54 protein-coding genes (2 of these 54 running past the window's edge) are annotated in these 57,671 nt (G+C 63.8%); 45 read left to right on the forward strand and 9 right to left on the reverse strand.

Translation table 11 applies throughout. The features are described 5' to 3' along the window. Positions 1–456: the 5' portion of a hypothetical protein gene (locus ACSU1G_RS32630; protein WP_439285497.1), read on the reverse strand. Its footprint begins 330 nt before the window's first position; the window shows 456 of its 786 coding nt (coding positions 1–456); it begins with the start codon at positions 454–456; its stop codon lies beyond the left edge, outside the window. Between the two features lie 93 nt (positions 457–549). Here ACSU1G_RS32630 and ACSU1G_RS32635 point away from each other — a divergent pair, with 93 nt between their 5' ends. The 7 genes from ACSU1G_RS32635 (at position 550) to ACSU1G_RS32665 (ending at position 5,330) form a co-directional block, all read left to right on the forward strand. Then, on the forward strand, positions 550–840 hold the full coding sequence (locus ACSU1G_RS32635; protein ID WP_439285499.1) for a DUF1905 domain-containing protein: 291 nt from the start codon (positions 550–552) through the stop codon (positions 838–840). Positions 841–920: 80 nt separating this feature from the next. Then, positions 921–1,403: a prepilin peptidase gene (locus ACSU1G_RS32640; RefSeq protein WP_439285501.1), complete on the forward strand. Its 483-nt coding sequence runs from the start codon at positions 921–923 to the stop codon at positions 1,401–1,403. Between the two features lie 34 nt (positions 1,404–1,437). Beyond that, positions 1,438–1,653 (forward strand): response regulator, encoded by a 216-nt coding sequence (locus ACSU1G_RS32645; RefSeq protein WP_439285503.1) that lies wholly within the window; start codon positions 1,438–1,440, stop codon positions 1,651–1,653. Next, complete coding sequence (locus ACSU1G_RS32650; RefSeq protein ID WP_439285505.1) at positions 1,643–2,290, forward strand: CYTH domain-containing protein; 648 nt, start codon at positions 1,643–1,645, stop codon at positions 2,288–2,290. The genes ACSU1G_RS32645 and ACSU1G_RS32650 overlap by 11 nt, the downstream gene beginning before the upstream one ends. A 44-nt stretch (positions 2,291–2,334) precedes the next feature. After that, positions 2,335–3,501, forward strand: coding sequence for a type III polyketide synthase (locus ACSU1G_RS32655; RefSeq protein ID WP_439285507.1), 1,167 nt, complete (start codon positions 2,335–2,337; stop codon positions 3,499–3,501). Between the two features lie 34 nt (positions 3,502–3,535). Beyond that, positions 3,536–4,207: a methyltransferase domain-containing protein gene (locus ACSU1G_RS32660; protein ID WP_439285509.1), complete on the forward strand. Its 672-nt coding sequence runs from the start codon at positions 3,536–3,538 to the stop codon at positions 4,205–4,207. Beyond that, on the forward strand, positions 4,194–5,330 hold the full coding sequence (locus tag ACSU1G_RS32665) for an FAD-dependent oxidoreductase (RefSeq protein ID WP_439285511.1): 1,137 nt from the start codon (positions 4,194–4,196) through the stop codon (positions 5,328–5,330). The genes ACSU1G_RS32660 and ACSU1G_RS32665 overlap by 14 nt, the downstream gene beginning before the upstream one ends. Positions 5,331–5,492: 162 nt before the next feature. On the opposite strand, the gene lpdA is transcribed toward ACSU1G_RS32665, so the two are convergent. Continuing rightward, positions 5,493–6,890, reverse strand: coding sequence for a dihydrolipoyl dehydrogenase (gene lpdA, locus ACSU1G_RS32670; RefSeq protein ID WP_439285513.1), 1,398 nt, complete (start codon positions 6,888–6,890; stop codon positions 5,493–5,495). Between the two features lie 9 nt (positions 6,891–6,899). Then, the gene (locus tag ACSU1G_RS32675; RefSeq protein WP_439285514.1) at positions 6,900–7,592 is read right to left on the reverse strand and encodes a copper resistance protein CopC; all 693 of its coding nucleotides are present in this window, start codon (positions 7,590–7,592) and stop codon (positions 6,900–6,902) included. A gap of 101 nt (positions 7,593–7,693) precedes the next feature. On the opposite strand from ACSU1G_RS32675, the gene ACSU1G_RS32680 reads away from it, so the two are divergent. From ACSU1G_RS32680 to ACSU1G_RS32690, 3 genes are all read left to right on the forward strand, one after another. Further along, positions 7,694–8,179 (forward strand): FHA domain-containing protein, encoded by a 486-nt coding sequence (locus ACSU1G_RS32680; RefSeq protein WP_439285516.1) that lies wholly within the window; start codon positions 7,694–7,696, stop codon positions 8,177–8,179. Further along, complete coding sequence (ftsR, locus tag ACSU1G_RS32685; RefSeq protein ID WP_439285518.1) at positions 8,179–8,868, forward strand: transcriptional regulator FtsR; 690 nt, start codon at positions 8,179–8,181, stop codon at positions 8,866–8,868. Before ACSU1G_RS32680 ends, ftsR begins: the two co-directional genes overlap by 1 nt. A gap of 99 nt (positions 8,869–8,967) precedes the next feature. Beyond that, a complete protein-coding gene (locus tag ACSU1G_RS32690; RefSeq protein ID WP_439285520.1) occupies positions 8,968–9,558 on the forward strand; it encodes a MerR family transcriptional regulator in 591 nt (196 codons plus the stop codon). Between the two features lie 59 nt (positions 9,559–9,617). Here ACSU1G_RS32690 and ACSU1G_RS32695 read toward each other — a convergent pair whose 3' ends face one another. Beyond that, entirely contained in the window at positions 9,618–10,430 is an 813-nt protein-coding gene (locus ACSU1G_RS32695) for a ParA family protein (protein ID WP_439285522.1), read from the reverse strand. 93 nt (positions 10,431–10,523) lie between these two features. On the opposite strand from ACSU1G_RS32695, the gene ACSU1G_RS32700 reads away from it, so the two are divergent. The 3 genes from ACSU1G_RS32700 to ACSU1G_RS32710 are packed head-to-tail and all read left to right on the forward strand — an operon-like array spanning position 10,524 to position 16,351. After that, the gene (locus ACSU1G_RS32700; protein ID WP_439285524.1) at positions 10,524–13,931 is read left to right on the forward strand and encodes a pyruvate carboxylase; all 3,408 of its coding nucleotides are present in this window, start codon (positions 10,524–10,526) and stop codon (positions 13,929–13,931) included. Positions 13,932–13,973: 42 nt separating this feature from the next. Further along, positions 13,974–15,860, forward strand: coding sequence for a MinD/ParA family ATP-binding protein (locus tag ACSU1G_RS32705; protein WP_439285526.1), 1,887 nt, complete (start codon positions 13,974–13,976; stop codon positions 15,858–15,860). Next, positions 15,860–16,351 carry a peptide deformylase gene (locus ACSU1G_RS32710; protein ID WP_439285528.1) on the forward strand — a complete coding sequence of 164 codons (492 nt, stop codon included), beginning with the start codon at positions 15,860–15,862 and terminating at the stop codon, positions 16,349–16,351. The genes ACSU1G_RS32705 and ACSU1G_RS32710 overlap by 1 nt, the downstream gene beginning before the upstream one ends. Before the next feature lie 48 nt (positions 16,352–16,399). On the opposite strand, the gene ACSU1G_RS32715 is transcribed toward ACSU1G_RS32710, so the two are convergent. Continuing rightward, entirely contained in the window at positions 16,400–18,229 is a 1,830-nt protein-coding gene (locus tag ACSU1G_RS32715) for an AMP-dependent synthetase/ligase (RefSeq protein ID WP_439285530.1), read from the reverse strand. 180 nt (positions 18,230–18,409) lie between these two features. Between ACSU1G_RS32715 and ACSU1G_RS32720 the strand changes: the two genes are divergently transcribed. The 3 genes from ACSU1G_RS32720 to ACSU1G_RS32730 all read left to right on the forward strand — a co-directional run bounded on the left by ACSU1G_RS32720 (position 18,410) and on the right by ACSU1G_RS32730 (position 21,536). Next, complete coding sequence (locus tag ACSU1G_RS32720; RefSeq protein WP_439285650.1) at positions 18,410–19,096, forward strand: lysophospholipid acyltransferase family protein; 687 nt, start codon at positions 18,410–18,412, stop codon at positions 19,094–19,096. A gap of 38 nt (positions 19,097–19,134) precedes the next feature. After that, a complete protein-coding gene (locus ACSU1G_RS32725; protein WP_439285532.1) occupies positions 19,135–20,475 on the forward strand; it encodes a class II 3-deoxy-7-phosphoheptulonate synthase in 1,341 nt (446 codons plus the stop codon). 131 nt (positions 20,476–20,606) lie between these two features. Continuing rightward, positions 20,607–21,536 (forward strand): hypothetical protein, encoded by a 930-nt coding sequence (locus ACSU1G_RS32730; protein ID WP_439285533.1) that lies wholly within the window; start codon positions 20,607–20,609, stop codon positions 21,534–21,536. Between the two features lie 69 nt (positions 21,537–21,605). Here ACSU1G_RS32730 and pknB read toward each other — a convergent pair whose 3' ends face one another. Beyond that, complete coding sequence (gene pknB, locus ACSU1G_RS32735; protein ID WP_439285535.1) at positions 21,606–23,555, reverse strand: Stk1 family PASTA domain-containing Ser/Thr kinase; 1,950 nt, start codon at positions 23,553–23,555, stop codon at positions 21,606–21,608. Between the two features lie 73 nt (positions 23,556–23,628). Next, positions 23,629–24,840 carry a LysM peptidoglycan-binding domain-containing protein gene (locus tag ACSU1G_RS32740; RefSeq protein WP_439285537.1) on the reverse strand — a complete coding sequence of 404 codons (1,212 nt, stop codon included), beginning with the start codon at positions 24,838–24,840 and terminating at the stop codon, positions 23,629–23,631. Positions 24,841–24,968: 128 nt separating this feature from the next. Between ACSU1G_RS32740 and ACSU1G_RS32745 the strand changes: the two genes are divergently transcribed. Then, a complete protein-coding gene (locus tag ACSU1G_RS32745) occupies positions 24,969–25,319 on the forward strand; it encodes an Rv2175c family DNA-binding protein (protein WP_439285539.1) in 351 nt (116 codons plus the stop codon). 2 nt (positions 25,320–25,321) lie between these two features. Here ACSU1G_RS32745 and ACSU1G_RS32750 read toward each other — a convergent pair whose 3' ends face one another. Next, positions 25,322–26,410, reverse strand: a complete 1,089-nt coding sequence (locus ACSU1G_RS32750; RefSeq protein WP_439285541.1) for a polyprenyl synthetase family protein — start codon at positions 26,408–26,410, stop codon at positions 25,322–25,324. 86 nt (positions 26,411–26,496) lie between these two features. Here ACSU1G_RS32750 and ACSU1G_RS32755 point away from each other — a divergent pair, with 86 nt between their 5' ends. The 25 genes from ACSU1G_RS32755 to ACSU1G_RS32875 all read left to right on the forward strand — a co-directional run bounded on the left by ACSU1G_RS32755 (position 26,497) and on the right by ACSU1G_RS32875 (position 54,264). Then, positions 26,497–26,895 carry a DUF3040 domain-containing protein gene (locus ACSU1G_RS32755; protein WP_439285543.1) on the forward strand — a complete coding sequence of 133 codons (399 nt, stop codon included), beginning with the start codon at positions 26,497–26,499 and terminating at the stop codon, positions 26,893–26,895. A 277-nt stretch (positions 26,896–27,172) separates the two neighbouring features. Further along, entirely contained in the window at positions 27,173–27,604 is a 432-nt protein-coding gene (mraZ, locus tag ACSU1G_RS32760) for a division/cell wall cluster transcriptional repressor MraZ (RefSeq protein ID WP_439285545.1), read from the forward strand. A 102-nt stretch (positions 27,605–27,706) separates the two neighbouring features. Beyond that, entirely contained in the window at positions 27,707–28,645 is a 939-nt protein-coding gene (rsmH, locus tag ACSU1G_RS32765) for a 16S rRNA (cytosine(1402)-N(4))-methyltransferase RsmH (protein ID WP_439285652.1), read from the forward strand. Further along, positions 28,642–29,217: a hypothetical protein gene (locus ACSU1G_RS32770; protein WP_439285547.1), complete on the forward strand. Its 576-nt coding sequence runs from the start codon at positions 28,642–28,644 to the stop codon at positions 29,215–29,217. Before rsmH ends, ACSU1G_RS32770 begins: the two co-directional genes overlap by 4 nt. 20 nt (positions 29,218–29,237) lie before the next feature. Then, complete coding sequence (locus tag ACSU1G_RS32775) at positions 29,238–31,022, forward strand: peptidoglycan D,D-transpeptidase FtsI family protein (RefSeq protein ID WP_439285549.1); 1,785 nt, start codon at positions 29,238–29,240, stop codon at positions 31,020–31,022. Between the two features lie 28 nt (positions 31,023–31,050). Beyond that, positions 31,051–32,463, forward strand: a complete 1,413-nt coding sequence (locus ACSU1G_RS32780) for a UDP-N-acetylmuramoyl-tripeptide--D-alanyl-D-alanine ligase (RefSeq protein ID WP_439285551.1) — start codon at positions 31,051–31,053, stop codon at positions 32,461–32,463. After that, on the forward strand, positions 32,460–33,581 hold the full coding sequence (gene mraY, locus ACSU1G_RS32785; RefSeq protein WP_439285552.1) for a phospho-N-acetylmuramoyl-pentapeptide-transferase: 1,122 nt from the start codon (positions 32,460–32,462) through the stop codon (positions 33,579–33,581). Before ACSU1G_RS32780 ends, mraY begins: the two co-directional genes overlap by 4 nt. Next, entirely contained in the window at positions 33,578–35,113 is a 1,536-nt protein-coding gene (gene murD, locus ACSU1G_RS32790) for a UDP-N-acetylmuramoyl-L-alanine--D-glutamate ligase (RefSeq protein WP_439285554.1), read from the forward strand. The genes mraY and murD overlap by 4 nt, the downstream gene beginning before the upstream one ends. Beyond that, positions 35,082–36,278, forward strand: a complete 1,197-nt coding sequence (locus ACSU1G_RS32795) for a peptidoglycan glycosyltransferase FtsW (RefSeq protein WP_439285556.1) — start codon at positions 35,082–35,084, stop codon at positions 36,276–36,278. Before murD ends, ACSU1G_RS32795 begins: the two co-directional genes overlap by 32 nt. Beyond that, complete coding sequence (locus ACSU1G_RS32800) at positions 36,275–37,348, forward strand: UDP-N-acetylglucosamine--N-acetylmuramyl-(pentapeptide) pyrophosphoryl-undecaprenol N-acetylglucosamine transferase (RefSeq protein ID WP_439285558.1); 1,074 nt, start codon at positions 36,275–36,277, stop codon at positions 37,346–37,348. Before ACSU1G_RS32795 ends, ACSU1G_RS32800 begins: the two co-directional genes overlap by 4 nt. A 56-nt stretch (positions 37,349–37,404) precedes the next feature. Next, a complete protein-coding gene (gene murC, locus ACSU1G_RS32805) occupies positions 37,405–38,805 on the forward strand; it encodes a UDP-N-acetylmuramate--L-alanine ligase (protein WP_439285560.1) in 1,401 nt (466 codons plus the stop codon). A 3-nt stretch (positions 38,806–38,808) separates the two neighbouring features. Beyond that, positions 38,809–39,774, forward strand: coding sequence for an FtsQ-type POTRA domain-containing protein (locus ACSU1G_RS32810; protein ID WP_439285562.1), 966 nt, complete (start codon positions 38,809–38,811; stop codon positions 39,772–39,774). A gap of 166 nt (positions 39,775–39,940) precedes the next feature. Beyond that, complete coding sequence (gene ftsZ / locus ACSU1G_RS32815; RefSeq protein ID WP_439285564.1) at positions 39,941–41,086, forward strand: cell division protein FtsZ; 1,146 nt, start codon at positions 39,941–39,943, stop codon at positions 41,084–41,086. A 1-nt stretch (position 41,087) separates the two neighbouring features. Beyond that, positions 41,088–41,771 carry a YggS family pyridoxal phosphate-dependent enzyme gene (locus tag ACSU1G_RS32820; protein ID WP_439285565.1) on the forward strand — a complete coding sequence of 228 codons (684 nt, stop codon included), beginning with the start codon at positions 41,088–41,090 and terminating at the stop codon, positions 41,769–41,771. Positions 41,772–41,811: 40 nt separating this feature from the next. Then, a complete protein-coding gene (locus tag ACSU1G_RS32825) occupies positions 41,812–42,300 on the forward strand; it encodes a cell division protein SepF (RefSeq protein ID WP_439285653.1) in 489 nt (162 codons plus the stop codon). Positions 42,301–42,303: 3 nt separating this feature from the next. Further along, the gene (locus ACSU1G_RS32830; RefSeq protein ID WP_439285567.1) at positions 42,304–42,609 is read left to right on the forward strand and encodes a YggT family protein; all 306 of its coding nucleotides are present in this window, start codon (positions 42,304–42,306) and stop codon (positions 42,607–42,609) included. Positions 42,610–42,768: 159 nt separating this feature from the next. Next, positions 42,769–43,440 (forward strand): DivIVA domain-containing protein, encoded by a 672-nt coding sequence (locus ACSU1G_RS32835; RefSeq protein WP_439285568.1) that lies wholly within the window; start codon positions 42,769–42,771, stop codon positions 43,438–43,440. A 9-nt stretch (positions 43,441–43,449) separates the two neighbouring features. Then, positions 43,450–44,097 (forward strand): signal peptidase II, encoded by a 648-nt coding sequence (gene lspA, locus ACSU1G_RS32840; RefSeq protein ID WP_439285569.1) that lies wholly within the window; start codon positions 43,450–43,452, stop codon positions 44,095–44,097. A gap of 2 nt (positions 44,098–44,099) precedes the next feature. Then, complete coding sequence (locus tag ACSU1G_RS32845) at positions 44,100–45,020, forward strand: RluA family pseudouridine synthase (protein WP_439285571.1); 921 nt, start codon at positions 44,100–44,102, stop codon at positions 45,018–45,020. A gap of 181 nt (positions 45,021–45,201) precedes the next feature. Continuing rightward, a complete protein-coding gene (gene dnaE / locus ACSU1G_RS32850; RefSeq protein ID WP_439285572.1) occupies positions 45,202–48,720 on the forward strand; it encodes a DNA polymerase III subunit alpha in 3,519 nt (1,172 codons plus the stop codon). 111 nt (positions 48,721–48,831) lie between these two features. Continuing rightward, a complete protein-coding gene (locus ACSU1G_RS32855; RefSeq protein ID WP_439285574.1) occupies positions 48,832–50,067 on the forward strand; it encodes a hypothetical protein in 1,236 nt (411 codons plus the stop codon). Position 50,068: 1 nt separating this feature from the next. Then, positions 50,069–51,385 (forward strand): histidinol dehydrogenase, encoded by a 1,317-nt coding sequence (hisD, locus tag ACSU1G_RS32860; protein WP_439285576.1) that lies wholly within the window; start codon positions 50,069–50,071, stop codon positions 51,383–51,385. Between the two features lie 11 nt (positions 51,386–51,396). After that, positions 51,397–51,873, forward strand: coding sequence for a transcriptional regulator NrdR (nrdR, locus tag ACSU1G_RS32865; protein WP_439285577.1), 477 nt, complete (start codon positions 51,397–51,399; stop codon positions 51,871–51,873). 10 nt (positions 51,874–51,883) lie between these two features. Next, entirely contained in the window at positions 51,884–52,912 is a 1,029-nt protein-coding gene (locus ACSU1G_RS32870; protein ID WP_439285579.1) for a quinone-dependent dihydroorotate dehydrogenase, read from the forward strand. 128 nt (positions 52,913–53,040) lie between these two features. Continuing rightward, positions 53,041–54,264, forward strand: a complete 1,224-nt coding sequence (locus tag ACSU1G_RS32875; protein WP_439285581.1) for an integrase core domain-containing protein — start codon at positions 53,041–53,043, stop codon at positions 54,262–54,264. Between the two features lie 77 nt (positions 54,265–54,341). Here the strand turns inward: ACSU1G_RS32875 and ACSU1G_RS32880 are convergent, their stop codons facing one another. Beyond that, positions 54,342–54,905: a DUF3043 domain-containing protein gene (locus ACSU1G_RS32880; RefSeq protein ID WP_439285583.1), complete on the reverse strand. Its 564-nt coding sequence runs from the start codon at positions 54,903–54,905 to the stop codon at positions 54,342–54,344. 45 nt (positions 54,906–54,950) lie between these two features. Here ACSU1G_RS32880 and ACSU1G_RS32885 point away from each other — a divergent pair, with 45 nt between their 5' ends. The 3 genes from ACSU1G_RS32885 to ctaC form a co-directional block, all read left to right on the forward strand. Next, complete coding sequence (locus ACSU1G_RS32885) at positions 54,951–56,360, forward strand: dipeptidase (RefSeq protein WP_439285584.1); 1,410 nt, start codon at positions 54,951–54,953, stop codon at positions 56,358–56,360. A gap of 86 nt (positions 56,361–56,446) precedes the next feature. After that, positions 56,447–56,818, forward strand: coding sequence for a HesB/IscA family protein (locus ACSU1G_RS32890; RefSeq protein ID WP_439285586.1), 372 nt, complete (start codon positions 56,447–56,449; stop codon positions 56,816–56,818). Between the two features lie 96 nt (positions 56,819–56,914). After that, positions 56,915–57,671 carry the 5' portion of an aa3-type cytochrome oxidase subunit II gene (gene ctaC / locus ACSU1G_RS32895; protein WP_439285588.1) on the forward strand. Its footprint extends 155 nt past the window's final position, so only the first 757 of its 912 coding nucleotides appear in the window; it begins with the start codon at positions 56,915–56,917; its stop codon lies off the right edge, out of view.

Consider the following 57,671-nt stretch of genomic DNA (forward strand, 5'->3'; position numbering starts at 1 on the left):
TGCATTCAACCGGGCGATGTCGGCATCTGAGACCCTGCTGCGAGGGTGCACCGCAATGAGCGGAACCACCTCGGAGAGTGCCATGGCGACAGTCAGCCAGCGAGGACCAGGATCGGGCACAAGGATGAGGCGCTCCAGTTCGACGCCGAAACCGTTCATCGCCTCGACGCCGATCGTGGGCATGCCGATGATCGCGCACCATGAGCCCTTCTGCGATGGGGCAGCGAGCAATGCGCCCAACAAGCTCGGCGAAGGCGAGAGGGAATATGAGGAACCGACTCGCAGGCCAGGGTCGGGTAAGAGTCCTTCCAAAGCCGGATCGAGGGGGAGGAAGGGGACGTCGCTGCGTCGACGCTGCATGCGGGAGATCTCGCTGCGCAGACGGTGAACCTCCTGAGCGCGGGAAGCGATGCTCTCGCGGGGGAGAGCCGAAGGGGCGGAGAGTGCGGTGCCCATGCATCCATCCTCGAATATATCTACGAATAAATCAAGTAACACTCCGATCGTAATTCGCACATCGGACATTCGGTTTCGCGTTACCTTTGATGAATGCAGATCGAGTTCGAGAGCCCCGTCACCCTCTGGGACAAGCGGGCGGAGGCGTGGTATTTCGCGACCATGCCGGAGGAGCTCTCTCTGGAGCTGCGTGAACTTCCTGCGCCTCAACGAGGTTTCGGCTCTCTGCGAGTGCAGGCGAGGATCGGAGCTTCGATCTGGCGTACTTCGATCTTCTTCTCCGGTGGTGCCTTCGTGCTCCCGTTGAAGAAGACGATCCGCGAGGCGCAGGGGATCGAAGAGGGCGACGTCATCACCGTCGACCTCGACATCATCGATCTCTGAGTCATTCGCGCTGGGTCATTCAGCGTCGAGTTATCCACAGGGCTCGTACGCGGCATCCGATCTTCTCGTAGCCTTCCGGCATGCCTTCTGTCGCTGTGGTGCGTGACGTCATCGTCGTGCTTGCGCATATTGCGCTCGCCGGAGTAGGCGTCTGGCTGCTCGTGATCGATGCGCGAACACACCGATTGCCGAATCGAATCGTGTTGCCGACTCTCATCGCACTGCTCGCGTTGGTCGGCATCGATGCGCTCGTCACACAGCGCAGTGCCCCATTGGCCAGCGCGCTCATCGGGATGCTCATTCTCGGTGGTTTCTATGCCGTGATGCGGGCCACCAGCCGAGGCGGAATCGGCGGTGGAGACGTCAAACTCGCCGCTGTCATCGGCCTGGTACTGGGGTGGCATGGCTGGCAGGCACTCGCCGTCGGTGCGGCATCCGCCTTCGTGCTTGGCGCGTTCTACGCACTCGCCCTCATGGCGCTGCGCCGAGCGAACCGCTCCACCAGGATCGCCTTCGGCCCGTGGATGATTATTGGCGCGGTGCTCGGTATCGCCGTGGCATAAGACGATGCGGCGCACTCAGCGCTATGGTGTGCACATGGCAATCGCACGACTTCACGGAGGCCCGCTCGACGGGCAGATTCTTCCGCTCGAGAACACGGAGCAGGACAGCCTGATCGCGCCCTACGGTGCGACCCAGGTCATCTATCGACGCACCGGCGATGCTCTCAATACCGGTACGAGTGACGGACCCACCGAGGTGGCGTTCTGGTTCATCGAATCCAGCGACGACATCACGCCCAGTGACGACTGAGCCCGCACAGGCCGGTCCCTCACAAGCTGATCCCTCACGCACTGTCGAGGTCGAGCGCAAGTACGACGTCGACGACGCAACGCCGCTACCTGTCTGGGATGCGATCCCAGGTGTGGATGCGGTGACCTCCGGCGAGCTGCGTGAACTCGACGCCCGCTACTTCGACACCGCGGATGCTGCGCTGTCGCGATCGGGCGTCGCTCTACGTCGTCGCACCGGCGGACCCGACGAGGGCTGGCACATCAAGGGACCTCGTGAGGGGGACGGACGTCTCGAACTCGGCTGGCCGCTGGGCGATGACGAGATGCTGCCGGATTCTGTCGGCACGGTGATCGCACGATGGACGACCGAGTCGCTCACGCCGCTCGCACGCATCGAGAATGATCGCACGGCCTATCTGCTCACCGGGCCGGCCGGCGTCATCGCGGAGTTCGTCGATGATCGAGTCCGTGCCACCGATCTTCGAGCCGGAACAGAGCGCGAATGGCGCGAATGGGAGATGGAACTGGGGCCAGCAGCGCCCGCAGATGTCGCAGGTCGCGAGGAGTTCTTCACTGCGGTCGAGGCAGCGATCTTCGCAGCCGGCGGTCGACATGCGGCATCCGGATCGAAACTCGCCCGCGCTCTCGGCATCTGACGCAACCCCTTCCCTGACGCCCCTGGTCGTGCTTGAGTGGCGATATGACCCGGCCTGCCGTGCTCCGATCACTCCAGACGATCGTTCCTGATACCCAGCTCGTGCAAGAAGACGTCCGCGATGTCTTCGCAGCCCAGCCTGATATTGGTCGGCTGGCGAAGCGGATCGTGTCCGCATCATTCAACGGCTCTGGCATCGACACGAGATATACGGTGCTCGAGGAGCTGTCGTTTTCTGCTGAGACCGAGTCGCCGCAGTTCTTCGATCGAACCGCAGGCCTACTCCTCGAGCCCGGTACGAAAGCGCGCAACGAGGTGTATATCCGTGAAGCGGGCAGGCTTTACGTTGAGGCGGCCAGACGTGCTTTGGATGCCGACAGCGACATCACCGCCGCCGACATCACCCACGTCATCACCGTCTCGTGCACCGGTTTCTACTCCCCAGGACCCGACTACGAGATCGTTCGCGCTCTCGGACTGCGCGACAGCACTCGGCGATATCACCTGGGATTCATGGGATGCTACGCCTCGATGCCGGCACTGCGAGCAGCGAGCGAGATCTGCGCCGGAGATCCGGATGCTGTAGTGCTGGTGGTCAGCGTTGAGCTGTGCACGCTGCACCTGCGTTCCTCGGATGACCCGGACATGATCATCGCCACCTCACTCTTCGCCGATGGGGCTGCCGCCGGAATCGTCACTGCACGCACATTCGATTCTGATGTGCCCGGACTCGTGCTCGACCGGTTCCACACCGCGCTCATCCCCGAGGGGAACAAGGACATGGCGTGGACAATCGGGGATCATGGTTTCGAGATGGTCTTGTCGACGGCGGTCCCGCAGCTCATCGGCGAGCACATCCACGACGCGCTCCGGCCGCTGTACGTCGGAGAACCTCCGCTCGCCGAGGCGTTCGATGGTGGTTCGATCAGCGAGCAGATCACGCACTGGGCGATCCACCCTGGCGGGCGCAGCATCCTGGACCGTGTGGAAGAGAAACTGGGCCTCACCGAGCAGCAGCTTGTGCCGGCTCGCGAGACTCTGCGGCAATACGGCAACATGTCCAGCGCGACGGTGCTGTTCGTGCTGCGGAAGATTCTGGAAGACGCCAGCACACATGACGGAGACCGCGTCACTGCGGTGGCGTTCGGCCCTGGTCTCACCGCGGAGACCGCACTCCTGACCGTCGTCGCTCCCGGGCGCCGTGCGGAGTGATCTCTCGGCGAGAGAGGTCGAGACACGCGAACTGATGGATGATCCGCACGCGGATCTGCGGATGCTGGAGCGCACCTATGAACGATTCGCGCTGATCAACGGCGTGGTCTCGCGCTGGGGCGCGGTGTACCGCCGTGACATCCGGCCGCGCGCGCATTCCCGGCCCATTCGGCTCCTCGACGTCGGCGCCGGAGGAGGAGATGTGTCGCGGGCGATTGCGGCCTGGGCGCGAAGGGACGGGCTGACAATGCATGTCACGGCACTGGATGCCGATGCCAGGGCGATCCGCTGGGCGAAGAGTCGAGGCGGCGCGGTGGCATATCGGTGTGCGCACACGAGGGAGTTGGCAGAAGCCGGCGAGGTCTTCGACATCGTGATCTCCAACCACCTGCTGCACCATCTGAGCCGTGAGGAACTGCAAGAGATGCTGATCGATTCGACCCGGCTCGTGAGTAATGATGGGCTCGTTATTCACCGTGACATAGAGCGCAGCAGGTTCGCCTACCGAGCATTCGCCGCAGGAACCCTGCCGTTCGCGAGGAATCTGTTCGCGGGTTCCTTCATCCGGCCGGATGGGCTCACCAGCATCCGGCGCGCGTACACCGCGGCAGAGCTCTCGGCCGTCGCCCTGGGTGGCTGGCGGGTGCGCCGCGCGTTTCCCGCCAGGCTCGAGCTGCGATGGGAGGCGCATCGTGCCAGGCCATGAGGTCGCGATCGTGGGTGCCGGTCCGGTCGGTCTTCTCCTCGCCTGCCTGCTGGCTCAGGCAGGAGTCGCGGTCGCCGTGTACGAGCAACGTGCCGACGCCGATGATCGTTCCCGTGCGATCGGTATCCACCCGCCGGGTCGCGCAGCGCTGGATGCGGTGGGGCTGGGGGGCGACGTTCGCCGTGAGTCGCTGGGCCTCGACGGGGGAGAAGTGCTCTGCGGCGGCCGGATGCTGGCATCGGTGTCCTTCACGGCAGCGCAGCGCGTGCTGATCCTCCCGCAGCGCCGCACTCACACGCTTCTTCGCGAGCGCCTCGCTCGCCTGCAACCCCGAGCACTGCAGGTCGGCCACACCGTTCTCGGTCTTCGAGACGAAGGTGATCTCGTGCGACTGAGCCTCGACGGGGACGGTGCACTTGGCGAGGCGACGGCGTCGATCGTCGTTGCAGCAGACGGCGTGCGCAGCGAGATTCGGGGGCAGCTCGGCATCGAATGGCAGGAACGGCCAGGCGCCGGCTCTTATGCGATGGCGGATGTTGCCGTGATGGCGGATGTTGTGGACGAGATGCTCGGTCGGCGAGTGCAGCTGCACTGCGAGCCGAGCGGACTGGTCGAGTCTTTTCCGCTCCCGCAGGGGCGCAGGCGATGGGTCGTCGCGGATCCGTATGACCGACTGCAGGATGCGACGGCCTTCGCTCACGCGATCGCTGAACGCACCGGCATCCATCTCGACATGTCAGAGGCATCTTCGCCGACACCGTTCCGCGCACAGCAGCATCGTGCGGCAAGGCTCGCCGTCGGCAGAGTGGCTCTGGTCGGAGATGCCGCCCATGAGACCAGTCCGATCGGTGGCCAGGGGATGAACCTCGGCTGGATGGGTGCCAGGATTCTGGCATCCGCCATCGAAGTGTCACTGCGGGCTGGCACGGCGGACTTCACTGACTATGAGCGCAGGATGCTGTGTTCTGCAGGGCGCGCGCAGCGACGCGCATCCTTCTATATGGCGATGGGCAGCCCGGCGCATGGACTCACGTTGAGCGTGCGCAACGCGCTGATACGAGCCCTCGGCTCGCCACCATTGTGCCGGCGCGCTGCCGATCTGATCACCATGCGTGGAATCTGATCTCCGCGGCGTCGCCGGAATCAGGAGCTTCGACCCAGAGCAGGAGGAATCTGCAGAATTGTCCTGATCTGGGGGTATCCTCCTGTTTCCAGGTGCAGCAGTCGACGCAACGACGAAGGCCCGGCCACGCGTGAGCGTGCCGGGCCTTCAATGCTGACGTGATCAGAAGTTGATCATGTGTCCTGCGAGGCCGTGGAAGCCCTCCTGCAGTGCCTCCGACAGCGTCGGGTGCGTGTGCACGTTGCGGGCGAGCTCGAGTGCCGTGAGGTCCCACTTCTGCGCGAGCGTGAGCTCGGGAAGCAGTTCGGAGACATCCGGGCCGATCATGTGAGCGCCGATGAGCTCAAGGTGCTCGGCATCCGCAATGAGCTTGACGAAACCGACCGGCTCGCCGAGGCCATGCGCCTTGCCGTTCGCCATGAACGGGAACGACACGACCTTGATATCGCGACCCTCGTCCTTGGCCTGCTGCTCGGTGAGACCGAACGACGCGACCTGCGGCGAGCAGAACGTCGCGCGCGGCATCATGCGGTAGTCGCCCAGTGTCTGCGTCTCGGCTCCTCCGATGGTCTCGGCGGCGACGACGGCCTGTGCCTCGGCGACGTGCGCAAGCTGCAGCTTGGCGGTGACGTCACCGATCGCGTAGATCCCGTCGACGTTCGTCTTCATGTAGTCGTCGATGTCGATCGCGCCGCGCTCGGTGAGCTTCACACCGGTCTTGTCCAGACCGAAGCCCTCGATGTTCGGGGCGAAGCCGACCGACATCAGAACCTTGGCGGTATCGATCGACGTCTGCGCGCCGTCCTTGCCGGTGTAGGTCACGGTGACGGAAGAACCGTTGTCCACGATCGTCTCGACCTTGGTGGAGGTCAGGATGTCGACACCGTAGTTCTTGTACTGCTTGGTGATCTCCTTCGACACATCGGCATCCTCATTGGGAAGCGCACGGTCGAGGAACTCGATGATGGTGACCTTGACGCCGTAGTTCGTCAGGACGTAGGCGAACTCCATGCCGATGGCACCGGCGCCGACGATGACGATCGACTCGGGGAGCTCACGGGTGAGGATCTGCTCCTCGAAGGTGACGACGTTCTCACTGAGCTGCACACCGGGCAGCAGGCGCACCTTCGATCCGGTGGCGATGATCACGTTGTCGAACGTGACCTCTTCGGTCGTGCCGTCGGCCTTGGCAACCGAGATCGCCTTCGGGCCAGTGAAAGTGCCGCGACCGTCGTACTCGGTCACCTTGTTCTTCTTCATCAAGAAGTGGATGCCCTTGACTCGGCCGTTCGCCACCTCGCGGCTGCGGTCGAACGCCTTGCCGAAGTCGATGGTGAACTCACCCGAGATGCCAAAGAATTCGGCCTTGTGGTTCAGGGTGTGCGCGAGCTCGGCATTCTTCAGAAGAGCCTTGGAGGGGATGCAGCCTACGTTCAGGCAGATTCCACCCCAATACTTTTCTTCGATGATTGCGGTGCTCAGACCAAGCTGTGCACTGCGGACGGCGGCGACGTAGCCGCCAGGGCCCGCACCGAGGATGACGACATCGTAATGTGGCATGGCTCCAGCTTATCGCTCTGCGGGAACGTCGGAACCGGAGTCGGTAGGCGTGCGGCGCGCACGCGCGACCAGCCAGGCGATGATCCCAGCGATGACGAGGATGCCAGCGACAATGCCCGCCCAGATCCACCCGGTGGCGGAGTCTGAATCGGATGCGGCGGGAGTCTCTGTGGCCTCGTCAGTGGGAGCCGTGGTCGCGTCGTCGGTGGGATTCATCGTCGACTCGGCGCTCGGCGCAGCCGTGGGCTCGGCCGTGGGCTCGGCTGAAGGCTCGATCGTTTCCGCGAGCGTGCTCGTCGTCACGGTGAAGGTGAGTTCTTCGTTCGTGTTGTCCGTGGGATGCCCGTCGCTGGAAAGCACCTGCCAGAACACGGTGTACTCGCCCGCCATCGCTTCGGCGACGAGAGGCTGAACCACCATCGCGCCGTCCACGGTCGGCGCACCATCCGTGACCGAGTTGCCTTCGGCATCCAGCACCTCGACTGCGGTCGTGCCTTCTCCACTGATCAGTGCCGCGCTGAATGTCAGCGTCAGTTCTTCAGGAAGCGTCTCGACCGTCGAACCAGCCGCAGGGGAGGAGTCGACCAGCGCGTCATGAGCGGCAGCGGACTGCGGCCACGCGAACAGCACGAGGAGTGTCGCGAGCAGTGTTGCAGCCAGCGCGACCGGGGCAAGGGAACGTCGAAGTTGGAGTGTGTGCACATCTCCACCATAGGAAAGGGCGATATGCGGTGGCTGAGTCATCCAGACACTCCCGGCGGTGGCATCCGATCAGTTAGTCTGGGGGGAAGAGGAGGGCCAACGTGACAGATTACGAAAGCCGATCGGCACAGAACACGGCGATTCACCGTGACGGCGAGCAGCGACACGACGCCACACAGACGTTCGGACACGATTCCGATCTTTCGTTTGTGCCGTTCGGAGCCGACCTCACCGATGTGGAGCAGTCGGCGATCGCCGCACTCCCGTCTGGGTCTGCCCTCCTGCTGGTTCGTTCCGGCGCCCTCGCTGGCGCACGCTACCTGCTAGACACCGACGTCACCACCATCGGCCGACACCCAGAGGCAGACATCTTCTTCGACGATGTCACCGTCTCGCGTCGTCATGCCGAGATCACCCGGTCTGCTGGCACGTTCGAGATCGTCGATCAGCGTTCGCTCAACGGCACGTACGTCAACGGAGAGCGCGTCGACCGCAGCGCCCTGGCGACCGGCTATGAGCTGCGCGTCGGCAAATTCCGCCTGAACTTCTTTGCGTCGCCCGCAGATATTGCGGCGGCGAATAACTGATGGCAGCACTTCACGCCCGCGATCGCTCAGCGTCCGCGGGTCTTCTGAGTATCGGTCAGGTACTTGCGAGGCTGACTCCGGAGTTTCCCGATCTCACCTCCAGCAAGCTGCGTTTCCTCGAGGTTCAAGGCATTGTCAGCCCGTCGCGCACTGAGTCCGGCTACCGTAAGTTCTCGCAGGCAGACATTGACCGTCTGCGGCTCGGACTCACCCTGCAGCGCGATCATTATCTGCCGCTGAGCGTCATCCGCGAACAGCTCGACGAGGCTGAGGCAGACGGCGAGACGGCGTCAACGCTCGCGCCTCCGCCCTCCATCGCACCCGTGCCGCGTCGCTACCGCCGCGATGAGCTGCTGTCGGCTGCCGGTGCCGGTCCCCAGATTCTGAACGACGCGATCAGCACGGGCATCATCGCTGCGGCCGAGACGTACCCAGAGCCGACTGTGATGCTCTTGCGTGGTCTGGTCGCACTCGATCGCCATGGCATTGAGCCACGACACCTGCGGAGCCTGCGTCAGAGTGCCGAGCGGGAGGTGTCGCTGATCGAATCGGCGATGTCATCGCTCCTTCGCCGAACGGATGCCACGTCCCGCGGTAAAGCGCGCGAAATGGCTCCGGAATTGGCGACAAAAATCGATGAAGTGCGCTCGCTCTTCGTCAAGGAAGCGCTCGCTCGAGTGCTTCCGTAACGAACTGGTTGCGACACACCTTCCACCAAGGGTGGATGTCATTGCCGGTGCCCCGGCACTGCTCTAGCGTGGAGGTAACGGTTCCAGAGAGGATTTCAAATGAATGCCGATGAGCTTGCAGGCGACTCACGGTTCGTGCCCGAACTTCTCTTCACGGACGGTCTGCCCGCGATGGATGATGAAGTGGGTTACCGCGGTGCGATCGCTGCTCGTGCAGCCGGCATCACCTACCGTCAGCTGGACTACTGGGCACGCACTGAGCTTGTCGTTCCCACCGTTCGCGGCGCCAGCGGCTCTGGCTCGCAGCGTATGTACGGATTTCGCGACATCCTCGTACTCAAGCTCGTCAAGCGACTGCTTGACACCGGCATCTCGCTGCAGCAGATTCGCATCGCCGTCGAGCAGCTTCGTGCTGCAGGCATCCGCGATCTCGCCGGTACCACGCTCATGAGCGATGGCGCATCGGTCTACCTGTGCACGTCGAACGACGAGGTCATCGACCTCGTCAGCCGCGGTCAGGGCGTATTCGGCATCGCCGTCGGCAAGGTCCTTCGCGAGGTCGAATCGACCCTCGTTGAATTCGACCCGGCCGCTCTTAACGCCACCGCTCTTAACGCCACCGCTCTTAGCACCACGGCTTCCGACCCGGCCGACGAGCTCGGTGCTCGTCGCGCCAAGCGCACGGCCTAAACGACTTCACCAAAAAATCCCGCTCGGCGATGCCGGGCGGGATTTTTTCGTACGAGCTGTCAGGCCTGCGGGCCGGACTCCGGAACAGGAACGCGGCCGGTGCGGACGATGCGGTCCAGCAGCAGGTCGAAGTCGGCTGCGAGCTCCTGAGCGGAGTCGCCGGGCCAGATGTGCAATGGCTTCGCCGCACCCTGCGCCTGCTGCAGCGACGTGCGCTCAGGCAGTTGCGGGCTCAGGACGAGGGGCCCGAACATGTCGCGAAGTTCCTTGATGCGGAACTGGTGCTCGATCGACTGCGGTCGCACGCGGTTCACGACGATGCCGAGCGGCTGAAGACGGGGCGAGAGGCCACGGCGGATCTCTTCGATGGCGCGAAGGGCGCGGTCTGCTGCTGCCACGGAGAACAGACCGGGCTCGGTGACAACCATCACGCGGTCACTCGCAGCCCAGGCCGTGCGGGTCAGTGCGTTCAGTGAGGGAGCGCAGTCGACGAGAACGAGGTCGTAGTCGCTCTCGACAGAGGCCAGGGCCTCTTCCAACTTCCACACGTCGCGCACGCTCGGGTGCGGGCCATCGAAGTTGATGGCGGAGGGGCTGCCGATGAGAACATCGATCGTCCCCGGGTGCACCTTCGCCCAGCCGCTGGACGTGATCGCCTGCCGAACGACCTTCTCCTTCGGGTTCGCCAGAACATCAGCGATGTTGAGTCTGCCGGCGACCTGAATGTCCATTCCGGTTGACACATCGGACTGCGGATCGAGGTCAACGACGAGGGTCCGGACGCCTCGGGCGAAGGCCGCTGAGGCCAACCCGAGAGTCACGGTCGTCTTGCCGACGCCTCCCTTGAGAGAGCTGACGCTGAGTACGTGCACGTAGACCACGTTACAGTCCCCTAGGCTTGGAAGACACTCAGCCCCGCCCCGTGTACGTCAAAAATGCCGTACGTCGAGCCATCAGAGGTGTGCATGTTCCAGAAGATTCTTGTGGCCAACCGTGGCGAGATCGCCATTCGTGCCTTTCGAGCCGCCTTTGAAGTGGGAGCGCGCACTGTCGCTGTCTTTCCTTACGAGGACCGTGGTTCGCAGCACAGGTTGAAGGCCGATGAGGCCTACGAGATCGGGGAGCGCGGGCATCCGGTGCGCGCCTATCTCAACGTCGACGAGATCGTCCGAGTCGCGCTCGAGTCGGGTGCCGATGCGATCTACCCCGGCTACGGATTTCTCTCCGAGAATCCCGAGCTTGCCGAGAAAGCCGCAGCGGCCGGCATCGTCTTCATCGGGCCGCCCTCGAACGTTCTCGAGATGGCGGGCAACAAGGTCGAGGCGAAACGCCATGCGATCGAGGCTGGTGTCCCCGTTCTTCGCTCAACGGAAGCGTCCTCCGACGTAGACGTGCTCGTGGCTCAAGCCGACGAGATCGGCTTCCCGCTGTTCGCCAAGGCTGTGGCCGGTGGTGGTGGCCGCGGTATGCGTCGCGTGGCGAGTATGGGCGAACTCGCCCCGGCACTTGCTGAAGCGATGCGTGAGGCAGAGAGCGCTTTTGGCGACGCGCGCATGTTCCTTGAGCAGGCGGTTCTGCGCCCGCGTCACATCGAAGTGCAGATCGTCGCCGACAAGACCGGCGAGACAGTGCATCTGTTCGAGCGTGACTGCTCGGTGCAGCGCCGCCACCAGAAGGTCGTCGAGATCGCCCCGGCGCCGAACCTGGATGACAGCATCCGCACTGCGCTGCATGGCTACGCCATCGCCTTCGCGCGTTCGATCGGTTATGAGAATGCCGGCACCGTTGAGTTCCTGCTGGAAACGGCGGGAGAGCGCACCGGCGAGGTCGTCTTCATCGAGATGAACCCGCGCATTCAGGTCGAGCACACGGTCACCGAAGAAGTCACAGACGTGGATCTCGTGCAGACGCAGATGCGTATCGCCGCAGGGTCCACGCTTGCCGAACTCGGATTGCAGCAGGGGGACATCCATCTGCGCGGTGCAGCTCTGCAGTGCCGCATCACCACCGAGGACCCCACGCAGGGCTTCCGCCCTGACACGGGCAAGATCACCACCTACCGCTCGCCGGGCGGTGCAGGCATCCGTCTCGATGGTGGCACGGTGCACCAGGGCGCGCAGATCAGCCCGCACTTCGATTCGATGCTCTCCAAGCTCACCTGTCGCGGACGTGACTTCGAAGCAGCCGTCGGACGCGCCCGTCGCGCGCTGGCGGAGTTCCGCATCCGCGGCGTTTCCACGAACATCCCGTTCCTGCAGGCGCTGCTGGCCGATGATGCATTCGTCGCAGGCGATGTCAGCACGTCCTTCATCGACGAACGCCCCGACCTGCTCCAGGGCCGCGTCTCAAAGGATCGTGGCACCAAACTGCTGAACTGGCTTGTCGATGTCACCGTCAACAAGCCCAACGGCGGGCACCCCGGTGCGGCAGACCCCGTGTCGAAGTTGCCGAGTGTCGACCTGACCACGCAGCCGGTACCTGGTTCACGTCAGCGTCTGCTGGAGCTTGGTCCAGAAGGATTCGCGAAGAGCTTGCGCGAACAGAGCGCACTGGCGATCACGGACACGACGTTCCGCGATGCCCACCAGTCGCTGCTGGCCACGCGCGTGCGCACCAAGGATCTCGTCGCCGCGGCGCCCTACCTTGCCCGTCTCACGCCTGAATTGTTGTCGGTCGAGGCCTGGGGAGGTGCGACCTACGACGTCGCTCTCCGCTTCCTGGGTGAGGACCCGTGGGAGCGTCTGGACAAGCTGCGCACCGCGCTGCCGAACGTTAACATTCAGATGCTGTTGCGTGGCCGCAACACTGTGGGCTACACGCCCTACCCGACGGCGGTGACCGAGGCGTTCGTTGCGGAGGCCGCTGCCAGTGGCGTCGACATCTTCCGCATCTTCGACGCGCTCAACGACGTCTCACAGATGCGCCCGGCAATCGACGCGGTGCGCGCCACAGGTACGGCGATCGCTGAGGTGGCGCTGTGCTACACCGGCGACCTTCTGAATCCGGCCGAGGACCTGTACACGCTCGATTACTACCTCGGCCTTGCCGAGCAGATCGTGGATGCCGGGGCGCATATCCTCGCCATCAAGGACATGGCAGGGCTCCTGCGTCCGGCCGCGGCGGCAAAGCTCGTCACCGCGCTGCGTGAGCGCTTTGACCTGCCGGTGCATCTGCACACCCACGACACCCCTGGCGGCCAGCTTGCGACTCTGCTCGCGGCCAGTAACGCCGGCGTCGACGCGGTGGATGCCGCATCCGCTCCGTTGTCTGGCACGACCAGCCAGCCCTCGCTCTCGTCGCTCGTGGCGGCGCTGGCGCACACCGACCGCGACAGCGGTATCGATCTGGATGGCGTATCCGATCTCGAGCCCTACTGGGAAGCCGTGCGCAACCAGTACGCGCCATTTGAATCGGGGCTACCTGGCCCCACCGGACGCGTCTACCACCACGAGATTCCCGGTGGACAGCTGTCGAACCTGCGCCAGCAGGCCAAGGCGCTGGGACTTGCGGATGACTTCGAGCTCATCGAGGACATGTACGCCGCTGCCGACCGGATTCTTGGGCGAGTGCCGAAGGTGACGCCGTCGTCGAAGGTGGTCGGCGATCTCGCCCTGCACCTCGCCGCAGTACGCGCCGACCCCGCAGACTTCGAGGCCAACCCCGAGAAGTACGACGTGCCGGACTCGGTCGTCAGGTTCATGGCCGGTGAACTGGGCGATCTGCCTGGCGGCTGGCCTGAACCCTTCCGTACCAAGGTGCTCGCGGGCCGCGAGGTGCGACTCGGGGTCACGGAGATCTCTGCAGACGATGAGCGGGCGCTGGCCGGTACCAGCCAGGAGCGACGCGAACGTCTGAACACATTGCTTTTCCCGGAGCCGACGCGCGAGTTCGCCCAGCAGCGCGAGCTGTTCGGGGACCTGTCGGTGCTCGACACAAGCGACTACCTATACGGGCTCGTGCAGGGCCAGGAACACGTGGTGGAGATCGACCGCGGCGTGCAGCTCTACGTCGGTCTTGAGGCGATCGGCGAGGTGGATGATCGCGGAATGCGCACCGTCATGACCACGCTGAACGGTCAGCTGCGCCCAGTGTTCGTCAGGGATCGCTCGGTTGCCGTCAATGCGCATGTAGTCGAGAAGGCTGACACTTCCAAGCCCGGTCAGGTGGCAGCACCATTCTCCGGCGTGGTCTCGCTGAAGGTCGAAGTCGGAACGTCAGTTCGCGCGGGTGAACCTGTCGCATCCATCGAGGCAATGAAGATGGAAGCGGCCATCACCGCACCCGTCGACGGCGTGATCGAACGGCTCGCAATCGGGGCCACCCAACAGGTTGACGCAGGTGACCTTTTGGTTGTAATCAGTCCAGCCAAGTAATCTTGTGCAGGCGACACGCTCGCACAAGCTTGGAGTGACACAGTGACATCGAAGAACACACCCGACTCTGCGGGGGATGATTCCCACGGCGTTCTCGACGAGGCAGCCTCGTTGGACACGACCGCCCTGGGAATCATTGGGGCGACCGCGCAGGTCAACGTCGCGCTTCCGCGTGATGAAGACGACGACCTCGTCGACGATTCCGTTCTGGACGGAGAGATCCTTTCAGAACTCATTGTCGACGAGGAAATCGTGAAGGACGTGCCGCCGGAGAAGGATGAAGTGCAGGTGGGACGCATCCAGGAGGATCGCACTGGCATCGTCATCGAACTGCCCATCGAGGAGCCGGTGGAGGACGTCGTGGAAGCGATCGTCGAACCCGAACCGGATGCATCCAAGGGCGCGGATGCTGCTGACGACGCATCCACCGACGACGCAGTGACCGCCGAGGTGATTGTGGAACCGGAGGTTGCGGTCGCCGCTGCGCCCGCAACGGCGAAGTCGAAGAAGGCCAAGCCGAAGGCGAAGCCTGCGCCTGCGGAGAAGCCGGCGCCTGCGGAGAAGCCTGCGCCTGCGCCTGTGCCTGCGGAGAAGCCTGTCGAGAAGCCGGTCGAGCCGAAGCCCGAGCCCGCGAAGGGCACAGCAAAGCCGGCGGCAGAGAACGTGTCAGCCTCCGCGCCGCGCAGCGAGAGCGCCACATCCGCGTGGATCGCCGCAGAGCTGAAAAAGGATGCGAAAGCATCCACGACGCCGGAACCGACAGCTGCGGCATCCGTGTCGCCAGAGAACGTGTCGCCAAAGAGTGCGTCGAGAGAAAACGTGTCGACAGAGACCCTGTCCGCGGAGAAGACGAAGAGCGAGACCGTGAACACTGCCCCGAAAGATCCGAAGCCCACTGAGACGGCAATCGTGCAGCGACCGGCTGTCACGCGACCCGAGGTCGCGCTGACGTCAAGGCGTCTGGGCGACCAACTCGGCCAGTCGACTCGCGAATCCGCCGATCTGCTGACCGCCGATCGCCTGCTCGACCCTCACCAGCAGACCAAGCCAGAGCCGGAGGGTGCTTGGAGCCACTTCCTGTACACGCTTTCCGGTCGAAAGATCAACATCGGCGACGGTAAGCGTGCACGCGCGCGTAAGGCGCTGACCGCGCGAATCGCCGCTCCGCTCGTCGGCGGCGCCCGGTTCGTACCAGTGCTGTCGCGTAAGGGCGGCGTCGGTAAGACCACGATCACGGCGCTTTTGGGCATGGCCCTGGCAGACGCCCGCGATGACCGTGTTATCGCCGTGGACGCCAACCCCGACCGTGGAACGCTGGCTGACCGCATCGTGCGTACCAACGGCAAGTCGGTGCGTGATCTTGTGCGCATCCACGAAGAGGTCAAGGGCTACCACGACATCTCCGCGATCGTTGCGCGAGACACCACGCGACTTGACGTGCTCGCATCCGACACCGACCCTCGTATCGCCGAGGCGTTCAACGACGATGACTATCGTGATGTCGCGAACGTCGCTGCGCACTATTACTCGCTCGTGCTCACCGACACCGGAACGGGCATCGTGCACTCGGTGATGGGCGCGACGCTGGATCTGGCTGATCAGCTCATTGTCGTGTCCGGGCTCAGCGTCGATGAGGCACGTCTGGCATCGGAGACGCTGACCTGGCTCGAGACCAACGGGTACGAGGATCAAGCGCGTAACGCAATCATCGTGCTCAACCAGTCGACTCCTGGCAGCCCGCTCGTTCGGCTGAACGAGTTGGAGTCGCACTTCGCAACGCGTGCGCGGAGCGTCGTGCGGGTGCCGTATGACACTCAGATCGCCGGCGGCGGCGCGATCGTCTTCGCCAATCTGCAGCCCGAGACCCGCCAGGCGGCTCGCGAGCTGGCAGCGCTCCTTGTCGAGGGCCTGCGCACGAGCGCGGCCTGATGGCGGTTCGTGAGATCCGGGTCTTCGGAGACCCGGTATTGCGTACGGTGTGTGCGCCGATCGAGGAGATCGATGACGGCGTGCGATCCCTGGTCGCGGACCTCGTCGACAGCGTTGAACTTCCTGGCCGTGCCGGCGTCGCAGCTCCCCAGATCGGTTTCGCCGTGCGGGCGTTCAGCTACAACATCGATGGCGACATCGGCTACGTGCTCAACCCGGTACTGACCGAGGTTCGCGGAGAGGCAGTGCCGACCGGCGAAGGGTGCCTGTCAGTGCCCGGCATCTGGCACGACGCGCTGCGGCACCCGTGGGCACGCGTCGAAGGTATCGACCTCGACGGGAATCCTGTTGTTCTCGAGGGGGAGGGGTTGCTCGCTCAGGCGCTGCAGCACGAGACAGACCATCTCGACGGCAAGCTGTACCTCACGCGGCTCACGCCGCAGGATCGCAAGACTGCGATGCGCGAGGTGCGTGAAAGCGACTGGTTCTGAACGACAAATGGCCCCGCCGTGGCGGGGCCATTTGTCTCGGTATATGTATCAGCCGCCGAGCGCCACGTTCGTTGTGGTGACCGGCTCGTCATAAATCGCGGTTACTTCGTCGGCGAAGTCCGACATGATCACGTTGCGCTTGATCGACATCTTCGGCGTGAGGTGGCCGCTGTCTTCGGTCCACTCGGAGTCGAGGATCGTGAACTTGCGGATCGACTCGGCGCGCGAGACTTTGCCGTTCGCGACATCAACAGCACGCTGCACTTCGGCTCGGATGGCGTCATTCTTCGACGCCTCCGCGAGAGACATGTCTGTGGCAAGGCCGTTGTTGCCGAGCCAGGTCGGCAACATCTCAGGGTCGAGCGTGATCAGAGCCGAGATGAACGGCTTCTTATCGCCGACGACGACGACCTGGCTGATGATCGGGTTCGCGCGAATCGGATCCTCGAGCGCCGCGGGGGCGACGTTCTTGCCGCCAGCGGTGACGATGATCTCTTTCTTGCGGCCGGTCACGGTGAGGAAGCCCTCTGAGTCGAAGCTGCCGATGTCACCGGTGCGGAACCACCCATCGCGGAAGGACTCGGCGGTGGCCTCCGGGTTGTTCCAATACTCCTTGAAGACGTTGATGCCGCGCACTTCGATCTCGCCGTCATCCGCGAGACGGACGCCGACGCCGGGCAGCGCGGGGCCGACCGAGCCGATCTTGGACTTGTCTGCCAGGTTGACCGTCGCGGGCGCGGTCGTCTCGGTCAGACCGTAGCCCTCCAGGATCACGACGCCCAGACTGTGGAAGAAGTGGCCGAGGCGCGGACCCAGGGGAGCAGACCCCGACACGGCATAGGCGATATTGCCGCCCATGGCCGCGCGGAGCTTGCTGTAGACGAGCTTGTCGAACAGGACGAACTTGATCTTCATCCCGAACGGAATCTTCTTGCCCTCTTCGAGCAGTCGAGAGTGCTCGATCGCGGTGGCGGCGGCGGCACGGAAGATCTTGCCCTTGCCACCTGCCTCTGCCTTCTGCTCCGCCGAGTTATAGACCTTTTCGAACACGCGCGGCACAGCGAGGAGGAAGGTCGGCTTGAACGAGCCCAACGCCGGCAGCAACTGCTTCGTATCGGGCTGGTGCCCCGTGCGCACACCGGCGTGGATGTTGAGGTGCGAGATGAACCGCGCGAAGATGTGCGCCGTGGTGATGAACAGCAGGGTGGAGGCGCCGGGGTTCTCCACGACGGCGCTGAGCGCCCTGGCGGAGTTGCGGCAGAGCTCTACGAAGTTGCTGTGCGTCAGCACGCATCCCTTCGGACGGCCGGTCGAGCCGGACGTGTAGATCAATGTTGCGATGTCCGAGCCCACAGCGAGATTGCGGCGACGTTCGATCTCGGCATCCTCGACACCGATGCCGGCTGCGGTGAGCGAGTCGATCGCGCCCAGGTGTAGCTGCCAGACCTCACGGATCAGTGGCAGGTCGCCGCGCACCTCGTCGAGCTTGGCGAAGTGATCGGCCGACTCGATCATGAGTGCGATCGCGCCGGAGTCTTCCATGATCCACTGGATCTGCGCGGGGGAGCTGGTCTCGTAGATCGGCACCATCACGGCACCGGCGTAGAACAGAGCGAAGTCGACCAGCGTCCAATCGTAGGTGGTGCGGGCCAGGAATCCGACCTTCTCACCGGGCTGGATGCCGGCCGCGACAAAGCCCTTAGAGAGAGCGATCACGGCGGTCTGGAAGTCGGCAGCGCTGATGTTGCGCCATCCCCCACCATCCGGAACAGAGAACAGTGCGAGGTCGGGTGTGCTCTCGACGCGCTTCACCAATAGATCGGTGATGTTCGCATCGGGATCAGCAGGGACGATCGCGGGGACTTCGAATTGAACCACGGCAACTCCTTCGGTACCGGTCGAGCACGGGTTCCCACGAGTCTAGGGCACAACAGTCTCTAAAATACGGCGATTTTGGAATTCAGTCGCGTGTTTTATGACACTCAGTTGCGGTCGCGTCGGGCGCCATCCGCGTCGTCGTCATCATCGAGTGCGGCCTCAGGGATAGACTTCGTGACGATGTTCTACTGGCTGATGAAGTACGTCGTGGTCGGCCCCGTGGTCAAGGCGATCTTCCGCCCTTGGATCGTGGGGCGAAACAACGTGCCCACGCACGGCGCGGCGATCCTGGCGAGTAACCATCTCTCCGTTTCCGATTCAGTCTTTCTTCCGCTGCTGATCGATCGACGGATGTCGTTCCTCGCAAAGAGCGACTACTTCACCGGCCGCGGCATCAAGGGCTGGGCGACGAAGTTCTTCATGCAGGCCACCGGCCAGATCCCGATCGATCGATCCGGCGGCAAAGCCTCTGAGGCATCGTTGAACACGGGGTTGCAGGTGCTCGGAAGCGGTGACCTGCTGGGCATCTACCCCGAGGGGACACGCAGCCCAGACGGCAAGCTCTACCGCGGACGCACCGGCATCGCTCGAATGGCGCTCGAGGCGAAGGTCCCCGTCATCCCGATCGTCATGGTCGACACGGACACCGCGATGCCGATCGGTCAGAGCGTTCCGCGCGTTGTGCGCGTCGGAATCGTGATCGGTGAGCCCCTGGACTTCTCCCGGTATGCCGGGATGGAGAACGACAGATACATCCTGCGGTCGGTCACGGACGAGATCATGGTTGCCCTGCAGAGGCTGGGCGAGCAGCAGTATGACGATGTCTACGCCTCGAGTGTGAAAGAGCGGATGCCTCGCCGCAACTGACGGCGCGCGAGGATGCCAGCGGCCAGTAAGCTGGGGAAATGCCTCAGCAGCACGACGCCACCCTGGACGCCTGGCGCACACTTCCCATCAAGCAGCAGCCGACCTGGCCCGACGCTGACCGCGTTGCGGACGTATCTCGGCAGATCGCGGCGCTTCCTCCGCTGGTGTTCGCCGGTGAAGTGGACAATCTTCGTGATCGGCTCGCTCGCGCAGCATCCGGTCGTGCGTTTCTGCTGCAGGGTGGTGACTGTGCCGAGACTTTCGCTGGCGCCACCGCCGATCAGATCCGTAACCGGATCAAGACGGTGCTGCAGATGGCGGTCGTGCTGACGTATGGCGCCTCGATGCCCATCGTGAAGATGGGCCGCATGGCGGGGCAATTCGCCAAGCCACGCTCCAGCGACTCCGAGACTCGTGGTGACGTCACGCTTCCCGCTTACCGTGGCGACATCGTCAACGGCTACGACTTCACCGAGGGCTCACGCCAGCCCGACCCCGGTCGTCTGCTGCAGGGCTACCACACGGCGGCATCCACGTTGAACCTGATTCGCGCGTTCACGCAGGGTGGTTTTGCGGATCTGCGTGAGGTGCACTCTTGGAACAAGGGCTTTGCGTCGAACCCCGCCAACCAGCGCTATGAGCGCATGGCCGCCGAGATCGACCGGGCCATCAAATTCATGGAGGCCGCAGGAGCCGACTTCGAGGAGCTCAAGCGCGTCGAGTTCTTCACCGGCCACGAGGGCCTGTTGATGGACTACGAGAGCCCGATGACGCGTATCGACTCGCGCACGGACACTCCGTACAACACCTCGGCGCACTTCCTGTGGATCGGGGAGCGCACGCGCGACCTCGACGGCGCGCACGTCGACTACTTCTCCAAGATTCGCAACCCCATCGGTGTGAAGCTCGGCCCGACCACGACTCCCGAGACTGCTCTCGCGCTGATCGACAAGCTTGACCCGAACCGCGAGCCGGGCCGGTTGACCTTCATCACGCGTATGGGTGCGGGCAAGATTCGCGATGCGCTGCCGCCGCTGCTGGAAGCAGTCCGCGACTCGGGTGCGACCCCGGTGTGGGTCACCGATCCGATGCACGGCAATGGCATCACGACGCCCACCGGCTACAAGACGCGTCACTTCGACGACGTGGTCGACGAGGTGCGCGGCTTCTTCGAGGCACATCGCGCCGTCGGGACGTTCCCCGGTGGCATCCATGTCGAGCTCACCGGCGATGACGTCACCGAGTGCCTCGGCGGCTCGGAGCGCATCGACGAGGCCGCCCTCGCGACCCGCTACGAGAGCCTGTGTGACCCGCGCCTGAACCACATGCAGAGCCTCGAGCTCGCCTTCCTGGTCGCCGAGGAGCTCGAAAAGCGCTGAGCGCGCTTCCGCAAGCGTCGAGAACACACAAACCGTCCTTCCTGATCGCGGGGAAGGGCGGTTTGCGTGTTCTCGGCCGGGGCTGTGGACAACGCGAGCGGGGATCGCCGGATGCGCGGCAGGATCGGGGCATGCGACCTCGGATTCCACTGCCTCGTCCACTCAAGTCCACTGCGTTTCAGGTGCAGTCAGGCTCCGCGCGCGGCCTGGGCGAGAAGCGGATGCGAGGACACGACCTCCAGCGACCGTTCCACGGCGTGCGTGCGGCTGAGTCGCCGGAGAGCCTCTCGGACCGCTGCGCGGCACTCAGCAAGACGCTCCAACCCCACCACGTGTTCAGCCATCGAACGGCAGCTGAAATCTGGCGGATGCCGCTGCCGGCTGATGATGACAAGGAAGCCGATGATGACGATGTTCTGCATGTGATGGCGCTGGGGAAGCGCGGACGCATCCGCCGACCCGGCGTGGTCGGCTGGGAACGAACGGAGAACGACCTCGTCACTTACTCTGTGGGGAGCATCCACGTTTGCGCGCCCGCTGATGTCTGGTGTCAGCTGTCGACGCTCATCTCTCGAGAATGGCTTGTCGCCGTCGGAGATTTTCTCATCAGCGGCGAGAGAGATGACGATGGGCGCCGCCCGGCGCTGTGCACGATGGAGCAGCTGAGTGAGGCTATTGCCCGGCACGGGAGACGGCGCGGTGTGGCGGCGCTGCAGTGGGCGTTGGGAATGGTGCGGAGTCCCGTGGACTCTCCGCGCGAGTCATTGTTGCGGCTTGCCCTGGTCGCCGGTGGGCTACCCGAGCCTGAAGTGCAGCTCGCGGTCCAGACGACGAAAGGAATACGGCACGGTGATCTCGGATACCGCGATGCTCGGCTGATCATCGAGTACCAGGGCGATGAGCATCGCACGTCACGTCGCAGATGGCTGCAGGACCTCACGCGGGTGCAGTTGCTGGAGGATGCCGGATATCGAGTGATCCTGGTCGGCGCTGACGACCTTGAAGACGGCGCGGAGGCCCTGATCGGCCGCATCCGTCGCATTCTGGCATCCGCTGGTTGAGCAAGCCTGATCGAGAACACACAAACCGCCCTTCCGGATGCTCGGGAAGGACGGTTTGCGTGTTGTGGGCTAGAGAACGCCACGGATCTGCATGTACACCTCAGTGGACGCACGTCGCATCGAGCCTGATGCCGGGTCGGTGCCGGTGACTTCGGTGTTGCCGTTGTCGAGCGCACTCCACAGGCCGTTCCAAGTGGGCTCGAAGCCGGAGTCTCGGAGCTTCTGGGCGGCTTCATCGCGGGTAAGTCCGGTGACATTCGGCACTTCGAAGAGTTGAGGCCCCTTGGAAACCACGAGCGACGTCGAGTCTCCCCGTTGCCAGTTGCCTTGCTCGGCGCGCTCGGCCATCGAGATCACGATGCCCTGTTCGACGGAGTCGCTGAACTCCTCGAATTGTTCCGTGACCGTGATGCCCTTCTCATCGAGGGTGGCGACAGCATCCGCCGCAAGCATCCCGACGACATCGGGCAGACTGCCGAGCGAAACGAACAGCTTCACGGAATCATCTTCGAAGAGCTCACAGCCGTCACCACAGACGTAATCCTCGCCGCCTGCGCGAGGAGTCACATAAGCATTGATGACGATGTCTGCCGCGGCGTCGGAATACAGCTCGAGAGTCTCGTCCGCGACGTTGACCTTGAGCGTCGACAGATAGTCCCTGGCATCCTGCTCAGCCTTGCCATTCAGCGCCTCAACGGTGTGCGCAGCCGGACCGGTCGAGATGATCACGTGCACCTCGGCGCCCTTATCGAGCTTTTCGCCCTTGCCTGGTTGGCTTCGGATGGCGGTCTCGGCATCCACATCGACCGAACTCTCATCGACACGCACAGGCAGGAAACCTTCTTCGATCAGCGATGCTGACGCAGCCTCATAGCTGAGGCCCGCGACGGGCGGAACTCCGACGAGAGATCCCGGCCCTGAGCCGAACCACCATCCGGCGCCACCGGCCAACACCGCGAGCAGTAGCACCAGCGACAGCAGGAACGCCCCGCGTGCACGCCGCTTGGACGTTCTGCGTCGCAGCAGCGTCGCGTTGTCCATGGGCTGAGCCGCGATCACGGGACCGGTCGGATCGTCGATCACCATCATCGATGGCATGACCTTGGTGAGCTCGCCCGAGTCACTCTGCGAGCGCAACGGCGTGGTCGCTGTCGTGGCGGCCATGGGGGAGACCCCGAGATCGCGTTCGATTTCGCGCAGGCGATCGAGCATCTGCTGGGCGTTATCGGGTCGCTCGTCCGGTGACTTCTCGGTCGACCACAGCACGAGTTCGTCCAGCTGCTCAGGCACGCCGGGATTGCGCACGCTGGGGCGCGGTACCGACTCTGTCGCATGCTGGAAGGCGATCTGCATCGGCTGCTCGCCCTTGTACGGCTGCTCACCTGTGAGCATCTCGTAGAGCATGATGCCGAGGGCATAGATGTCGCTACGGGCATCCGCAGTGCCGCGCGTGACGAGTTCGGGGGCGAGGTATGCGATCGTGCCGAGCAGCTGCGCGCCCGTTGCCGTGTTCGCCGACGTCGCTCGGGCGAGGCCGAAGTCACCGATCTTGATCCGACCGTCTTCAGCGAGGAGGACGTTCTCCGGCTTCACATCGCGGTGCACGATGTCGGCTTTGTGCGCAGCGGCAAGCCCAGAAAGGATCGCATCCATGATCGTGATGGTCTGCGCAATGGTCAGTCGACGCTGTTCACGCATCAACTCACGCAGCGTGATGCCAGGGAGGTACTCCATGACCAAGTAGGCGAGCTCGCCATCCTGACCCTGATCGAAGACGTTGACCACGTGCGGATCGGCGAGTCTGGCGGCCGCGCGAGCCTCCTGGATGAACCGGCTCTGGAACACGGTGTCATCGCTGAGGTGTCCGTGCATCACCTTCAGCGCGATGCGGCGCTCCAGCCGAAGATCGGTGGCGACGTACACCGTGGCCATCCCGCCGCGCGCAATTCGTGCACGCACTCGGTACCGGCCGTCGACAAGCCGCCCAATGAGGGGGTCGGCCTGCTGATTGCTCGTCACGTACAGAGTCTATGAAGAACTGACTGAAAGCCAGGGGAGCGGCTCACCCTTTCGGCGCGGAAACACCGGGGAATCAGCCATAAAGTGCGATCCATTCGTAGGCAGCGCTCTCCCAGGCGCCATAGCGCTCTGGGTACGCCGAGATCTGCACGGACTGTGCGGCCTCGCTGAAGGTCATGCTCTCCCACCCGGGGATGTCGAGCAGACCGCGCGTAGTGCTGCCGTTCGGGTCTGATTGACCACCGTAAAAGACGCGGATGCTGCGATCGCGATCCATGACCTGATCTGGTGTGCCCCAGCCTGTACTGGGACGCTGCTGGAACAGGCCCAGTGAGTCGCGGTCGCCCCAATCGAGGTTGCGCAGCCACGACTCGACCATCGAGGTGGCCAGGGCAATCGCGATGCCGCGTTCTGAAACGCCCAGTTCACGTCCGATCCCGATGATCATGGCCGCGTTCTCGGCCTGCGGCGCGTTGAGCACGGCTGATTCGATCGGCGCCGGGGTGGACGCTGGCGCCTCTGCGGCGGCGGCGACGATGATGCTCTGGCCGGGATAGATGATCGACGAGGGGCCGAGACCGTTCGCCGCATACAGCGCAGCTACCGAGGTGCCGTACTTCTGGGCGATCGCGAAGAGAGTGTCGCCGACGACAACCATGTGCGTGGTGCCAGCAGTGTCAGGCGCGGAGGGCGGCACCGCGGCGGGAGCCGGCGCGGGAGCGGGCTCGGGAGTGGCGGCAGCGGAGATCGCGATGACCTGCCCTGGGTAGATGACCGAATCGCGGCTCAGCCCGTTCGCCGCCAGAATCGCGTCGATCGAGGTGTCGTACTTCTGCGCGATAGCGAAGATGGTGTCGCCTGCGACAACGGTGTGCGTCTGCGCTGACGGAGCAGGCGCAGGAGACGGTGCAGGCGCTGGAGCCGGTGCGGCCGCAGGCGCGGTGAGCCTGAGGCTTTGGCCCGGGTAGATCACTGAGCGCCAACCGAGGTCGTTCCACGTGAGCACATCGACGGTCGCCAGGCCGAACCTGGCGGCGATCGCGGCGACGGTGTCTCCGTATTGCACGTTGTAGGCGGCTGGCGTCGTGTGGGCAGGGACTGCTTTCAGCGCTGCTGATGTCGGTACGGCGACGAGTCGCTGATGCGAGCCGGTTTCCGCAGGCATAGCAGGCATGGCAGCGCTGGCTGGGGCGGCGCTGAATGCGCTCGCGAGAACCCCCAGAACGGCTGCTGGGACGCCGATCTGCGCGTAACGGGTGCGGTGTTGCTCGGTATCGAGTCTCAAAGTTCCCCCTTTTGGGCTCGTAAAACGCTGACACGGATGTATACAGATGTCAACCAAAGGGACAGATGTGACTTAAGTGAATACTGGGACGATGTGCGATGTTCCCCGGGAAATGAGATAGTCAGAACGTGTCTGAGACTGCTCCCGAAACCCCCGCCATCAAGTGGCTGACCACGCCCGATCTCGTCGAGATTCTCGATGAGCCGCTGGGACGGGTGCGGCGCCTCATCGCCGAGCACTATCTGATCGGCTCGACCCGCAACGGAACGTTCGGGGTTCCGTCGATCTTCATCGTCGACGGAGAGCCCCTCGCATCACTGCGGGGCACGATCATCGTCCTCAAGGATGCAGGGCTCACCGATGACGAGGCCATCGACTGGCTTCTGAGTGAACAGGAAGAACTGGGTCGCACTCCGATCGCCGCGCTCCTGGACGGTCACAAGAGCCCGGTCCGCCGGATAGCGCGCACTCTCGCCTGAGATCAGGCCGTTCGTACTGTCGCTGCTCGGGCGAGGTCTCGCAGCTCGCTGACGGAAGCATTGTCGAGCCGTGCGCCGGAGAGCGCCCGGTCGGCCTGCTGCGCGTAAGAAGCGATGAGTTCTTCCACTCGGGCGAGCGCGCCGGAATCGGCGATTGTCGACTGCAGGGCCGACACCTGAGCGGGTGTGAGGTCCGGATCGCCGAGAAGTTCATCCAGCACTCGGCAGGCCGAGGCGCTCAGTCGCTCTCGTGTGAACGCGATCAGAACCGTTCGCTTGCCCTCGCGCAGATCATCGCCCGTCGGCTTTCCGGTGACCGTCTCATCGCCGAACACTCCGAGGACATCGTCGCGCAGCTGAAACGCCATGCCGATCGGATGCCCGAATTTCCGCAGCGCATCCTGTTGAGCCGCATCTGCGCCGGCGAGGGTCGCGCCGAGCAACAGCGGCTGTTCGATGCTGTATCGCGCTGATTTCAGGGAGACGACCCGCAGTGCACGATCCGCGTGCTCGGATGCAGGATTCACCTGCCACGCGGATTCCTCAGCGATATCGAGGAACTGCCCCGTGGTGACGTCGCGGCGCATACGGGCATACTGCCGGCGCACGTCAGGCGCCTGCGGGTGTCCGGCGAGCGACTGCTCGAGCAGATCATCGCTCCACGCGACAAGCAGATCGCCGAGCAGAATCGCGGATGCACGGCCGAATGCCTCAGCATTCCCAGACCATGTCAGCGTGCGGTGCTGCTGCTCCAGCGCGCGATGCGCTGCCGGGCGCCCGCGTCGGGTGTCGGAGTTGTCGATCAGATCGTCGTGCACGAGTGCCGCTGACTGGAAGATTTCCAGCGCGGCGCAGAGGTCCCACACGGCATCTGTCTCAGCGGCAGCGCGGTCGGCGAAGCGTGCCACCGCGCGCCATCCGGCATGGCAGAAACGTGCGCGCAGACGCTTACCGCCCTGCAGCGTGTCTGCTGCGGAGTCGATGAACATCGCGGCATCAGAGCCGTATTCATCGGACTCTGATCGAAGCAGCGTTAAGAAAAGATCCAGGTGGGTGGCGACGGCATCCTGGACTAACGTGGGAGAGGGCACGACATTCAGCTTAGGTTCTCAGCTGATAGGTAGCCTCGGCTGTTTTGCGAGCGTAGACTAGAGACACTGAACCCGAGGGGGGCGTTATGCCACTGTCAGAACAGGAGCAGCGTCTGCTCGATGAGATGGAACGCCATCTCCTGCACAATGATGCAGACATCGTTACTGCGCCCTCAGGCGATCGCACGCTCAGCTATCGCAACCTTGTTTACGGTGCGGTCCTGCTGCTCGTCGGCATCGGCGCACTGGTTGCCGGTGTCGCGCTAGGAAGTCAGCTCGGTGCTGTGGGCAGCATTATCGTCGGCGTGATCGGATTTGCCGCGATGCTCGCTGGCGTCATCCTCGCAGCCACCCCGGTTCGCCGCACCGGCCCAACGCACGTGTCTGGTTCGGCCAGCCGGGCGAAGTCAAAGCCGCCGCAGGACTCGTCCTCTTTCATGGATCGCATGAACGACCGTTGGGATCGTCGCCAAGACGGTCGCTGACCTTACCACCGCTTTACAAGCCCGGATGCATTGCGCATCCGGGCTTTTTTGTGTGCTCTGACGGGTCACTTCCGCAGATTCGACGGTGAGTCCCCACTTGACCCCCACCTTCCTCCACTTCTATTCCGCCGTGTATTCCCGCGGAATATCGGGGGAGTGGAGTGGCTACGGACCCAGACAAGCGATGCTGTCTTCGCCTTCCCATATAAAAGTGGAGCAAAGTGGAGTAAAGTGGGGGACACCTCGAATTGGCCGGAAACAGAGGGGGTGATGGCTGATGTTGTTGGGAACGCACGCACCGAAGCTCGACGACAAAGGTCGAGTCATCCTGCCAGCGAAATTCCGTGAGGATCTCGGGAGCGGCATCGTCGTCACCCGTGGCCAGGAACGCTGCCTTTACGTCTTCAGCACGGCCGAGTTTGAGGCGATGCATGAGCGGATCCGTCAGGCGCCGCTCGGCAACAAGCAAGCCCGTGACTTTCTGCGCATGTTCCTCTCCGGAGCCAGCGCAGAGATGCCAGACAGCCAGAACCGCATCACCATCCCTGCACCTCTTCGTCAGTACGCCGGGCTCGAAAAAGAGCTCATCGTCACTGGCGTCGGCGCGCACGCCGAGATTTGGGATGCCGCGGCCTGGAACGACTACCTCGCCGCTGGCGAAGACACTTACTCAGAACTGGAACAGGAGGTGATTCCGGGACTCTTCTGACCCTTCGACTGTGATGCCCCGCCGCTCCCGCCCCGACACACTTCCCCGGTGCCGGGTCGAGAAGCGGAGGGGAATCAGAGTCGAAGGTCACCGGACATGATCATGAATCTCCGCGACATTCACACCCCAGTCCTCCTGGAGCGCTGCATCGAGCTACTGGCTCCCGCGCTGCAGCACGACGGTGCCGTACTGGTCGACGCCACGCTCGGCATGGGCGGCCACTCCGAAGCCCTGCTCGAGCGGTTCGACAACATCCGCCTGATCGGCCTCGACCGCGACACCGACGCACTGCGCATCGCCGGCCAGCGACTGGAGCGCTTCGCAGATCGGATCACGCTCGTGCACACCGTGTACGACGAGATCGGGCTGCACGCGCACGGCGCTTCCGGCATCCTGATGGATCTCGGCGTCTCTTCCTTGCAGCTTGACGAGGCAGAGCGCGGCTTCGCGTACTCGAAGGATGCTCCGCTGGACATGCGGATGGATCAGACGAAGGGCGTCACGGCCGCTGAAGTTCTGGCGACCTACAGCGAGGGAAACCTCCGACGCATCTTCGAGCGCTACGGCGAGGAGAAGCTCGCCGCGCGTTACTCCCGCTTCATCGTGCAGGCCCGCGACGAACACCCGTTCGTGCGATCTCAGGATCTCGTGGACCTGCTCCAGGCTGCGACGCCGGCTGCCGTGCAACGCGCAGGGCATCCAGCCAAGCGCGTGTTCCAGGCGCTGCGTATCGAGGTCAATTCCGAGCTCAGCGTGCTGGCCGATGCCATTCCCGCCGCCATGGACGCGCTGACCGTCGGTGGGCGCATCGTGGTGATGAGCTACCAGTCGCTGGAGGATCGCCTCATCAAGCAGGCCTTCGCAGCGGCATCCAAATCCACCGCTCCCGCCGGGCTCCCTGTCGAACTGCCACAGCACGCCCCCCGGTTCCGGACCATCACCAAGGGTGCAGAACTCGCAAGCGATGAGGAGAAGGCACGCAACCCGCGAGCCATTCCCGTTCGCCTGCGTGCCGCCGAACGAATCAGGGAGGCAGTGTGAACCGCGCGACCGCCGCAGCACTGCTGCCGCAGCCGAAGGCTCCAACGACGCGTCCTGCGCGTCAGCTCAAGCCCGTCACCGCCCCTGCACCGCGCAGTCGGCCGAAGCTCGCCTACGCGCTCATCGCGCTCGGCGGGGCTGCGGCGATCGGTATCGGTCAGATCGGGCTGTCGCTCGCCATCACGCAGGACTCCTTCGTACTTGCCGACCTCGCCTCGCAGCAGCGGGAGCTCAACTTGCAGGCGAGTGCGCTTGAGGATGACATGGCGGGACTCGCCTCGCCTCAGATGCTGGCGACGAAAGCTGCCGAGCTGGGCATGGTCGTCAATGGCGCTGCGTCCTACCTGCGTCTCAGCGATTCGGCGATCCTCGGTGCGAACGTCGGGGCCGGGCCGCAGTCCTCGGTAGATCCGATGGGCAGCGGAGCAGTCAACAACGCGCTCCTGGATGCACCGGTCGCGCCGGTTGCCACTGCAGAAGAAGAGCAGACCGCTGAGGATGCTCCAGAGACCGTCGATCCGAGCCTTCCCCCGCCAATAACAGAGGGGCTGCCCAGCCCCACCACCCGCTGAACGGACACTGAGGGAATCCCATGACGACACGAGCCACGCGCGGCCCACGCCGACGCACCGTCGTCGCCCTCGCGGTGATACTGGCGGTACTGGCAGCGTTCGTCGTTCGCCTCGTCGACATCCAGGTAGTGAGCGCGACCGAGCACGTGGAGGATTCCCTCAACGTCGGCAAGCTCGGCAGCACGGATGCGCTCTACGGCAACAGAGGGTCGATCGTCGATGAGAACGGCATCATCCTGGCGTCGAGCACGAAGGTCTATGACGCCGAGCTCAGTCCGAAGGTCTTGATGCTCCTGGAGAACGACGAGAACGGCCCTCCGGAGACACCGTGGTCTGAAGCAGCTGACAAGATCGCTGAGATCACGGGTCAGGACGCGGATGAGTTGCGTGCCGGCGTCGCAGCCAACCTGGAGAACAACTCGGAATCGGAGTACTACCTGCTGGAGAAGGGGCTCAGCACCGAGAAGTACCTTGAACTGCGTGACCTTGGGCTCATCTACCTGCACATGACACCGCGCGAGACGCGTGTCTACCCGAGCGGCGCGGTTGCGGGCAACGTGGTCGGCTATCTCGACACCGCTGGCGTCGGGCAACTCGGTGTCGAGCAAATGGAGGCCAAATGCCTCGCCCCGACAGATGGCGAGCGCACCTACCTGCGTGGTACCGACGGGGTCATCATCCCCGGCAGCGAACGCACTGTCGACGCGCTGAACGGCGGCACCGTACAGCTGACGATCAACCGAGATCTGTCGTGGTATCTGCAGCAGATGGTTGCAGAAGAAGCGCAGAAGCAGGGCGCGAAAGCGGCAACTGCTGTTGTCGTAGAGGTCAAAACGGGAAAGATCCGTGCCGCGGCCGAATGGCCGTCGCTCGACCCCAACGACCTTGATTCCTCATCACCGGATGACTGGGGAACGCGGGTGTTCACCACGACATTCGAGCCGGGGTCGACATTCAAAGCCGTCACCGCTGCGACACTGCTGGACACCGGCGCTGTGGACGGCAACACCACGGTGAGCGCGGCAAGCCGCGAAACTTTCCCGAACGGCGCTGTCATCAACGACGCGTTCGTGCACGGCGCCAACCAGTACACGCTGGCCGGTGCCCTGATCGACTCATCCAACGTTGCGGTATCGAAGTTCGGAACCATGGTCGACCCGCAGGTGCGCTACGACTACCTGAAGAAGTTCGGCGTCACGGAGAAGACGATTGATTTCCCTCGTGAGGAGGGTGGCGTTTTGCACCCGGTCTCCAAGTGGGACAGCCAGTCGCTGTACACGACCACGTTCGGACAGTACTTCACGGTCACCGCGCCACAGGTTGCCGGTGCCTACCAGGCCATCGCCAACGGTGGCGAGAAGATCGATCTGTCGCTCATCGAGTCCTGCACGCTGGCCGATGGCACCGTCGTGACCCCAGATGCACCGGAGCATGAGCAGATCATCTCCGAGTCCACTGCCGATGAGGTGGCGCGCATGCTGGAGAACGTCGCCGTGCAGGGCGGTCTCTCCGAGCAGGTGGAGATTCCTGGCTACCGGGTAGCCATCAAGACGGGTACCGCGGAGAAGCCGAACGAGAACGGCCCCGGTTACAAAGCGAACGCCTATTACACGAGCATGGTGGGCTTCGCCCCTGTGGATGACCCTGAGTACGTCGTTATCGTCACGCTCGACGAGCCGACTAGGCTTGCATCATCAGCAGCGACGGCGTCCGCTTTCCACAAAGCGATGACTCAGGTTCTGAAGACCTATCGCGTGTCACCGTCCACCGAACCGATGGACGAGCTGCTCCCCAAATTCAACTAGCCGGCGCCTCGCCGTGCATGGAGATGTCATGATCGCCCTGTCGTTTGCAGAGATTGCTGCCATCACCGGCGGCGAGCTGCGTGTCGTCGACGCCGATACCGCGGAAACCGTGGTCAACGGCGTCGTCGATACCGATTCCAGGAAGATGGCGCCCGGCGGCATCTTCATCGCCAAGCCAGGCGCCGAGACTGATGGGCACCGTTTCGTCGGTGCTGCCGTCGATAATGGGGCTGTGCTTGCACTGGTCGAGCACACCGTGGATGTCCCGGTGTCGCAGGTGGTCGTTGCAGATGTCGTGGCAGCGCTGGCTGATCTCGCTCGAGCCGTTGTCGCGCGCGTGCGTGAGGGGGGACAGCTGAAGATCGTCGGGATCACCGGGTCCAACGGTAAGACGACGACGAAGAACTTCCTTGCGCGCATCCTCGAAGGCGTCGGCGAGACGGTGGCACCGATCGATTCGTACAACAACGAGGTCGGTGCGCCAGTCACCATGCTCCGCGTTACCGAGAACACTCGCTATCTGGTCAGTGAGTTCGGTGCGGCTGGCCCCGGCAGCATCGCCCACCTCGCAGGGCTCGTTGAGCCCGATGTTGCGGTGGTCCTGATGGTTGGTATGGCACATGCCGGTGGTTTCGGAGGCATCGAGGCGACCGCAACCGCCAAGGCAGAGCTGATCACTGCATCCCGCCCCGCCGGTACGGCAGTGCTGAATATCGACGACCCTCGTGTGGCCGCCATGCGCGAAAAAGCCGTCGATCACGGGCTGAGCGTCGTCGGCTTCGGCCAGAATGACACGGCGGACGTGCGCGCGAGTGATGTGCAGGTTGCCGCAGACGGCACGCGAACGGTGATCAGCGTCGCCGGAGTTGAACTTCCGCTACACCTGAAGGTTCTCGGCGCGCACCACGTAGGCAACGCGCTGGCTGCGATTGCAGCCGCCGGCGTTCTCGGCGTCTCACTTGCCGATTCCATCGCACGACTCGAGACCGTCGAGATCGCCGAGCGCTGGCGCATGCAGCCGATGGGAAACGAACGGGTGCGCATCATCAATGACGCGTACAACGCCAGCCCCGACTCCATGGCGGCAGCTCTCCGCACCCTGGCACAGATCACCGGACCGGATGAGCGCACCGTCGCTGTTCTCGGCGCGATGAGTGAGCTGGGCGAGAGCGCAGGGGAGGAGCACGACCGGATCGGGCTGCTCGCTGTGCGCTTGAACATTCGCCGCATCGTCGTAGTGGGGCCAGAGGCGCGTCGCCTCTACCTCTCGGCGGTCGGCGAAGGCTCGTGGGACAGTGAGGCCGTGCACCTCGCAGACCAGGACGCAGCATTCGAGTACCTGCGCACTGAGTTGCGCGACGGTGATCGCGTGCTCGTCAAATCATCCAATTCCGTGGGCCTTCGGCATCTCGGCGATCGTCTGGGAGAATTGTTCTCGTGAGATCACTCCTGATGGCGGCGGCGATATCGCTCGCCTTCACCCTCTTCCTCACTCCGGTCTTCCTGCGGCTGTTCCGCCGCTGGGGCTGGGGGCAGGTCATCCGTACCCCGGAAGACATCGCGAACCCGAGCCATGAGGCAAAGCGCGGCACGCCCACGATGGGCGGCCTCATCTTCATCGTCGGCACGATCGTCGGCTACTTCGTCGGCGTCTATGCCGGGGGAAGCACACCGGCGCTCTCCGCGATCCTCGTGCTCTGGCTCATGCTCGGGTTCGGAGCGGTGGGCTTCATCGACGACTACATGAAGGTGAAGTCGCAGCGCAGCCTCGGACTTTCCGGTTGGCGCAAGGTCATCGGCCAGCTGATCGTGATGATCCCGTTCGGTATCGTCGCTTTGAACTTCAAGAACCAATGGGGGCAGACCCCTGCGAGCGGCCATGTGTCGTTGTTCCGTGACATACCGTGGCTGGACCTCTTCGCCTTTGGCGTGATCATCGGCTGGGTCGTCTACCTGATCTGGATCGCTGTGATCGGCATCGCGACATCCAACAGCGTCAACCTCACCGACGGCCTCGACGGTCTTGCCGCCGGCGCGGGGGTGTTCGTCGTCAGTGCATACAGCCTGATCGCGTTCTGGCAGTTCAAGCAGTCCTGCACGGGCGCGGGCGCGGGCACCGGCGCCGAAGACGAAGCGCTGGCTGCCTGCTATCAAGTGCGAGACCCCTTCAGCCTCGCGATTGTTGGGGCATCGTTCGCCGCAGGACTCATCGGGTTCCTCTGGTGGAATGCGCCCAAGGCGAAGGTCTTCATGGGTGACGTCGGCTCGATGGCCATCGGCGGCGTGATCACCGCGATGGCGATCCTCACCCGCACCGAGCTGCTGCTCTTCGTGATCGCCGGTGTCTTCGTGCTCTCGTCCGGCTCGGTGATCCTGCAGCGCACCTACTTCAAGCTCACCCGCGGCAAACGACTCTTCTTGATGAGCCCGTTCCATCACCATCTGGAGATGCGCGGCTGGCCTGAGGTGACGATTGTCGTCCGGCTGTGGATCATCTCGGGCTTGCTTGCTATCTCGGCTGTGGGCATCTTCTACGTCGAATGGCTCACGCTGGTATGAGTGACGTACGTCTGGATGCTCTGACCAGCTGGCACGCCGATTGGAAGGGGCTGCGCGTCGCTGTCCTCGGGCTTTCGGTGACCGGATTCTCTGCGGCTGACACTCTCACTGAGCTCGGTGCTGATGTCCTCGTGCTGTCGGAATCAGCGTCTGAGGAGTACGAGCGGCTCGTTCCGGTCATCGGCGCACACCTCGAAATCGGTCCGCTCGACGTGGTGCCGCAGAGGGTTCGTGACTTTGACCCGGAGGTCGTCGTGGCCTCACCGGGCTTCTCGCCGTCGCATCCGCTGATCCAATGGGCGCAAGATGCCGGGATCGCGCTGTGGGGCGATGTGGAGCTCGCCTGGCGCGTGCGCGACAAGGTCGTGCGCGCAGACGGCACCCCTGCCGATTGGGTGCTCATCACCGGAACCAACGGTAAAACGACGACCACTCAGCTGACCGCGACGCTGCTCGCGGAGGGCGGGCTACGCGCCGCGCCGTGCGGCAACATCGGTGTCCCGGTGCTGGATGCCGTGCGCGACCCGGCCGGTTTCGACGTCTTCGTGGTCGAACTCTCCAGCCACCAACTCTGGTACATCGGGCAGAGCAGTAGTGCGGGCGAGCTCGTGCCGCACTCGGCGACGTGCCTGAACCTCGCCGACGATCACCTCGTCTGGCACGGCAGCACCGCGGCCTATCGCGATGCGAAGTCGTTCGTCTACCGCAACACCCGCGTCGCCTGCGTATACAACAAGGCGGATGTGGCCACGCGCCAGATGGTTGAAGACGCCGAGGTTGCGGAAGGCGCGCGGGCGATCGGTTTCGACCTTGGCGTGCCAGGCCCGAGCGATTTCGGCGTGGTCGACGGTATCCTCGTGGACCGAGCCTTCCTCGATGACCGTAGGAACAGTGCACTCGAGCTGACCACACTCGCCGAGCTCGATCGTGCCGGGCTTGCGGCCCCACACATGGTGCAGAATATTCTCGCTGCCAGCGCGCTTGCACGCGCACTCGGCACACCGCCTGAGGCCATCCGACGTGCCCTTGAGACGTTCCGGCTTGATGCGCATCGCATCCAGGTCATCGCCCGCCACCAGGGCGTCACCTGGGTCGACGATTCCAAGGCGACCAACCCGCATGCTGCCGCCTCGTCGCTGCGGGCTTACCCCGGCGCCGTCTGGGTTTTGGGCGGAGATCTGAAGGGCGTCGACCTCTCGGACCTGGTGGCGGATGCCGGGCGCACTGCGAGCGCCGCGCTCATCATCGGTGTCGAACGCGCCGAGTTGGTCGCGGCATTCGAGCGACACGCGCCCGCAGTCCCGGTGATCGAGGTCGTCACTGGTGAGACTGAAGATGTCATGACTCGCGTGGTGGAACTTGCCGCGGGGATCGCCACTGACGGGGGAACAGTTCTGCTGGCCCCCGCCGCGGCGTCCTTCGACCAGTTCACCAGCTACGCGGATCGCGGCCACCGCTTCGCCGACGCGGTACGCAGATGGATCGACAGAGGGAGCGCCGATGACGCAGGCATCCCGCCCTCCGCGCACTGAATCTCGAGGACTCGCCGCACGCGTCTCGTTGGGGCGCATCTTCACGCCACCGTCGAACGAGTTCCTGCTCATCGCATCCACGGCTTTGCTGCTGACGGTTTTCGGGATTGTCATGGTGATCTCGGCGACGAGTGCGAAGGAGAACGGTGTCATGGACACCGCTCTGAAGCAGACGATGTTCGCCGCTGTCGGCATCCCGATGATGTTCCTGGTGAGCCGGCTTCCGATCAGCCTGCTGAAGAACATGGCGTGGCCCGCGATCATCGCGGCGACGGTGTTGCAGCTGCTCGTGTTCACACCTCTCGGCATTGAGGATGCCGGAAACCGCAATTGGATCCGCATCGCCGGGTTCACGATGCAGCCCTCGGAGTTCCTCAAACTCGCCCTGGCGCTTTGGATCGCTTACGTGCTCCTGCGCAAGCGCGCACTGCTGGGAACGTGGAAGCACGTGTTCATCCCGGTCGTGCCGATGGCGGTGATGGTGCTTGCCACCGTCATGGCCGGGAACGACCTGGGTACCTCCATGGTCCTCGTGCTGATCACGCTGGGCTGCCTGTTCTTCTCCGGTGTCAAGCTGCGGTTGTTCATCCTCCCGTTGCTCGCCGGAGCCGGCGGCATCTTGTTCTATGCACTCTCCAGCGCCGACCGGATGCGGCGAATCACTGCTCTCTGCGCGAATATCGACCCCGCGGTCGATATCGAGACGTACCGGTCGAATTGCTACCAGTCTGTGCATGCAGTCTGGGGCATGGCGAACGGCGGGTTCTTCGGCCTTGGTCTTGGCAACTCACAAGAGAAGTACGGGTGGCTGCCTGCCGCTGCCAACGACTTCATCTTCGCAATTGTCGGCGAGGAGCTCGGGCTCATCGGCTGCATCGTCGTGCTCGGCCTGTTCACCTTCTTCGCGGTCGGTGCGTTCCACATCATGCGTAAAACGCAGGACCCGTTCATTCGCGTCGCCTCCGGCGGAATCGCGGTGTGGATCATCGGGCAGGCCCTGATCAATGTCGGCGTCGTGATCGGCATTTTCCCCGTGATGGGCGTGCCACTGCCGTTCATGTCGCAGGGTGGTACCGCGCTTCTTGCCGTGCTGCTCGCCTGCGGCGTGCTGCTGGCATTCGCTCGCACGATTCCTGCAACTGAGCGAGGTAAGGTCACCAAGTGACCTCGTACCTCCTCGCCGGCGGTGGCACCGCCGGCCACGTCAATCCTCTGCTTGCCGTCGCCGATGGGCTGCGCGAACGCGACCCGGAAACCGACGTCCTTGTGCTCGGAACGAAAGAGGGCCTGGAAGCCCGTCTCGTTCCTGAGCGCGGATACGAACTGCTGATCGTGGACAAGGTGCCGTTCCCGCGCCGACCGAATAAGCAGGCCGTGGGCTTCCCCGGACGATTCCGGAAGGCGATCGCCCAGGTGCGCGCGCACATCCGTGAGCATCACATCGACGTGGTGGTCGGGTTCGGCGGCTATGCCTCGGCGCCGGCATATATTGCGGCCCGTCGCGAGAGGGTGCCGTTCATCGTGCACGAGGCCAACGCGAAGCCCGGACTGGCGAACGTGCTCGGTGCGCGCCGAGCAGCGGGCATCGGCGTCGCGTTCGACGGCACGCCACTCAAGGGCAGCGAAGTCGTCGGCATGCCGTTGCGGCGCGAGGTTGTCGACTTGGACCGAGCAGCTGTCCGGGCAGAGGCTGCCGAGTACTTCGGCCTGGATGAGGCGCAGCCCGTCCTGCTGGTCTTCGGCGGTTCGCTGGGAGCGCTGCGGCTCAACGAGGCCCTCGCCGACTCATGGCGCGATGTGCGTGCCGCGGGCTGGCAGCTGCTGCACGTGACGGGGGAGCGCAGCGACCTCGTCGACCCCGAGGCTCCCGGCTACGTCATGCGTCGCTATGTCGACCGAATGGACCTCGCCTTCGCCCTTGCCGACCTGATCGTCTCTCGTGCGGGCTCGGCGACGGTCAGCGAGATCAGCGCCATCGGCATCCCCGCCGTGTATGTGCCGTACGCGGTCGGAAACGGAGAACAGCGGCTCAACGCCGCATCCTCCGTCGATGCGGGCGCAGCGATCCTGCTTGACGATGCCGGATTCTCCGGAGACACGGTGCGCGATACCGTCGTGCCTCTTCTCGGCGATCGTGAACGGATCGAGCGTATGGCCGCGGCAGCCGAGAACGTGGGCATCCGCACCGGCACCGAGAACGTCATCGCGCTGATCGATCGGGCACTCGGCGCCTGAGCCGGGCGGCGTGCCCAGGGGCCGCTGTCAGGGCAGCGAATTAGGATGGACGGGACATGATCAGACCTGACCTCACTCTTCCGATTCCCGAGTCCATCACTGCTGCCCACTTCATCGGTATCGGTGGATCGGGCATGAGCGGACTCGCGAAGATGTTCCTCGATGCTGGCATTCGCGTCTCCGGATCAGACCGTGCAGATAGCGACAGCCTGCGCGCTCTTGCCGAAGCGGGGGCGACCGTTCACGTCGGTCACGATGCCGCCCACCTCGGAGACGCAGACACCGTCGTGCACACCGGCGCGATCTGGCCGGAGAACCCCGAGTACGTCACGGCGAAGGAACGCGGTCTGCACGTCATTCACCGCTCCCAAGCACTGCACTGGCTCATCGGCGGGCGACGGCTGGTCTCGATCGCCGGCGCGCACGGCAAGACGACGTCCACCGGCATGCTCGTCACGGCTCTGCAATCGCTCGGGGCAGACCCGAGTTTCGTCAACGGTGGTGTGATCGAGCAGCTCGATGCGTCGAGCGCGTCCGGCACCGATGATCTCTTCGTCGTTGAGGCAGACGAGTCGGACGGCACCTTTCTGCTGTACGACACCGCGATCGCCCTCATCACGAATGTCGATCCTGATCACCTCGACCACTATGGCTCGGATGAGGCGTTCCATGACGCGTTCATCCGCTTCGCCGACGCGGCGAGCGAGGCTGTCGTGATCTCCAGTGATGATGCGGGTGCACTGCGGGTGACTGCCGGCCTCACGCACCAGAACGTCATCACGTTCGGCCTGGCAGAGCACGCGGATGTGCGCCTCAGCGACGTCTCGACTGCTGGTCCCGTGGCCGCCACCGTCACTCATGACGGACAGAGCGCGCGTATGCAGCTCGCTATGCCTGGCGAGCACAATGCGATCAATGCCGCGGGCGCCGTCGCGGTGCTCCTGACGTTGGGGTACGCACTGAGCGATGCCGTGCGCGCCGTGGAAGGCTTCGCCGGAACGGTGCGGCGCTTCGAGCTGCACGGCGTCGAGCGCGGTGTGAGCGTCTTCGACGACTATGCGCACCACCCGACCGAGGTGAAGGTCGCTCTCGAAGCAGCGCGCAGCGTCGTCGGCGAAGGTCGCCTCATCGCAATACAGCAGCCGCACACCTACTCGCGCACGCAGCACATGTACCGCGAGTTCGCCGAGGTGTTAGAAACCTACGCCGACCACACCGTCATGCTCGATGTGTACGGTGCCCGCGAAGATCCCGTTCCCGGCGTCACCGGCGAGCTGGTCAGCGGCGCCTTTGCTGATCAGGAACACGTGCACTACGTGGCTGACTGGCAGGAAGCAGCCGACTACACGGCCACCGTGGCGAGGGAAGGCGACTACGTCATCACGCTCGGCTGCGGCAATGTCTACCTGATGATTCCGCAGGTGCTCGAGTCGCTGCGAAAGACGACCGAGGCCTGATCGATGCGTCGTCCGGCACCGCTTCCGACCTCGCCAGAGCAGGAGGAGCAGCCTGCACCCGGCCGCCCCTCCCGCTTTGCACGCTTCACGCGTGAGGCGCAGGTTGAGGCGGAGTCGGTAGACCCGCGCGATCCCGTTGATCTTCACAACCCTGGCTCCGCATCCGCAGAGGAATCGGCAGACATCGCCGCTGCGGAGCCGCAGACGCTCAAAGGGCTGACCGCCCGGGATGTCTGGCGTGCGGCCCGCGCGCGTCGCAAGACGCTGCGGGCGGAGATCCGCCGCTTCACGCAGCGTTCTCGCCGGCGTCGCCTGATCTGGCTCGGTGCGCTTGGCGCTGTCATCCTGTTGATCGGAGGCAGCGCAGCCGCCGCTTACAGCCCACTCTTCGCTGTTCGCAAAGTGACAGTGGTCGGGGCATCCGCTCTTGATCCGGCCACAGTCGAGGCCGCACTCGCCGATCAGATCGGTACCCCGATCGCGCTGGTGGACGACAACGCGGTGAAGGCCGCCCTGATCGCTTTTCCGTTGATCGAGACGTACTCGCTCGAGGCAAACCCGCCGCACGACCTCACGCTGCGCATCGTTGAGCGCACGCCGATCGGTGTGATCGAGTCGGACGCCGGCTTCACTCTCGTCGATGCCGCAGGAGTCGCGCTGTCGACGACACCTGACCCTCCGGCTGGACAACCGGTGATCGACGTCACAGGCGGGACGAAATCCGTCGCCTTCGAATCGGTCGGACTCGTAGTGAGATCGCTGCCGGCTGAGGTGCGTACAACACTGAGCTCCGTGCAGGCCAGCACTCAGGACGACGTGACGCTGACACTGTCCAGCGGCGTGGTCGTCGTTTGGGGGAGTGCAGAGCGATCGCGTGACAAGGCCGTGGCTCTGGCATCCGTGATGACGGCAAATCCGGGCGCACACACGTTCGATGTCTCCTCGCCAGAGGTCGCCGTCGCCGGTTGAAGCCCGTTCCAAGGGGAAACCGGCGACACACCCGTGTCGCTGCGCGTGCACGCGCATACTGCGCCTACCGTCAGTCAAGAGAACGCAATACCGGGAAATACTTTACACCTCTAGTTGAGGTTTAAAGTTCACACTCTTTCCAGGCTCGACACATCGGAGGCCGGCCATGAGCCAGAACCAGAACTACCTCGCCGTCATCAAGGTCGTCGGCGTCGGCGGTGGCGGCGTCAACGCCGTCAACCGCATGATCGATCTCGGCCTTCGTGGAGTCGAGTTCATCGCTATCAACACTGATGCGCAGGCGCTGCTCATGAGCGACGCCGACGTCAAGCTCGACGTGGGCCGTGAGCTCACCAGGGGTCTTGGTGCTGGCGCCGACCCCGAGGTCGGCCGCCGCGCTGCGGAGGACCACGCGGAAGAGATCGAGGAAGCCCTCACCGGCGCTGACATGGTCTTCGTCACCGCGGGTGAAGGTGGCGGTACCGGTACCGGTGGCGCTCCGGTCGTTGCCCGCATCGCGAAGTCGATCGGCGCACTGACCATCGGTGTCGTCACGAAGCCGTTCTCCTTTGAAGGCCGTCGCCGGCAGAGCCAGGCTGAGGCCGGCGTCGCGAAGCTCAAGGAAGAGGTCGATACCCTCATCGTCGTGCCGAACGACCGTCTGCTGGAGATCAGCGACCGCGGCATCTCAATGATCGAGGCCTTCGCCACCGCAGACCAGGTGCTCCTCGCCGGTGTGCAGGGCATCACCGACCTCATCACGACGCCCGGTCTGATCAACCTCGACTTCGCCGACGTCAAGTCGGTTATGCAGGGTGCCGGATCCGCTCTCATGGGCATCGGTTCTGCCCGCGGTGCTGACCGCGCGATCAAGGCCGCCGAGCTTGCGGTCGAGTCGCCGCTGCTCGAGGCATCGATCGAGGGTGCGCACGGCGTGCTGTTGTCGATCCAGGGTGGTTCGAACCTCGGCATCTTCGAGATTCACGACGCCGCGGATCTCGTCAAGGAAGCGGCTCACCCCGAGGCGAACATCATCTTCGGTACGGTCATCGACGACACCCTCGGCGACGAGGTCCGTGTCACGGTCATCGCGGCTGGCTTCGACAACGGAGGGCCCTCCCTGCGGATCGACCCGATGGTGGTCACTCGCCCGGCGGCACCCACGCTGCCTGAGGTCGCGCTGTCGGATTCGGCTGAGGAGAACACCGCGGCGGAGCAGGGGGCCACACAGCCCGCACCGCGCATCGCCGCGACCAGCCTGGAGCCGGCGTTCGCTGACGATGACATCGACATCCCCGAGTTCCTGAAGTAAATTGACTGACCTTGCCGCGCGGCTGTCCGCGATCGACTCGCAGATCGCGGATGCCGCGCGCATCGCCGGACGGGATGCCGCTGAAATCACCCGAATCGTGGTGACGAAGTTTCATCCCGCATCCCTTGTCAGCGAACTGCACGCACTCGGTGTGCGTGACGTCGGTGAAAACCGGCAGCAAGAGCTTTCTGCGAAGGAAGCCGAGCTGGAGCTCGAAGGCTTGCGTTGGCATTTCATCGGTCAGGCGCAGACGAACAAGGCCGCAGCGATCCGCCGTAGCGCGGATGCTGTGCACTCTGTCGATCGGATCAAACTGGCCGACTCGCTGCACCGCGTCGCGGAAGACGGCGACGATGTGCTCGACGTGCTCGTGCAGGTCAACCTCACCGAGGATGCCGGTCGAGGTGGCGTCGCCCCTGGCGACGCTGAGCGCTTCGCCGAGCACATCCTCTCGCTGTCGTCACTGCGGCTGTGTGGAGTGATGGGTGTCGCACCGCTCGATGAAACTCCGGCATCCGCATTCGCTCGCCTGCGCGGCATTGCGGACAGCATCCGAAGAGTCGAACCGAATGCCACCTGGATCTCTGCCGGCATGACCGGCGACTTCGTCGAGGCGATCGCTGCGGGTGCGACACACCTGCGGATCGGCTCGGCAATCACTGGACCCCGGCCTGACCGGGGTTAACCTCGAAACAGATCAGCCCATGCCAAACACGGAGGACACGATGGGAAACCCGCTGAAGAAGACCATGGTGTACCTGGGCCTCGCCGATGAGGAAGAGGCCTACGAGGAGGAGCTTGCTCCGACGCCTGCGCGTGCACATCGCGAACGTGATCGCGACCGCGATCACGACAAGGATGAGCCCGCTCCCGCGCCCGTTACTCCGCTGCGTCGCCCGGTCGCTGTTCGTCAGCCCACGGCAGGCACAGTCAACGAGATCCTCACGGTGCACCCCAAGCAGTACCGAGACGCCCAGCTGATCGCTGAGAGCTTCCGCGAGGGCATCCCGGTGATCATCAACCTGTCCCAGATGAGTGATGCTGATGCGCGTCGTCTGATCGACTTCGCGAGTGGTCTCTCACTGGGCCTGTACGGCCGCATCGAGCGCGTCACCAGCAAGGTGTTCCTGCTCTCGCCGGAGAACATTGCTGTTTCAGGACACGGCGGCATTGCGCACGCAGATCCTGATTCTGCGGGCTTTGATCAGTCCTGAGCCGTGACCTCGCTGGTTTCAGGGATCGCATCGATCGTTCATCTGGTCCTGCTGATCTACATCTTCGTGCTGTTCGCGCGGCTCATTCTCGAGTACATTCCGCTGTTCAATCGTGAGTGGCGGCCCAAGGGTCCCACCCTCATCGCGGCGGAACTCGTGTACACCGTGACTGATCCGCCCATCCGAATGTTCCGACGCTTCATTCCGCCGTTGCGTATCGGCACGCTCTCGTTGGATTTCGGGTTCACTCTCACCATGCTGGGCGTGCTGATTCTGATGTCGATTGTGCGCGCATTCATCTACGTATAGCCACCGCCCCCTGCGCGCAGATGTGACCTCTCACATCGCGTCGTCGGCGAGCGGGGACTATGCTTGCACCCAGGTGCGCGCCCCGGGTACGCGCCGAATCAATACCGAGCCATGCTTCAGCCACTGGCCACAGAACTCATCGAAAGAGGAGCCGAGAAAATGGCACTGACCCCGGATGACGTCGTCACCAAGCAGTTCCAGCACGTCCGATTCAAGGACGGCTTTGACCCCGACGAGGTTGACGACTTCCTCGACGAGATCGTCGTCGAGTGGCGTAAGGCTCTCGAAGAGAACGCTGAGCTGAAGACGAAGCTCGCGGCGTACGAGTCTGGCGAAACGCCGGCCGTTGCCGAGCCTGTTGCTGCTGTGGCTGCCGCAGAGCAAGATTCTGCCGTCGTTGACGAGGTTCCTGCCCCGGTCATCGTCGCTGCTCCGGTTCCGGTTGCTGAGGCTCCCGTAGTTGAAGCCCCTGTCGCTGCGGCTCCGTCCGACGCGACCGGTTCGACCACCGCTACTGCCGGCATCATCGCGCTCGCTCAGCGTTTGCACGACGAGCACGTCGCCGAGGGCGAGGCGAAGAAGAACCAGCTGATCTCTGATGCTCAGACTGAGGTTGACCGCATCCGCACTGAGGCGCAGGCCCAGCAGCGCGAAGAGTCTGCCCGCCTCGAGCGCGAGCGCAACACGTTGGAGGCTCGTATCACCGAGCTCCGCAACTTCGAGCGTGACTACCGCAGCCAGCTGCGTGGCTACATCGAAGGCCAGCTGCGTGACCTTGACGAGAAGGCGAACTCGACGGATTCCACGCCGGTCTCCGCGATCGGTCTCTAGGTCGTCCCTTTGTCAGGACGTCGCCAGATTCGTCGGTCGGCGGCTGGCATCATCGTCGCGATTCTCGCGGCAGTGGTGTTGGCCGCCGATCAGTTTGTGAAGCACCTCACAATCGAGAACCTCCCACTTCATGAAGTGGTACCGGTCTTCGGTGAGTTCCTTCAGCTGTACTACGTGCGAAACCCTGGTGCAGCGTTTTCGCTCGGCAGCGAGGTGACGTGGATCTTCTCGATCGCTCTGGCCGTTGTCGCCGGGGTCATCATTTGGAAGGCGTTCGCTCTGCAGTCCCGACTGTGGGCGATCGTGCTCGGTTGCCTGCTGGGCGGTGTCCTGGGTAACCTCACCGACCGACTGCTGCGTGACCCCGGCTTCGGTGTCGGGCACGTCGTCGACATGATCTCGATGCCGTGGATGATGCCGGCGATCTTCAACGTCGCCGACATCTTCATCGTGTGCGGCATGATCTCTGTCGCGTTGCTCGTCGTGCTCGGGCTCCGTTTCGACGGTACCCGTGAGAAGGACGATGTCGCTCCCGAGTCGGATTCGGATCTGGACTCTGACGTCGCTGACGTCGCTGACGTCGCTGTTGATGCTGATGATGTTGACGCCGTTGACGCCGACGTCGCTGTTGACGCTGATTCTGACAAAGGCGCCTGAACGTGGATTCTCGATCTCTGCCCGTTCCTGACGGGCTGGAAGGCTCCCGCGTCGACGCGGCTTTGGCCAAGATGCTCGGCTTCTCCCGGACCTTCGCCGCCGAGATCGCTGAGGCGGGAGGCGTGAGCCTGGACGGCGTCACGCTCGGAAAATCCGACCGGCTTCGCGCCGGCGGGTGGCTGAGCGTGGAATGGCAGCCGAAAGAAGAGCCGAAGATCGTGCCGATCGTGGTCCCTGAGCTCGGGATCATCCACGACGATGACGACATCGTCGTGGTGGACAAGCCATCCGGTGTGGCCGCGCACCCCTCCGTGGGGTGGGAGGGCCCGACAGTGCTCGGTGCGCTTGCCGGGGCAGGATTCCGCATCGCCACCAGCGGCGCAGCCGAGCGAGCAGGCATCGTTCATCGCCTTGATGTCGGCACGAGCGGCCTTATGGTCGTCGCGAAGACTGAATCGGCGTACACGGCACTGAAGCGTGCGTTCAAGGAGCGAACGGTGGAGAAGATCTACCACGCGGTGGTGCAGGGGCATCCTGATCCGCTCGCGGGAACGATCGACGCTCCGATCGGACGGCATCCGAATCATTCGTGGAAGTTCGCCGTCACGCCGTCCGGCAAAGACTCGGTGACGCACTACGAGACGCTCGAGGCGTTCCCAGGGGCGTCGCTGCTGGAAATTCATCTGGAGACGGGTCGGACGCACCAGATCCGCGTGCACATGGCCGCACATCGGCATCCATGTGTCGGCGATCCGCTCTATGGTGCAGACCCGACGATCGCGGCCAGGTTGGGCCTCACCCGCCAGTGGTTGCATGCGCACAAGCTCGCATTCACTCACCCGGCCACAGGGGAGTGGGTTCAGTTCGAATCGCCCTACCCTGACGACTTCGTGCACGCCTTGGACATTCTGCGCGGCGACTGACTCGACGAGTTCTGAGAAATCGTGAGTTATAGCGTCTGATCGGGCGGTCTCGAGATCAGGAGCTATTACCGAGATCAGGAGGCTTTCCGGGGAAATCTCCTGATCTCGGGACGACCTCCTGATCTCGGCGCTACCCCATATCAAAACCCCGGTGTCTGTGCCCCGACGTAGACTCGAATACGTGGCATCCGACTCCTTCGTACACCTTCACGTGCACAGCGAATACTCGATGCTGGATGGCGCCGCCAAGATCGCCTCGATGACGAAGGCTGCCGCTGATTACGGCATGCCGGCCATCGCTGTCACCGATCACGGCAACACCTTCGCGGCCTTCGAGTTCTACAACGCCGCAAAAAATGCCGGTGTGAAACCGATCATCGGCCTCGAGGCCTATGTCACACCCGGCACCCACCGCAGCGACAAGACCCGAGTGGCCTGGGGGTCGCCCGATCAGAAGCGCGACGACGTCTCCGGTTCCGGCGCGTACACCCACATGACCATGTGGAGCCAGAGCACCGAGGGCATGCACAACCTGTTCCGGCTCAGCTCTCTTTCGAGCCTTGAGGGACAATACTTCAAGCCGCGCATGGACCGTGAGCTGCTGCAGACCTACGGCAAGGGACTCATCGCCACGACCGGATGCCCGTCCGGCGAGATCCAGACACGCATTCGGCTCGGTCAGTATGACGAAGCTCGTGCCGCTGCGGCCGAGTTCCAGGACATCTTCGGCAAAGAGAACTACTTCGCCGAGATCATGGATCATGGGCTGTCCATCGAGCGCCGCGTCATTACCGATCTGCTGCGGATTTCGAAAGACCTCGGCATCCCGCTGGTCGGCACGAATGACTCGCACTACACGCATCAGCATGAAGCAGACGCCCACGAAGCCCTGCTCTGCGTGCAGTCCGGCTCGACGCTCGACGACCCGAACCGCTTCAAGTTCGATGGTGACGGCTACTACATCAAGACGGCGCAGGAGATGCGCCAGCTCTTCCGCGATAACCCCGAAGCATGTGACAACACCCTGCTGATCGCGGAGCGTTGCGAAGTCGAGTTCAATACTTCGGCGAACTACATGCCACGCTTCCCGGTGCCAGAAGGCGAAACCGAGGACAGCTGGCTGATCAAGGAAGTCGAGGCTGGCCTGCATTACCGGTACCCGGCCGGCATCCCTGACAAGGTGCGCAAGCGAGCCGAGTATGAGACCGGCATCATCCTGCAGATGGGTTTCCCCGGCTACTTCCTCGTCGTCGCCGACTTCATCAACTGGGCAAAGAACAACGGCATCCGCGTTGGTCCTGGTCGTGGTTCCGGTGCAGGATCCATGGTCGCCTACGCCATGAAGATCACCGATCTCGACCCCATCGAACACGGACTCATCTTCGAGCGGTTCCTCAACCCGGACCGCGTCTCGATGCCTGACTTCGATGTCGACTTCGATGACCGGCGCCGCGGTGAAGTGATCGACTACGTCACCCAGAAGTACGGCTCAGAGCGCGTGGCGCAGATCGTCACCTACGGCACGATCAAGTCGAAACAGGCGCTGAAGGATGCCGGTCGCGTACTGGGCTTCCCGTTCAGCATGGGCGATCGACTGACCAAGGCCATGCCACAGCCCGTGATGGGAAAGGACATGCCACTGACCGGCATGTTCGACTCCGCGCATCCCCGCTATAAGGAAGCCAGCGAGTTTCGGGCGCTACTCGAGATCGATCCTGATGCGAAGACGGTCTTTGACCGCGCTCTGGGGCTTGAGGGACTGAAGCGTCAGTGGGGCGTGCACGCGGCCGGCGTGATCATGTCGAGCGAGCCGATCATCGACATCGTCCCGATCATGCGCCGCGAGCAGGACGGACAGATCGTCACGCAGTTCGACTATCCGTCATGTGAGAGCCTCGGCTTGATCAAGATGGACTTCCTCGGGCTCCGCAACCTCACGATCATCTCCGATGCACTCGATAACATCCGCACGAACAAGGGTGAAGACCTCGACCTCGAGCACCTCGAGCTCGACGATCAACCGGCATACGATCTGCTCTCACGCGGTGACACGCTGGGCGTCTTTCAGCTTGATGGTGGGCCAATGCGGTCGCTGCTGCGGCTGATGAAGCCTGACAACTTCGAAGATATCTCGGCTGTCATCGCGCTGTATCGGCCCGGCCCCATGGGTGCGAATTCGCACACCAACTACGCCCTGCGTAAGAACAACCTGCAGCCGATCACCCCGATTCACCCTGAGCTTGAAGAGCCGCTCAAGGAGATCCTGAACACGAGCTACGGCCTGATCATCTATCAGGAGCAGGTTATGGCGATCGCGCAGAAGGTCGCAGGCTTCAGCCTCGGCCAGGCAGATATTCTGCGCCGCGCGATGGGCAAGAAGAAGAAGTCCGAGCTTGATAAGCAGTACGAGGGCTTCGCGGCCGGTATGAAGGAGCGCGGCTTCGGCGACGCGGCGGTCAAGGCGCTGTGGGAGATCCTGCTGCCGTTCTCTGACTACGCCTTCAACAAGGCGCACTCGGCCGCCTACGGACTCGTCTCGTACTGGACCGCGTACCTCAAGGCGCATTTCCCGGCCGAGTACATGGCAGCACTGCTGACGAGTGTCGGCGATTCCAAAGACAAGATGGCGATTTACCTCAACGAGTGCCGCCGCATGGGCATCAAGGTGCTGCCGCCAGATGTGCGCGAGTCGATCAATTTCTTCGCCGCAGTCGGGGAAGACATCCGCTTCGGCCTCGGTGCAATTCGTAACGTCGGAAGCAACGTCGTCGATGGGATCATCCAGGCGCGCAAGAAGGAGAGCTTCGACTCCTTCCATGACTTCCTCAAGAAGGTGCCGCTGCACGTTTCGAACAAGCGCACCGTGGAATCGTTGATCAAGGCTGGAGCCTTCGACTCGATGGGAGACACCCGCCGTGCTCTCATGGAGATCCATGAGGATGCCACAGAAGCAGCTGTTGATCAGAAGCGCAACGAGGCACAGGGAGCGATCGGCTTCGACTTCGACAGCCTGTATGACGCCGTGGAAGAGACTATTCCAGCGAAGGTTCCTGACCGACCGGAGTGGGTGAAGAAGGACAAACTCGCTTTCGAGCGCGAAATGCTCGGCCTGTATGTCTCCGACCACCCGCTTGCGGGCCTAGAGGTCGCGATCGCAAAGCACGCCTCAATTTCGATTCAGAATCTGCTCGCATCGGAAGACCTCCAAGACGGTGACCAGGTCACCGTCGCCGGCCTCGTGACCAGCGTGCAGCACCGAGTGGCCAAAGCCAGCGGAAACCCCTACGGCATGATCACCGTCGAGGATTTCAACGGCGAGGTCACCGTGATGTTCATGGGGAAGACCTACACCGAGTACCAGCACACGCTGCAACAGGATGCCATTCTGGCGGTGCGCGGACGTATCTCGCGCCGCGACGATGGACTGAACCTGCACGGACAATCGGCATTCACTCCCGATATCGGGTCCTTCGACACAGCAGGGCCCCTTTCGCTGGTGCTCGCCGAGCAGCGCGCGACCGAGCGTGTCATGCACGATCTGGCCGAGGTGCTGCGCCGCCACAATGGGGAGACAGAGGTCATCCTTCGGGTACATCGTGGGAGAACCGCGAAGATATTCGACGTACCCATGCCGGTGAAAGTAACTGCCGATCTATTCGGTGATCTGAAGTCGCTGCTGGGCCCCGCCTGCCTCGGCTGAGGCTTCACCGGAAATCACGCTGACGAGTCGCACGGGCCCACCAGGTAATATCGGGACGCGTTGGACGCGCCGGATCAGACGGTGCGCACCAAATGGAAAGGATCTCGCTTCATGAGTACAGATTCCCCTGACGAGCCCTTCACCGAAGAATCTTTCACCGAAGAGGACGGTGTCCTTTACGACGAAGAGGTGGCGCCGGAGTACGGAATCCTCGGATTCACGCTGCGCGAACTCCTTATGGTCGCGGTGTGGCTGGTCGCTTTCGTGACCTCGTTCTTCCCGCTGTACCCGCAACTGAGCGGAAGCACGATCTGGATGCAGGGAATCTCCTGGATCCTGCCGATCGGTCTGCCGACCGTTGCCGTGTTCCTCGTCGTACTGCGCAGGCTCTCTCCTGAGGGAATCCGCCGCGTCGGGTCACTGGGCATCGATCAGTTCGCATCAGTCGCGTTCTCTGTCTCTGCGATCCAATGGGCGAGCGCGAACTGGGAGATCTTCGCGGCGGGTGCGGGGCGGGGCTACTTCACGTTGAGCTGGGTGACGATTGTGCAGTCCGTCGCAATGCTCGCGCTGGTTGTGCTCACAGTGTTCGCACCGCTCATTCCCGGGTTGCGTGAGGATTTCCGCGGCCGCTTGGTCACTCTCGCGCATCGCAACGCTAACCCGGTACGCCCGGTGATCGCTCGACCGCGTCCGCAGCATCCGGCCCCGGTCGAGGCGCACGCAGGGGAGTCTGAGTCGTCAGTCGCATCCGAGCCTTCCGTTGCATCCGAGCCTTCCGTTGCATCCGAGCCTTCCGTCGCATCCGAGCCGTCAGTCGAATTCGAGCCTTCCGTCGAATTCGAGCCTTCCGTCGCATCCGAGCCCGCGGTCGAAGATGAGTTGGTTCTCGACACGGAGCTTTCCGGGCAGGACACGGCCGATGGGCTCGACCACCTCGGCCTAGCGAGCAGCGTGCCGTTGACCTCGCATGCGTCGGGCGGCGAGCTTGGAACACTGACTGACGCTGACGAGAACGATTACGTTCCCGGCTATGCCCGCTCCTCACACGGTCAAGATGACGCAGAATCGGATGCCGAGCAGCACCTCGAGCCCGACCCCGAGCCTGAGCCGGAAGCGAATGCTGATCCTGAACCCGAAGCCCCGTACGTCGCCGCTGCGCAGCCGTTCTGGGCGCTCGTGCCCAACGTGCGCGATGTGTTCGACGCACGTGGCGAGCCGCTGTTCCGGATCGGTCCTGACGCATGGGCTCTGGTGATCGAAGACCGCGGCGGTGCCTATGTGGTTCGCCACGATGACGGGCGCGTCGGCTACCTGCACGACATCGAAGACATCACGAAAGGCTGAAGTGCGCACGATTGATCTACGGGGGCAGCAGCTCTCGCCGGCAGACATGCTCGCAGCCGTCCCTCGCGCCGCGCAGGCGCGTGCGGAGGCGCTGGCGACCGCGGCACGGATCGTTGACGAGGTCCGTGAACGCGGTGAAGACGCTCTGCGGGAGCAGGCCGAGCGCTTCGACCGGGTCACCGGCCACGCCATCCGCGTTCCCTCTGAGCACATTGCCGAGGCTCTCGCATCCGTCGATCCCGTCGTGCGCGAGGCGCTGGAAGAGGCGATCCGCCGAGTGCGTCAAGGCTCTGCGGCACAGGTACCTGCCGCCCAGACCACTGTGATCGGCGCGGGAGCGCGGATCGTGCAGCGCTGGCAGCCTGTCAGTCGTGCGGGCGTGTACATCCCCGGCGGCAAAGCTCCGCTCTCGTCGAGCGTGGTGATGAACGTTGTTCCCGCGCAGGTCGCCGGGGTGACCAGCATCGCACTCGCGTCCCCGCCGCAGGCGGACGGGCGAGTCCACCCGACGATCCTCGCTGCCGCCGGGCTCCTCGGAGTCTCTGAGATCTACGCCATCGGTGGCGCTGGAGCGATCGGCGCGCTCGCCTGGGGAGTGCCGGCCCTCGGCCTCGACCCTGTCGACGTCGTCTCCGGTCCTGGCAACAACTACGTCGCATCCGCGAAGCGTGCTGTCGCCGGCGTCGTCGGCACTGACTCGGAGGCTGGCGCGACGGAGATTCTGATCGTCGCGGATGCCGCTGCTGACGCGCGACTGATCGCCGCTGACCTTGTGAGTCAAGCCGAGCACGACGAGCAGGCATCCGCAGTGCTCGTCACCGATGACGCTGCGTTGGCTGACCGTGTGGCCACAGAGGTCGCAGAAGTCGCGGCGGCGACCAGACACAGCGAACGTGTCGCCGTGTCTCTGGCTGGTCCGCAGTCGGCGATCGTCCTGGTGGATGACCGGACCATGGCGACGGCCTTCAGCAACGCCTATGCCCCGGAACACCTCGAACTGCACCTTGTCGACGCGGAGGAAGCGGCATCCGCCTTCACCAGCGCTGGAGCGGTGTTCGTGGGAGACCAGACGCCGGTGAGCCTCGGCGACTACATGGCGGGAAGCAACCACGTTCTTCCCACCGGAGGTCAGGCGCGCTACGCGCCCGGTCTCGGTGCCTACACGTTCCTTCGCCCGCAGCAGGTGATCTCCTACGATCACGCCGCGCTGGCTGCGGTGCGTGCCGGGGTCGTGGCGTTGGCAAATGCTGAGGTGCTTCCCGCTCACGGTGAGGCTATCGAGGCGCGTTTTTCGACCATCGAGAAACTGAGCGAGTAGGCTGGAACACCATGCACTGCCCCTTCTGTCGCCATCCTGATTCGCGTGTCATCGACTCCCGTACGAGTGACGATGGCCTCTCCATTCGTCGACGCCGGCAATGCCCGGAGTGCGGTGGACGCTTCAGCACGACAGAAACCGCCAGCCTCAACGTGATCAAGCGTTCGGGCGTCATGGAACCGTTCAGCCGGGAGAAGGTCATCGCTGGCGTTCGCAAGGCATGTCAGGGTCGCCCGGTGACGGAAGCCGACCTTGCGATCTTGGCCCAGCGCGTCGAGGAAGCGGTACGCCAGACCGGCGTCTCACAGCTGGAAGCCAACGAGATCGGCCTGTCGATCCTTGGTCCGCTTCGAGATCTCGACAAGGTCGCATATCTGCGTTTCGCCAGCGTCTATCAGGCGTTCGATTCGCTGGAAGACTTCGAGAGCGCCATCGGCGATCTGCGTGCAGATCGGGCAGAGTCAGGGCAAGCGCCCGCCGACCGGTAATCTGGCAGGGATGTATCCGCTGCTTTTTCGCGCCGTTCTGTCGCGCTTCGATCCCGAGTTCGCCCACCATGCCGGCATGGTGGTGATCCGTGTGCTCGGCGTTCCGCCATTCTCCTGGGTCACACGCGCGATCGCCGCGCCCAGCGCCGACCAGCAGGTCAGTGCTCTGGGGCTCACTTTCGACTCGCCGTTCGGGGTCGCCGCCGGGTTCGACAAGAACGCTGTCGGCGTGCGCGGACTTGCCGCGCTGGGTTTCGGCCACGTCGAGGTGGGCACGCTGACGGCGATCGCACAGGATGGCAATCCCAAACCGCGTCTGTTCCGTCTGGTGGCGGATCGTGCCGTCATCAACCGGATGGGCTTCAACAACGAGGGGGCGGATGCCGCGGTACGCCGCCTCGAGAAGCTGCGCCGCCGCCGGCCGAAGACGGTCATCGGTGTCAACATCGGCAAGAGTCGTGTCGTCGAGGTTGAACGAGCGACGGCCGACTACGTCGCGAGCGCAACGAAGCTCGCTCCGCTGGCAGATTACCTCGCCGTTAACGTCTCCTCGCCGAACACCCCTGGCCTTCGCGGCCTGCAAGCGGTCGAGACCCTTGCGCCGCTGTTGCGTGCTGTGCAGGCCGCCGCAGGGTCAACACCTCTGCTGGTGAAGATTGCGCCAGATCTGCCGGACGAGGAGATCGATGCGATCGCGCGACTTGCCGTCGCGGAGGGCCTGGACGGAATCATCGCCCACAACACCACGATCAGTCGTGACGGACTCACAACGGATGCTGCGGCCGTGGAGGCCGCCGGTGCGGGCGGACTTTCCGGAGCGCCGCTGCGCGAGCGTTCCATGGAGGTGCTGCGTATTGTCCGCGCAGCCGTGCCGAATGAGTTCTGTGTGATCTCCGTCGGGGGAGTGGAGACCGCGGACGACGTGAGAGAGCGCTTGGACAGTGGTGCCACCCTGGTGCAGGGTTACACCGGATTCCTCTACCGCGGCCCGCTCTGGGCGCGCAAAATAAACCGCGGCCTGCGTCGCCCCCGACCCTGATCCCCGGTTGCGAGTGGGCGCGCGTGGCTCGATTTTCGCGTCACGACGAGCTGTGAAGTCTCAGTGTTTTTCTGACAGTTGTGTCTCGGGACCTGCCTGACACTTCTCGGGTCTTGCACGATCAGGGGATGGCTTATGACTCTTCCCGCACTGATCTGCGGCTGATCATCGCTTCCTGGCCCGAGGACGCGCCGCGCGGGGCGGTGAGTCGTTTCTGCGCGGAGAACACGGTCTCCCGGGAATGGTTCTACGCGACACGAAGACGCATCCAGGAGGATGCCCTCCCGCAGGCGTTGATGCCCCGCTCGAGCAGACCACGAACCTCACCGCGGAAAACGTCTGAGGCGATCGAAGCACTTGCGATCGAGGCTCGGGCCCGGTTGGAAGCGGAGGGATGGGATCATGGCCCCATCTCGGTTGGATTCGAGCTGAACCGGCTCGGGATCGCTTCCCCGTCACGTGCGACTCTGGCACGGATCTTCACCCGCAACGGGCTCGTCACCGCCCAGCCGAAGAAACGCCCCCGGACCTCATACGTCCGCTTCCGGTATGCGGCCCCGAACGAGTGTTGGCAGATCGATGCAACGGACTGGACGCTCGCGGACGGCCGGGTCGTCGCGATCTTTCAACTCAACGATGACCACTCCCGCCTGCAGATCGCGTCTCTTGCCGCCCGGTCCGAGAACGCGCGAGACGCGGTCCGCGTGGTCACCACAGGCATAGAGCGCCATGGGGTGCCGCAACGGTTGCTCTCAGATAACGGAGCGGCGCTGAACCCGATCCGTCGCGGCTGGATCGGTGAACTCACCGCGATGGTGACCGCGCTCGGTGTTCACGCCATCGCCTCCAGCGTCGCTCACCCGCAAACCCAGGGCAAGAACGAACGCGGTCACTCGACGCTCAAACGATGGCTCCGTGCCCGAGCGCCTGCTCGGGATCTTGATGATCTGCAAACTCAACTCGATCAATTCGATCTGCTCTACAACGAGCATCGGCCCCATCAATCACTACAGATGATGACGCCCCACGCCTGCTACACCGCGACATCGAAGAGCCCGACCCCGACCAAGCCGGAATCCCCCCACCCCATTCCTGTCCCGCCCCGACACGTCGTTCGCACCGCATCCGCGAACGGAACAGTCCGCGTCGCACGGATCAAGATCATGATCGGCAAACCCCACGCCGGTCACACCTTCAACATCCTCCTCGAGCCAAAGCGAATCATCATCTTCGATCACCAAGGCACGCTCCTGAGCAGCCATGACCGCCCACCCGCGGGAACCTACATCCCCAACGGCAAACCCCGCGGCTTCCTCGCACGCTACGAAGTGTCAGATCCCACTGAGACATGAACTGTCAGGCACGTCATGAGACATCACACGCGTCGCGACGAGCCACAAGCGCCCACTCGCAAGGAGTGAGAGGGGAGTTAGGCGGGGTACTGGCCGCGCTTGACCTGCGGCTTGGGCAGGCGCATGAAGCGCATCTGAAGTGAGCGCATTCCGGCATACCAGCCGAGACCCTTCTCCAGACGGTCCTTGCCGAACTTCGCGGCGCCCTTCCGCTTCACGCGCAGGCCGAGCAGGATCATGTCGATCACAGCGACGATGATGAACGCCCAGAGGCCGATGAATGCGAAGAACGAGAACGTGGGGTCTGGCACGAGCGAGACGAGGATGACGACGACCATGAGCGCCATCACCCACTCGGATACATGCCAGCCTGCATCGACGTAGTCACGTACCCAGCGGCGCTGCGGGCCTTTGTCACGTGCGGGCAGGTACTTGTCCTCGCCCGCTGCCATCCCCGCCTGGGCACGCTCTCGCTGTTCGCGCAGCTGCGCCTTCGCGGCGGCGCGTGCCTCTTTGGTATCGGCCACGAGAGGCCGGCGACGGGCAGCTTCCTGCTCGGCGCGACTGGGCGTCGGCCGTCCCTTGCCGAGACTCGGCGTCTCGGCGGAGTCGTCGTTCGTCGGTGGGATGGAAGTGGCCACGAGGCTCCTCGGGTAGAAAACAGGGATCGGCCTAAGATTACTCGCATGACATCCGTCCCGCCCAATGCAGACCCCGCCGTCGAATCCGCTGTCGCAGAGGCTGTTGCCATCGGCATCCCCTCAGCGCTGTCTGATCTCGGTGATCTTGTACGGATTCCCGGCATCGCCTGGCCATCGTTCGACCAAACGCAGCTCGAGCGCAGTGCCGAGCGCGTTGCGGCGCTGGCCACCGACACGGGCGTCTTCGACGAGGTTCGCGTGCTGCGCGCCGTGATTGGCGGCACCGAGGAACTCGGTCAGCCTGCAGTGCTCGCGACGAGGGCGGCACGGGGTGGCAAGCCCACGATCCTGCTGTACGCGCATCACGATGTGCAGCCTCCAGGGGCAGACGAGCTGTGGGAGACGCCTCCGTTCGAGCCAACCGTGCGTGATGGCCGGCTCTACGGGCGAGGTGCTGCCGATGACAAGGCGGGGATCATGGCGCACATCGCGTCGTTGCGCGCCGTCTCCGAGGTGCTTGGCGATGACCTCGAGCTCGGTGTCTCGATGTTCATCGAGGGGGAGGAGGAATACGGCTCTGCCTCTTTCGCCCAGTTCCTCAGCGATAACGTTGATGCTCTTCGCGCCGACGCGATCGTGGTTGCCGACTCCGGCAACTGGGACGCCACGACGCCGGGCCTCACCGTCTCGCTGCGCGGGAACGCACGCTTCACGCTGAAGGTGCGCACCCTTGACCACGCCTCACACTCCGGCATGTTCGGCGGAGCGGTGCCCGACGCGATGATGGCGACCGTCCGATTGCTCTCCACACTCTGGGATGACGATGGTGCGGTGGCGGTCGAGGGGATGACGCAGCGCGATACGCCGACTCCTGAATACACCGAGGAGACGTTGCGGGATGAGGCGGGCCTGTTGCCCGGCACGTCCCCGATCGGTCGGGACAGCATCCTCAGCCGAATCTGGAATAAGCCGGCCGTCACGATCATCGGAATCGACGCGACGAGCGTGGCGTCGGCATCCAACACTCTGCTCCCAGAGGTGAGCGTGGTCATCAGCGCCCGCGTCGCGCCGGGACAGCCCGGCGAGGAAGCGTACGCGGCACTTGAACGGCACCTGCGCGCGAACGCGCCGTTCGGCGCCGAGCTGACGTTCTCCGATGTTGATCTCGGCAACGGATTCCTCGTCGATACCAGCGGTTGGGCTGTCGGGCTGGCCCGCCAGGCCATGGCAGACGGTTACGGCGTCGAGCCGGTCGATCTCGGGGTCGGCGGATCGATTCCGTTCATCGCTGACTTGGTACGCGAGTTCCCCGCTGCGCAGATTCTCGTCACCGGAGTGGAAGACCCCCACGCGCGTGCGCACAGTCCCAATGAATCGCTTCACCTCGACACGTTCCGGCACGCGATCGCGACCGAGGCGCTGCTGCTGACCCGAATGAATGAGATCACTCTCTGATCTGTCCGGCATCCGGCGCCTTGTCTGGCGACCGAAGGTAGAATCAGAGCAACCAGCCGCGTGCGCGGCCTGTCACGAGGAGCGACATGAGCGACACCACACTGACCACAGACACCACAGAGGCCACGACCCCCCACGGCGTCAAACTGACTGACGCTGCAGCGATCAAGGTGAAGAACCTTCTCGCGCAGGAGGGACGCGAAGATCTGCGTCTGCGCGTTGCAGTTCAGCCCGGCGGATGCTCCGGTCTCATCTACCAGCTCTACTTCGACGAGCGTTACCTCGATGGCGACGAGACCGTTGACTTCGGTGGCGTCGAAGTCATCATCGACAACATGAGCGTGCCTTACCTCGATGGCGCATCGATCGACTTCAAGGACACGATCTCCGAGCAGGGATTCACGATCGACAACCCGAATGCCGGCGGCAGTTGCGCATGTGGAGACAGCTTCCACTGAGTGTGAGCCGTGCCCGACCTGCGTGGTTGGCATGAATCAGGTGTGAGCTTGCCCTAGACTTGGCTAAGCCCTGTCCGCGATATTGAAAGGTGAATCGTGCCCTCGAAACGCCGCCTTCGTTGGGCCGCAATTCCAGTAGGAGTTGCGGCAGCCGTGGTTCTGGCGGGATGTTCTCCCACCGAACTTCACGGATTCCTCCCGGGCTTTGTGGAAGACGGCGCTGCCGCCACGAACCAGACTGAACGTGTTGCAGGACTCTGGGTGAACTCCTGGATCGTCCTCCTCATTGTTGGCATGATCACCTGGGCTCTGATGGGGTGGGCCGCGGTCGCATACCGTCGCCGCAAGGGCCAGACCGGCCTCCCCGTGCAGATGCGCTACAACATGCCGATCGAGATTTTCTACACGGTCATCCCGTTGATCCTCGTCATGGGCATGTTCTTCTTCACTGCCCGTGACCAGGCCGCGATCGAGACGCAGTGGGACGACCCAGACGTCGAGGTCACCGCGATCGGTAAGCAGTGGTCGTTCGACTTCATGTACGCCGGCGAAGACGACGATCTTTCTGACGCCGTGTGGACCATGGGTATTCAGGCCCAGCCTGACGCCAACGGCAACGTTGACGTCGAAGAGCTGCCCACGCTGGTGCTTCCTGTTGACCAGAAGGTGCACATCAGCCTGCAGTCGCGTGATGTCATCCACTCGTTCTGGATCATCGACTTCCTCTACAAGAAGGACATGTACATCGGGAAGGACAACTCCTGGTCCTTCATTCCGACGCGTGTCGGCGAGTATGCCGGCAAGTGCGCCGAGCTATGCGGCGAGTACCACTCGATGATGCTCTTCAACGTGA

The sequence above is a fragment of the Microbacterium sp. A93 genome (assembly GCF_051842835.1).

Bases quoted from the DNA above. Each gene is read 5' to 3' on its own strand.
- ACSU1G_RS32725 (WP_439285532.1), top strand. From the start codon at position 19,135: ATGCCTCAGCAGCACGACGCCACCCTGGACGCCTGGCGCACACTTCCC.
- ACSU1G_RS32825 (WP_439285653.1), top strand. From the start codon at position 41,812: ATGGGAAACCCGCTGAAGAAGACCATGGTGTACCTGGGCCTCGCCGAT.
- rsmH (WP_439285652.1), top strand. From the start codon at position 27,707: ATGAATCTCCGCGACATTCACACCCCAGTCCTCCTGGAGCGCTGCATC.
- mraZ (WP_439285545.1), top strand. From the start codon at position 27,173: ATGTTGTTGGGAACGCACGCACCGAAGCTCGACGACAAAGGTCGAGTC.
- ACSU1G_RS32700 (WP_439285524.1), top strand. From the start codon at position 10,524: ATGTTCCAGAAGATTCTTGTGGCCAACCGTGGCGAGATCGCCATTCGT.
- ACSU1G_RS32710 (WP_439285528.1), top strand. From the start codon at position 15,860: ATGGCGGTTCGTGAGATCCGGGTCTTCGGAGACCCGGTATTGCGTACG.
- murD (WP_439285554.1), top strand. From the start codon at position 33,578: ATGAGTGACGTACGTCTGGATGCTCTGACCAGCTGGCACGCCGATTGG.
- ftsZ (WP_439285564.1), top strand. From the start codon at position 39,941: ATGAGCCAGAACCAGAACTACCTCGCCGTCATCAAGGTCGTCGGCGTC.
- nrdR (WP_439285577.1), top strand. From the start codon at position 51,397: ATGCACTGCCCCTTCTGTCGCCATCCTGATTCGCGTGTCATCGACTCC.
- ACSU1G_RS32660 (WP_439285509.1), top strand. From the start codon at position 3,536: ATGGATGATCCGCACGCGGATCTGCGGATGCTGGAGCGCACCTATGAA.
- murC (WP_439285560.1), top strand. From the start codon at position 37,405: ATGATCAGACCTGACCTCACTCTTCCGATTCCCGAGTCCATCACTGCT.
- ACSU1G_RS32835 (WP_439285568.1), top strand. From the start codon at position 42,769: ATGGCACTGACCCCGGATGACGTCGTCACCAAGCAGTTCCAGCACGTC.
- ACSU1G_RS32645 (WP_439285503.1), top strand. From the start codon at position 1,438: ATGGCAATCGCACGACTTCACGGAGGCCCGCTCGACGGGCAGATTCTT.
- ACSU1G_RS32730 (WP_439285533.1), top strand. From the start codon at position 20,607: ATGCGACCTCGGATTCCACTGCCTCGTCCACTCAAGTCCACTGCGTTT.
- ACSU1G_RS32810 (WP_439285562.1), top strand. From the start codon at position 38,809: ATGCGTCGTCCGGCACCGCTTCCGACCTCGCCAGAGCAGGAGGAGCAG.
- lpdA (WP_439285513.1), bottom strand. From the start codon at position 6,890: ATGCCACATTACGATGTCGTCATCCTCGGTGCGGGCCCTGGCGGCTAC.
- ACSU1G_RS32755 (WP_439285543.1), top strand. From the start codon at position 26,497: ATGCCACTGTCAGAACAGGAGCAGCGTCTGCTCGATGAGATGGAACGC.
- ACSU1G_RS32870 (WP_439285579.1), top strand. From the start codon at position 51,884: ATGTATCCGCTGCTTTTTCGCGCCGTTCTGTCGCGCTTCGATCCCGAG.
- ACSU1G_RS32875 (WP_439285581.1), top strand. From the start codon at position 53,041: ATGGCTTATGACTCTTCCCGCACTGATCTGCGGCTGATCATCGCTTCC.
- ACSU1G_RS32775 (WP_439285549.1), top strand. From the start codon at position 29,238: ATGACGACACGAGCCACGCGCGGCCCACGCCGACGCACCGTCGTCGCC.
- ACSU1G_RS32655 (WP_439285507.1), top strand. From the start codon at position 2,335: ATGACCCGGCCTGCCGTGCTCCGATCACTCCAGACGATCGTTCCTGAT.
- ACSU1G_RS32780 (WP_439285551.1), top strand. From the start codon at position 31,051: ATGATCGCCCTGTCGTTTGCAGAGATTGCTGCCATCACCGGCGGCGAG.
- ftsR (WP_439285518.1), top strand. From the start codon at position 8,179: ATGGCAGCACTTCACGCCCGCGATCGCTCAGCGTCCGCGGGTCTTCTG.
- ACSU1G_RS32795 (WP_439285556.1), top strand. From the start codon at position 35,082: ATGACGCAGGCATCCCGCCCTCCGCGCACTGAATCTCGAGGACTCGCC.
- ACSU1G_RS32885 (WP_439285584.1), top strand. From the start codon at position 54,951: ATGACATCCGTCCCGCCCAATGCAGACCCCGCCGTCGAATCCGCTGTC.
- ACSU1G_RS32640 (WP_439285501.1), top strand. From the start codon at position 921: ATGCCTTCTGTCGCTGTGGTGCGTGACGTCATCGTCGTGCTTGCGCAT.
- ACSU1G_RS32635 (WP_439285499.1), top strand. From the start codon at position 550: ATGCAGATCGAGTTCGAGAGCCCCGTCACCCTCTGGGACAAGCGGGCG.
- ACSU1G_RS32855 (WP_439285574.1), top strand. From the start codon at position 48,832: ATGAGTACAGATTCCCCTGACGAGCCCTTCACCGAAGAATCTTTCACC.
- ACSU1G_RS32890 (WP_439285586.1), top strand. From the start codon at position 56,447: ATGAGCGACACCACACTGACCACAGACACCACAGAGGCCACGACCCCC.
- ACSU1G_RS32690 (WP_439285520.1), top strand. From the start codon at position 8,968: ATGAATGCCGATGAGCTTGCAGGCGACTCACGGTTCGTGCCCGAACTT.
- ACSU1G_RS32720 (WP_439285650.1), top strand. From the start codon at position 18,410: ATGTTCTACTGGCTGATGAAGTACGTCGTGGTCGGCCCCGTGGTCAAG.